At 72.9% G+C, this 56637-nt stretch carries 53 protein-coding genes and 1 pseudogene (2 of these 54 cut by a window edge); 20 read left to right on the forward strand and 34 right to left on the reverse strand.

What is annotated here, in order from left to right:
• The 6 genes from O7613_RS16365 to O7613_RS16390 form a co-directional block, all read right to left on the reverse strand.
• Positions 1-958 carry the beginning of a cellulose binding domain-containing protein gene (locus O7613_RS16365; protein ID WP_282294553.1) on the reverse strand. It extends 1322 nt beyond the left edge of the window, so 958 of the gene's 2280 nt are visible here — the first part of the coding sequence; it begins with the start codon at positions 956-958; the stop codon falls past the left edge of the window.
• A 349-nt stretch (positions 959-1307) separates the two neighbouring features.
• A complete protein-coding gene (locus tag O7613_RS16370) occupies positions 1308-2408 on the reverse strand; it encodes a sulfite exporter TauE/SafE family protein (protein ID WP_281587532.1) in 1101 nt (366 codons plus the stop codon).
• Positions 2409-2529: 121 nt separating this feature from the next.
• Positions 2530-3000 (reverse strand): Rrf2 family transcriptional regulator, encoded by a 471-nt coding sequence (locus O7613_RS16375; protein WP_281587531.1) that lies wholly within the window; start codon positions 2998-3000, stop codon positions 2530-2532.
• A gap of 142 nt (positions 3001-3142) precedes the next feature.
• Positions 3143-4027: an acyl-CoA thioesterase II gene (locus tag O7613_RS16380; protein ID WP_282289225.1), complete on the reverse strand. Its 885-nt coding sequence runs from the start codon at positions 4025-4027 to the stop codon at positions 3143-3145.
• Between the two features lie 42 nt (positions 4028-4069).
• Positions 4070-5518 carry a pyruvate kinase gene (gene pyk, locus O7613_RS16385; RefSeq protein WP_281587529.1) on the reverse strand — a complete coding sequence of 483 codons (1449 nt, stop codon included), beginning with the start codon at positions 5516-5518 and terminating at the stop codon, positions 4070-4072.
• Positions 5519-5845: 327 nt separating this feature from the next.
• Positions 5846-6211 carry a YciI family protein gene (locus tag O7613_RS16390; RefSeq protein WP_281587528.1) on the reverse strand — a complete coding sequence of 122 codons (366 nt, stop codon included), beginning with the start codon at positions 6209-6211 and terminating at the stop codon, positions 5846-5848.
• A 223-nt stretch (positions 6212-6434) separates the two neighbouring features.
• On the opposite strand from O7613_RS16390, the gene O7613_RS16395 reads away from it, so the two are divergent.
• From O7613_RS16395 to O7613_RS16405, 3 genes are all read left to right on the forward strand, one after another.
• Entirely contained in the window at positions 6435-9095 is a 2661-nt protein-coding gene (locus O7613_RS16395) for a SpoIIE family protein phosphatase (protein WP_282289226.1), read from the forward strand.
• 77 nt (positions 9096-9172) lie between these two features.
• Complete coding sequence (locus O7613_RS16400) at positions 9173-10039, forward strand: aldo/keto reductase (RefSeq protein WP_282289227.1); 867 nt, start codon at positions 9173-9175, stop codon at positions 10037-10039.
• Between the two features lie 67 nt (positions 10040-10106).
• Positions 10107-11696, forward strand: a complete 1590-nt coding sequence (locus O7613_RS16405; RefSeq protein ID WP_282289228.1) for a GMC family oxidoreductase N-terminal domain-containing protein — start codon at positions 10107-10109, stop codon at positions 11694-11696.
• Positions 11697-11834: 138 nt separating this feature from the next.
• Here the strand turns inward: O7613_RS16405 and O7613_RS16410 are convergent, their stop codons facing one another.
• Positions 11835-12728, reverse strand: a complete 894-nt coding sequence (locus O7613_RS16410; RefSeq protein ID WP_282289229.1) for an alpha/beta fold hydrolase — start codon at positions 12726-12728, stop codon at positions 11835-11837.
• A gap of 292 nt (positions 12729-13020) precedes the next feature.
• A complete protein-coding gene (locus tag O7613_RS16415) occupies positions 13021-13647 on the reverse strand; it encodes a response regulator (RefSeq protein ID WP_282289230.1) in 627 nt (208 codons plus the stop codon).
• Positions 13648-13797: 150 nt separating this feature from the next.
• Here O7613_RS16415 and O7613_RS16420 point away from each other — a divergent pair, with 150 nt between their 5' ends.
• Positions 13798-15147 (forward strand): pentapeptide repeat-containing protein, encoded by a 1350-nt coding sequence (locus O7613_RS16420; RefSeq protein ID WP_282289231.1) that lies wholly within the window; start codon positions 13798-13800, stop codon positions 15145-15147.
• Between the two features lie 7 nt (positions 15148-15154).
• Here O7613_RS16420 and O7613_RS16425 read toward each other — a convergent pair whose 3' ends face one another.
• The 3 genes from O7613_RS16425 to O7613_RS16435 form a co-directional block, all read right to left on the reverse strand.
• Complete coding sequence (locus O7613_RS16425; protein WP_089157165.1) at positions 15155-15418, reverse strand: DUF6244 family protein; 264 nt, start codon at positions 15416-15418, stop codon at positions 15155-15157.
• A 462-nt stretch (positions 15419-15880) separates the two neighbouring features.
• Entirely contained in the window at positions 15881-16717 is an 837-nt protein-coding gene (locus O7613_RS16430; protein WP_282289232.1) for a hypothetical protein, read from the reverse strand.
• Between the two features lie 58 nt (positions 16718-16775).
• Positions 16776-19277: an FtsK/SpoIIIE domain-containing protein gene (locus O7613_RS16435; protein WP_281587520.1), complete on the reverse strand. Its 2502-nt coding sequence runs from the start codon at positions 19275-19277 to the stop codon at positions 16776-16778.
• Positions 19278-19467: 190 nt separating this feature from the next.
• Here O7613_RS16435 and O7613_RS16440 point away from each other — a divergent pair, with 190 nt between their 5' ends.
• From O7613_RS16440 to O7613_RS16450, 3 genes are all read left to right on the forward strand, one after another.
• Positions 19468-20877, forward strand: coding sequence for an alkaline phosphatase PhoX (locus O7613_RS16440; protein ID WP_281587519.1), 1410 nt, complete (start codon positions 19468-19470; stop codon positions 20875-20877).
• A 198-nt stretch (positions 20878-21075) separates the two neighbouring features.
• Complete coding sequence (locus O7613_RS16445; protein ID WP_281587518.1) at positions 21076-21663, forward strand: type II toxin-antitoxin system antitoxin SocA domain-containing protein; 588 nt, start codon at positions 21076-21078, stop codon at positions 21661-21663.
• Positions 21660-22241, forward strand: coding sequence for a Fic family protein (locus tag O7613_RS16450; RefSeq protein ID WP_281587517.1), 582 nt, complete (start codon positions 21660-21662; stop codon positions 22239-22241). The genes O7613_RS16445 and O7613_RS16450 overlap by 4 nt, the downstream gene beginning before the upstream one ends.
• 342 nt (positions 22242-22583) lie before the next feature.
• Here O7613_RS16450 and O7613_RS16455 read toward each other — a convergent pair whose 3' ends face one another.
• Positions 22584-23309, reverse strand: coding sequence for an SDR family oxidoreductase (locus O7613_RS16455; RefSeq protein ID WP_281587516.1), 726 nt, complete (start codon positions 23307-23309; stop codon positions 22584-22586).
• A gap of 81 nt (positions 23310-23390) precedes the next feature.
• Between O7613_RS16455 and O7613_RS16460 the strand changes: the two genes are divergently transcribed.
• Positions 23391-24257 carry a LysR family transcriptional regulator gene (locus O7613_RS16460; protein WP_348775376.1) on the forward strand — a complete coding sequence of 289 codons (867 nt, stop codon included), beginning with the start codon at positions 23391-23393 and terminating at the stop codon, positions 24255-24257.
• 198 nt (positions 24258-24455) lie between these two features.
• On the opposite strand, the gene O7613_RS16465 is transcribed toward O7613_RS16460, so the two are convergent.
• Entirely contained in the window at positions 24456-24713 is a 258-nt protein-coding gene (locus tag O7613_RS16465) for a winged helix-turn-helix domain-containing protein (protein ID WP_281587515.1), read from the reverse strand.
• A gap of 211 nt (positions 24714-24924) precedes the next feature.
• Here O7613_RS16465 and O7613_RS16470 point away from each other — a divergent pair, with 211 nt between their 5' ends.
• Genes O7613_RS16470 through O7613_RS16480 form a run of 3 tightly spaced genes read left to right on the forward strand, consistent with a single transcriptional unit; the run spans position 24925 to position 25672 of the window.
• Positions 24925-25128: a hypothetical protein gene (locus O7613_RS16470; RefSeq protein WP_282289233.1), complete on the forward strand. Its 204-nt coding sequence runs from the start codon at positions 24925-24927 to the stop codon at positions 25126-25128.
• Positions 25125-25418, forward strand: coding sequence for a hypothetical protein (locus tag O7613_RS16475; RefSeq protein ID WP_281587513.1), 294 nt, complete (start codon positions 25125-25127; stop codon positions 25416-25418). Before O7613_RS16470 ends, O7613_RS16475 begins: the two co-directional genes overlap by 4 nt.
• Positions 25415-25672: a hypothetical protein gene (locus tag O7613_RS16480; protein ID WP_281587512.1), complete on the forward strand. Its 258-nt coding sequence runs from the start codon at positions 25415-25417 to the stop codon at positions 25670-25672. Before O7613_RS16475 ends, O7613_RS16480 begins: the two co-directional genes overlap by 4 nt.
• Positions 25673-25771: 99 nt before the next feature.
• On the opposite strand, the gene O7613_RS16485 is transcribed toward O7613_RS16480, so the two are convergent.
• From O7613_RS16485 to O7613_RS16500, 4 genes are all read right to left on the reverse strand, one after another.
• Positions 25772-26203 carry a hypothetical protein gene (locus O7613_RS16485; RefSeq protein ID WP_281587511.1) on the reverse strand — a complete coding sequence of 144 codons (432 nt, stop codon included), beginning with the start codon at positions 26201-26203 and terminating at the stop codon, positions 25772-25774.
• A 57-nt stretch (positions 26204-26260) separates the two neighbouring features.
• Positions 26261-26674, reverse strand: coding sequence for a hypothetical protein (locus O7613_RS16490; protein ID WP_282289234.1), 414 nt, complete (start codon positions 26672-26674; stop codon positions 26261-26263).
• A gap of 71 nt (positions 26675-26745) precedes the next feature.
• Positions 26746-26958, reverse strand: a complete 213-nt coding sequence (locus tag O7613_RS16495) for a hypothetical protein (protein ID WP_282289235.1) — start codon at positions 26956-26958, stop codon at positions 26746-26748.
• A 51-nt stretch (positions 26959-27009) separates the two neighbouring features.
• Positions 27010-27603, reverse strand: a complete 594-nt coding sequence (locus O7613_RS16500) for a TetR/AcrR family transcriptional regulator (protein WP_282289236.1) — start codon at positions 27601-27603, stop codon at positions 27010-27012.
• Between the two features lie 163 nt (positions 27604-27766).
• Between O7613_RS16500 and O7613_RS16505 the strand changes: the two genes are divergently transcribed.
• Complete coding sequence (locus O7613_RS16505) at positions 27767-29320, forward strand: MFS transporter (RefSeq protein WP_281587507.1); 1554 nt, start codon at positions 27767-27769, stop codon at positions 29318-29320.
• Between the two features lie 9 nt (positions 29321-29329).
• On the opposite strand, the gene O7613_RS16510 is transcribed toward O7613_RS16505, so the two are convergent.
• Together O7613_RS16510 and O7613_RS16515 are read right to left on the reverse strand one after the other, a co-directional pair.
• On the reverse strand, positions 29330-30016 hold the full coding sequence (locus O7613_RS16510; RefSeq protein WP_281587506.1) for a Type 1 glutamine amidotransferase-like domain-containing protein: 687 nt from the start codon (positions 30014-30016) through the stop codon (positions 29330-29332).
• 126 nt (positions 30017-30142) lie between these two features.
• Positions 30143-30928: an SGNH/GDSL hydrolase family protein gene (locus O7613_RS16515; protein ID WP_281587505.1), complete on the reverse strand. Its 786-nt coding sequence runs from the start codon at positions 30926-30928 to the stop codon at positions 30143-30145.
• A gap of 198 nt (positions 30929-31126) precedes the next feature.
• On the opposite strand from O7613_RS16515, the gene O7613_RS16520 reads away from it, so the two are divergent.
• A complete protein-coding gene (locus O7613_RS16520; RefSeq protein ID WP_282289237.1) occupies positions 31127-32662 on the forward strand; it encodes a M1 family metallopeptidase in 1536 nt (511 codons plus the stop codon).
• Between the two features lie 98 nt (positions 32663-32760).
• Here O7613_RS16520 and O7613_RS16525 read toward each other — a convergent pair whose 3' ends face one another.
• Genes O7613_RS16525 through O7613_RS16535 form a run of 3 tightly spaced genes read right to left on the reverse strand, consistent with a single transcriptional unit; the run spans position 32761 to position 37359 of the window.
• Positions 32761-34227, reverse strand: a complete 1467-nt coding sequence (locus O7613_RS16525) for a hypothetical protein (protein ID WP_282289238.1) — start codon at positions 34225-34227, stop codon at positions 32761-32763.
• Positions 34224-34745, reverse strand: coding sequence for a hypothetical protein (locus O7613_RS16530; protein ID WP_282289239.1), 522 nt, complete (start codon positions 34743-34745; stop codon positions 34224-34226). The genes O7613_RS16525 and O7613_RS16530 overlap by 4 nt, the downstream gene beginning before the upstream one ends.
• Before the next feature lie 4 nt (positions 34746-34749).
• Positions 34750-37359 carry a hypothetical protein gene (locus O7613_RS16535; RefSeq protein ID WP_282289240.1) on the reverse strand — a complete coding sequence of 870 codons (2610 nt, stop codon included), beginning with the start codon at positions 37357-37359 and terminating at the stop codon, positions 34750-34752.
• A 93-nt stretch (positions 37360-37452) separates the two neighbouring features.
• Here O7613_RS16535 and O7613_RS16540 point away from each other — a divergent pair, with 93 nt between their 5' ends.
• Complete coding sequence (locus O7613_RS16540) at positions 37453-37686, forward strand: hypothetical protein (RefSeq protein ID WP_282289241.1); 234 nt, start codon at positions 37453-37455, stop codon at positions 37684-37686.
• The gene (locus O7613_RS16545) at positions 37683-38087 is read left to right on the forward strand and encodes a hypothetical protein (RefSeq protein WP_282289242.1); all 405 of its coding nucleotides are present in this window, start codon (positions 37683-37685) and stop codon (positions 38085-38087) included. The genes O7613_RS16540 and O7613_RS16545 overlap by 4 nt, the downstream gene beginning before the upstream one ends.
• Before the next feature lie 21 nt (positions 38088-38108).
• On the opposite strand, the gene O7613_RS16550 is transcribed toward O7613_RS16545, so the two are convergent.
• A complete protein-coding gene (locus O7613_RS16550; RefSeq protein ID WP_282289243.1) occupies positions 38109-39614 on the reverse strand; it encodes a glutamate synthase subunit beta in 1506 nt (501 codons plus the stop codon).
• The gene (gene gltB / locus O7613_RS16555) at positions 39607-44265 is read right to left on the reverse strand and encodes a glutamate synthase large subunit (RefSeq protein WP_282289244.1); all 4659 of its coding nucleotides are present in this window, start codon (positions 44263-44265) and stop codon (positions 39607-39609) included. The genes O7613_RS16550 and gltB overlap by 8 nt, the downstream gene beginning before the upstream one ends.
• A 145-nt stretch (positions 44266-44410) precedes the next feature.
• On the opposite strand from gltB, the gene O7613_RS16560 reads away from it, so the two are divergent.
• Positions 44411-45253: a GNAT family N-acetyltransferase gene (locus tag O7613_RS16560; RefSeq protein WP_281587501.1), complete on the forward strand. Its 843-nt coding sequence runs from the start codon at positions 44411-44413 to the stop codon at positions 45251-45253.
• A 10-nt stretch (positions 45254-45263) separates the two neighbouring features.
• Here the strand turns inward: O7613_RS16560 and O7613_RS16565 are convergent, their stop codons facing one another.
• The 5 genes from O7613_RS16565 to trpC form a co-directional block, all read right to left on the reverse strand.
• The gene (locus O7613_RS16565) at positions 45264-46451 is read right to left on the reverse strand and encodes an NAD(P)/FAD-dependent oxidoreductase (protein WP_282289245.1); all 1188 of its coding nucleotides are present in this window, start codon (positions 46449-46451) and stop codon (positions 45264-45266) included.
• A gap of 11 nt (positions 46452-46462) precedes the next feature.
• Positions 46463-47767 carry a prolipoprotein diacylglyceryl transferase gene (gene lgt / locus O7613_RS16570; RefSeq protein ID WP_282289246.1) on the reverse strand — a complete coding sequence of 435 codons (1305 nt, stop codon included), beginning with the start codon at positions 47765-47767 and terminating at the stop codon, positions 46463-46465.
• 290 nt (positions 47768-48057) lie between these two features.
• Positions 48058-48861, reverse strand: coding sequence for a tryptophan synthase subunit alpha (gene trpA, locus O7613_RS16575; protein WP_281587498.1), 804 nt, complete (start codon positions 48859-48861; stop codon positions 48058-48060).
• Between the two features lie 4 nt (positions 48862-48865).
• Complete coding sequence (gene trpB / locus O7613_RS16580) at positions 48866-50092, reverse strand: tryptophan synthase subunit beta (RefSeq protein ID WP_281587497.1); 1227 nt, start codon at positions 50090-50092, stop codon at positions 48866-48868.
• Positions 50093-50129: 37 nt separating this feature from the next.
• Positions 50130-50933, reverse strand: a complete 804-nt coding sequence (trpC, locus tag O7613_RS16585) for an indole-3-glycerol phosphate synthase TrpC (protein ID WP_281590194.1) — start codon at positions 50931-50933, stop codon at positions 50130-50132.
• A 442-nt stretch (positions 50934-51375) separates the two neighbouring features.
• Here trpC and O7613_RS16590 point away from each other — a divergent pair, with 442 nt between their 5' ends.
• Positions 51376-51651, forward strand: coding sequence for a hypothetical protein (locus O7613_RS16590; protein WP_281587496.1), 276 nt, complete (start codon positions 51376-51378; stop codon positions 51649-51651).
• On the opposite strand, the gene O7613_RS16595 is transcribed toward O7613_RS16590, so the two are convergent.
• From O7613_RS16595 to O7613_RS16610, 4 genes and pseudogenes are all read right to left on the reverse strand, one after another.
• On the reverse strand, positions 51644-52216 hold the full coding sequence (locus O7613_RS16595) for a Trp biosynthesis-associated membrane protein (protein WP_282289247.1): 573 nt from the start codon (positions 52214-52216) through the stop codon (positions 51644-51646). The genes O7613_RS16590 and O7613_RS16595 overlap by 8 nt on opposite strands.
• Before the next feature lie 40 nt (positions 52217-52256).
• Positions 52257-52691: a phosphoribosyl-AMP cyclohydrolase gene (hisI, locus tag O7613_RS16600; RefSeq protein WP_281590192.1), complete on the reverse strand. Its 435-nt coding sequence runs from the start codon at positions 52689-52691 to the stop codon at positions 52257-52259.
• A 180-nt stretch (positions 52692-52871) separates the two neighbouring features.
• Positions 52872-53504, reverse strand: a pseudogene (locus O7613_RS16605) (phosphoribosyl-AMP cyclohydrolase); the annotation flags it as partial.
• A 163-nt stretch (positions 53505-53667) separates the two neighbouring features.
• Positions 53668-54057: a MerR family transcriptional regulator gene (locus O7613_RS16610; protein WP_281587494.1), complete on the reverse strand. Its 390-nt coding sequence runs from the start codon at positions 54055-54057 to the stop codon at positions 53668-53670.
• Between the two features lie 107 nt (positions 54058-54164).
• Here O7613_RS16610 and O7613_RS16615 point away from each other — a divergent pair, with 107 nt between their 5' ends.
• From O7613_RS16615 to O7613_RS16625, 3 genes are read left to right on the forward strand one after another with little or no spacing between them, the layout of a single operon-like run.
• Positions 54165-54890, forward strand: a complete 726-nt coding sequence (locus O7613_RS16615) for an ABC transporter ATP-binding protein (RefSeq protein ID WP_282289248.1) — start codon at positions 54165-54167, stop codon at positions 54888-54890.
• On the forward strand, positions 54887-55642 hold the full coding sequence (locus tag O7613_RS16620) for an ABC transporter permease (RefSeq protein ID WP_281587492.1): 756 nt from the start codon (positions 54887-54889) through the stop codon (positions 55640-55642). Before O7613_RS16615 ends, O7613_RS16620 begins: the two co-directional genes overlap by 4 nt.
• On the forward strand, positions 55639-56274 hold the full coding sequence (locus O7613_RS16625) for a TetR family transcriptional regulator (protein WP_281587491.1): 636 nt from the start codon (positions 55639-55641) through the stop codon (positions 56272-56274). Before O7613_RS16620 ends, O7613_RS16625 begins: the two co-directional genes overlap by 4 nt.
• Before the next feature lie 16 nt (positions 56275-56290).
• On the opposite strand, the gene O7613_RS16630 is transcribed toward O7613_RS16625, so the two are convergent.
• Positions 56291-56637, reverse strand: partial view of an ABC transporter ATP-binding protein gene (locus tag O7613_RS16630; RefSeq protein WP_282289249.1) — the end only. The gene runs 1426 nt beyond the window's last position; only the last 347 of its 1773 coding nucleotides appear in the window; its start codon lies off the right edge, out of view; it ends in the stop codon at positions 56291-56293.

Raw genomic sequence — 56637 nt, forward strand, 5'->3', positions numbered from 1 at the left:
TGTCCTTGGCGTTCGACGGGTCCCACTTGAGCACGAACTCGTAGCGGCCGTCGCCGTCGAGGTCGCCGACGCTGGCGTCGTTGGCGGAGTAACTGTAGGACTCGCCGCTCGGCGTGGTGCCGCCCGGCGGGGCCTGGATCGGGACGTCCAGGTAGCCGTTGGCGAACTGCAACGCCGGGGCGGACGCCGCCTGCTCGGCGCCGTTCACCACAGCCCGCACGGTGTACGCGGACCCGGCGGACGCACCGTTGTCCAGGTAGCTGGTGGCGCCGGTGATCGGACTGCCGTTGACCTTCGTGCCGCCCCGGTAGAGGTTGAACGACACACCCGAGGTCTCGGTGCCGAGCAGTCGCCAGGACACCAGGTTCCCGCTGCCGGAGCGGACACTCACCAGCCCACGGTCGAGTTTCTCCATCTGCTTGGCGCCGGCCGGCGGGGTGGTGGGCGGCGGCGTGGTGGTGGGCGGCGGTTCGGTCGGTGGCGGCGTGGTGGGTGGCGGAGTCGTCGGACCGGACGTCGTCGGCGTCGCGGTCGGGGGCGCGCCGGTGCAGGTGGTGCCGTTGAGCGTGAACGTGGTCGGGGCCGGGTTGGAGGCGTTGTTCCACGAGCCGTTGAAGCCGAAGTTGGCGGTGCCACCGGTGCCGATCGTGGCGTTGTAACCGGCGTCGCGGGCGGTGACCTGGGCGCCGGACTGGCTGACCGTGGCGTTCCAAGCCTGGACGACCTGCTGACCGTTGGCGAAGCTCCAACCGAGCGTCCAGCCGTTGACCGGATCGCCGAGGTTGGTCACGGTGACGTCGGCGCCGAAGCCGCCGCCCCACTGGTTGGTGACCCGGTAGTCGACCCGGCAGGCGGCGGCCGCGGCCGAGGCCGTCATGGTGGTGAGCGCGCCCGCCGTCAGGGTGGCCGCCGAGACCGCGGCGAGCAGTGCGATCCGGCGTGAGGTGGTGTGGTGCACGGGGTTGCCTTTCGCGAAGGTCAGGCACGCGGCGACGCCGGCCTGCCCGGGCCGGCGGGAAGTGTGCACGCGCGTTGACGCGACGGAACGTCAGACATCGACGCATGTAATTAGCTCCCGTGCCCCGCCAGCCTAAGACACCACCCCACGCCCCACAAGCAGGGGGTTAAGGCGGGGGCCCTTGTTAACGTTTTCGGTAGAGGAAGGGCCCCCGGTTAACACCCCCGGCGTCGGCTCACGCCTGCGGCGTCGGCGAGCGCGCGATGGCGTGGACACACGCCCAGGGTGGGCGACGCCTGGCGGGGAGCCGGACCGGAGCGGCCCGCGGCTCGTCCGTACCGGTGGAGACTCAGCCCTCGACGGCGGCGGCAAGCCGCCGGGACGGCTCGGCCTCGACGGCCGGGGCGGCGGCGGCAACGGCCGGAGCGGCCTCGACCGCCGGATCCACCGCCGCGACCGCCGGATCCGCCGCCTCGGCAATCGGCGCCGCGCCCGCGGCGGACCCCGGGACGACGGTGTCGGACCCCGCGGCGTCGGACACGACGGCGTCGGCCGGAGTGGCGGCGAGCGCCGCCTCGACCGTGGCCCGTGCCCGGCGGACGCGGCGCAGGGCCCGCACCGCCAGCACCACGGCGGCCAGCCAGCCCGCGCCGAGCACGGCGTAGACCAGGGCCGGCACCGGGCCGCCGAGGTCGCCGGCGCGCAGCAGGGTACGGGCGTTGGTCAGCACGATCACGCCGCCGATGACGGCGCCGAGCACCTGGGCCGGCACGATGCGGACCAGCCAGGCCGCGATCGGCGCCGCGATCAGGCCGCCGATCAGGAGCGCGGCCACGGTGGGCAGCAGGAAGCCGTCGGACCCGAGGCCGATCAGGAAGCCGAGGCTGGCCGCGCCGGCGACCACGAACTCGGAGGTGTCCACCGAGCCGATGACCTTGCGGGGTTCCATCCGCCCGGAGACCAGCAGGGCCGGGGTGGCGACCGGACCCCATCCGCCGCCGCCGGTGGCGTCGACGAAGCCGGCGACCAGGCCGAGCGGGGCGAGGAAGCGACTGCGCAGCCGGCCGGCGGCGCGGTTGGCCCGCAGCGGCCGGGAGAAACGGACCAGCAGGTACGCGCCGAGGGTGAACAGGATCGCGGCCATCCACGGGGCGGCCGACTCGGTGGAGATGGAGCTGAGGAACGTGGCCCCGGCGAACGCGCCGAGCGCGCCGGGCAGCGCGATCCGGGCGACCACCTTCCAGTCGACGTTGCCGAAGCGCCAATGGGCCACGCCGGCGGCGAGCGTGGTGCCGATCTCGGCGAGGTGCACCGAGGCGGACGCGGCGGCCGGCGCGACACCGGCGAAGAGGAGCAGGGTCGAGGAGGTCAACCCGTAGGCCATGCCGAGCGCGCCGTCGACCAGTTGCGCGGCGAGCCCGACGAGGGCGAGGACCAACAGCTTGCGCACGAGCGCCCCCTGACTTTTCGGCATCTCCTATCGACTTGGTCGACAATGCGGCACGGAGGCGTCCTCGGTCAAGTCCCCCATCCGGTTGGTGAGACGCGCCGGACGGCCCGTCGGAGAGTCGTCAGCTCCAGGCGCGCGGGTCGGCGGCCAGCTCGTTCACCCGGCCCGGCAGCTGCCCGGCGGCCACGTCGGCGATGGTGACCAGCTCCAGAATCTCCCGCTCACTGGCCCGCAACGCGATCCACACGTCCTGCAAGGCGCGGGCCGCGCCCTGGTAGCCGAGCTGCTCCGGGCGTTGCCCGCGGACGTGCGCGAGCGGCCCGTCGATCACCCGGATCACCTCGGCCAGGGATATCTCCGCGGCCGGGCGGGCCAGCCAGTAGCCGCCCTCGGGGCCACGCTGGGCGTGCACGACGCCGCCCCGGCGCAGTTGGAGCAGGATGCTCTCAAGAAACTTCGGCGGGATGTCCTGTGACCGGGCGATCTGTTCGGCGGTCACCGGCCGGCTCCGCCCGGAGGTCGTGCCCTCGGCGACCGAGGCCAGCTCGGCAGCCGCACGGAGGGCATAGTCGACCCGGGCGGAGAGACGCATGCCGGCAAGGTTAGTCGCCTGCTCAGCCGACCGGTCCCCCGACCCGCGACCGGACGTCGAGCGGGACCCGGCCGCCGCCGTACGTGTTAAAAAGGGGCCCCGCCTCTACCGGAGGCGTTAAGAGGGGGCCCCGCCTTGCACCTCAGGCGCCGACGCGGCGCAGCAGGCCCTCCTGGACGGCGCTGGCGATGTGGTTGCCCTTTGTGGTGAACATCCGGCCGGTGGCCAGGCCCCGGGCACCCGAGGCGGACGGGCTCCAGCAGTCGTAGAGGAACCACTCGTCGGCCCGGAACGACCGGTGGAACCAGAGCGCGTGGTCCAGGCTCGCGCCGACCACGCCACCGGGCCCCCACACCTCGCCGTGGACCGACAGCACCGAGTCCAGCAGCGTCAGGTCGGAGGCGTACGTCAGCGCGCACGCGTGCAGCAGCGGATCGTCGGGAAGCTTGCCGTCGATGCGCATCCAGACCCGCTGGTGCGGCTCGGCGGGACGGTCGCCGGGGCGGACCCAGCCGGGCTCGCCGACGTAGCGGACGTCGATCGGACGCGGGATCTGACCCCAGATGCCGAGCCGCTCCGGGTAGCGGGAGAGCCGGTCGGCCATGGTCGGTACGTCGTCCGGGCCGGGCACGTCGGGCGGGACCGGGGCGTGGTGGTCCAGCCCCTCCTCCCGCCGCTGGAACGAGGCCGACATGAAGAAGATCGGCTTGTCGTGCTGCAACGCCACCGAGCGGCGCACCGAGAAGGAGCGGCCGTCCCGGACGTTCTCCACCTGGTAGTCGATCGGCTCGGCCGGGTCGCCGGGCCGCACGAAGTAGCCGTGCAGCGAGTGCACGGCCCGCTCCGGGTCGACCGTGCGGCCGGCCGCCACCAGCGCCTGCCCGGCGACCTGCCCGCCGTAGACCCGCTGCGGGCCCACCGGCGGGCTCATCCCGCGGAAGGTCATGTCGCCGGTCGGCGCCAGGTCCAGCACCTCGAGGAGCTGGTCGACGGCGGCCTGCCCGGTCGCCGCCGGAGCGTCACTCACTGGTTGGCCTTCGTTCGCGACCGCGGGGCCCGCCGAGCGGGCTCACTGGAGCGCGCGCGCCGACGCGGCGTCGACGAGCGAACCGAGCTGGTGTACGCGCAGCGTGTTGGTGGAGCCGGGGGTGCCGGGCGGGCTGCCGGCCACGATCACCACGTAGTCGCCCGGGTTGGCCCGGTCGAGGCCGAGGAGCGCCTGGTCGACCTGTCGGAACATGTCGTCGGTGTGCTGCACGAACGGCATCAGGAACGTCTCCACACCCCAGCAGAGCGCGAGCTGGTGGCGCACCTCCGGGACCGGGGTGAAAGCCAGCAGCGGCAGGTCGCAGTGCAGCCGGCTGAGCCGCTTCACGGTGTCGCCGGTCTGCGAGAACGCCACCATGGCCTTGGCGCCGATGGCGCGGGCGATCGACGACGCGGCGACGGTGAGCGCGCCGCCGTGCGTACGCGGGTCGTGCTGGAGCCGGGGGACGGCGATGGAGCCGGCCTCGGTGGTGGTGATGATCTTGGCCATGGTGCTGACGGTGAGCACCGGGTACTTGCCGACGCTCGTCTCGCCGGAGAGCATCACCGCGTCCGCGCCGTCGAGCACCGCGTTCGCCACGTCGGAGGCCTCGGCGCGGGTCGGTCGCGAATTCTCGATCATGGAGTCGAGCATCTGGGTGGCCACGATGACCGGCTTGGCGTTCTCCCGGCAGAGCTGCACGGCGCGCTTCTGCACCAGCGGGACCTGGTCCAGCGGCAGCTCGACGCCGAGGTCGCCGCGGGCGACCATGACGCCGTCGAAGGCGAGCACGATCGCCTCCAGGTGGTCGACCGCCTCCGGCTTCTCGACCTTGGCCAGGACCGGGCGGCGGACGCCCTCCTCGTCCATGATCGCGTGGACGAGCTTGATGTCCTCCGGCGAGCGGACGAAGGAGAGCGCGACCAGGTCGACGCCGAGGCCGAGGGCGAAACGCAGGTCCTCGGCGTCCTTGTCGGACATGGCCGGGACGCTGACCGCCACGTTCGGCAGCGAGACGCCCTTGTTGTTGGAGACCGGGCCGCCCTCGGTGACCAGGCAACGGATGTCGTTGCCGGTGACGTCGCTGACCTCGACCGCGACCCGGCCGTCGTCGATCAGCAGCCGGTCGCCCGGCTTCACCTCCTGCGGCAGCTTGCGGTAGGTGCAGGAGACCCGCTCCTTGGTGCCGACGATCTCGTCGCCGGTGATCGTCACGGAGTCGCCGGTGCGCCACTCGTGCGGCCCGTCGGCGAAGCGGCCGAGGCGGATCTTGGGGCCCTGGAGGTCGGCGAGCACGGCGACCGGCGCACCGGCCGCCTCGGCGGCCTCGCGGACCATCCGGTAGACCGACTCGTGGTCGGCGTGACTGCCGTGGCTGAAGTTGAGCCTCGCCACGTTCATGCCGGCCTCGACGAGCCCGCGGATACGCTCCGGGGACGAGGTGGCGGGGCCGAGAGTGCAGACGATCTTCGCGCGGCGTGTCACGCCCATCAGGCTAGTCTCTCCTTCGGATCGGCCTGCCGACCGACCCCTTGCGGACTGCGGAACAGTTGTCCAACGACGCGCGAAACCCGCGCGAGCGGGCGGTGGGCGTACCGCACCGGAACGTCGTGTGTGGCGGGCATCGGCGACCGCGCGGCGGAAATCGTACCGCTCGCCGTCGCCGGCCGGCGGGGTGCTCCCGGTGCGCTCCGGGCAACCGGCTGGACCGGGGCGCCGGCGGGCCGGACGCGATCGGGGACGGCGGCCGGACGCGACCGGGGACGGCGGGCCGGACACCGACGTCGCGGCCCCGGCCGGCACCGACGCGTCGGCGCCTCAGCTCTCGGTCTTGACCAGCGGAAAGTCCAGCGACCCGGCCGCGCAGAGGAAGGTGAGCACCTCCACCCGGTAGAGCCCGGCCTGCACCGCCGGGTCGGCCTCCATGACGCTGCGTACGTCGTCCACCGAACCGGTTCGGGACAGCCCGAAGCCGATCGGCGGGTCGGGTTCGCGCGCCGGGCCGTCCACCGAGCCGTCGACGAGCACGATGCCGCGCCGCTGCAACGCCTGCATGTGTCGCAGGTGTTCGGCCTGGAGCCGCCGTACGGTCTCCTCCGGCAGCGCCCGGCCGGACGGGCCCGGGTAGAGCACGATGCACTCGTAGGTGTCCAACGCGAAGTCGAGCCGGGGCGTCGCGCCCATGCGCACCTCCTGACCACCGTCCCGCCCAGCCTCGCACGGCGGACCCGGCCCCCGGGCGGGCTCGCGGCAACTGCCCCGGCCCCGCCCGGTTGCCGACGTGCCGGGAGCTTCGTCCCCGCCCGTCGTCCCCATGCTCCGAACCGGATCGACGATCGTCGGCACGGCGGGCCGCTGGTACGTTTCCCGGTACTGCCGACGCCCACCGGCCGAGCGGAGGTCCCGGGTGAACGTCACCCCGCCGGACGACCCTCGGTGGCCGGACACCGTCACCGCCACCGGCGGGCGCGCGGGCGCGGTGATCACGGCGTACGACTGGTCCGGCACCCCGCTCGGACCGATCGAGGGCTGGCCGCAGAGCCTGCGTACCGCGCTGGCGCTCTGCCTGCGCTCCCCCGGCCCGGCGGTGCTGTGGTGGGGCGACGGGCCGGTGCCGCTGCCCAACGACGCGTACCGGCGGTTGCTCGGCCCGGGCCGGGAGGTCGCGCCGGACCGGCCGGCGGCGCGGGCGTGGCCGGGTGACTGGGACGCGCTCGTTCCGCTGCTCGCCCGCCGGGACGCCGGCACCAGCCCGGACGTACGGGTGCGGCACGCGCGCGACGGCGACCGCTGGTTCACCTTCACGCACAGCCCGGTGACCGACGAGTCGGGCCGGCCGGCGGGTGTCCTCAGCGTCGGCGCGGAGACCACCGCGCGGGTGGTGGGCGAGCGCCGGCTGCGGCTGCTCGTGGCGCTGGGCGCCGCGCTCGCCGACGCGGCCGACCCGGAGGAGGTGGCCCGGCGGGCGGTCGACACGCTCGGTGGCGCCGCCTCGATGCCGTTCGTCCGACTCCACCTGGCCACGCCGGGCGGCCCGCGGCTGGCCGCCACGGCCGGGGCCGAGGTCCCGCCGGTGGGCGACCTGCCGCTGGCCGAGGTGCTTGCCGACGGCGCGCCCCGGCTGGTGCCGCCGCACCTTGCCGGCGGTCGGGCGGACGCGCCGGTGGTGGCCGTGCTGCCGGTGCCCGAACCGGGCGCCGCCGCCCCGGCCGGGGTGCTCGTGGTCGGGCTGGACCCGCACCGCGCGGTCGACGCCGACCACCGTGCGTTCGTCGGGCTGCTCGCCGGTCAGGTGGGCGTCGCGCTGGCGGCGGCCCGGGCGCGCCGCCGCCGGTCCACCGACCGCGCCGGGCCGGACGCCGCCGTCACCGTGGACACCGGCGACCGGCGTACCGCGTTCGTGGCCGCCGTGACGCGGGACGTCAGCGACCGGCAGCGGGCGCTGCGGCGGGCGGAGGCGCTCGCCCGGCTGGCCGGGGCGCTCAGCTCGGCGCGGGGCCGGGAGGCCATCGTGGAGGTGCTCACCACCGTCGCCCCGGACGTGGTGGACGCCGCCGCGCTGCGGGTGGCGGTCGCCCTGCCCGGCCGTACCGTGCTCGACGTGACCGGTGGCGACGCCCCGCCCGGGCCGTTGCCGCTCGACACCGACGCCCCGCTGGCCCGGGCGGTACGCGACAACGCGGTGCTGCCGGTGACCGGCGCCGACGGCCGGACCACGGGGCTCTGCCTGCCGCTGCGCTACGGCGACGGTGTCGCGCTCGGCGCTCTGGAGGTGCGTTGGGCCGACCCGGTCACCGACGACGACGCGCTGCACAACCTGCTCGACGCGGTGGCCGCGCTGTGCAGCCAGGCGTTGCAGCGGGCCGAGCTGATCGGGTCGGCGCAGGCCATGGCCGTGTTCGCGGCCCGGTTGAGCGTGACCCGCTCCACCGCCGAGGCGATCGAGGTGATCCTCGACGCCCCCACCACGGTGTTCGGCGCGGAGTTGCCCGGCCTCGCCATGCGGGACGAGGGCCGCCGGGTCCGGCTCTGGTACCACGACGACGTGCCGGGCACGCTCGCCGCGGCGTTCCACGACCTGGGCGTCGACGACCCGCGCCCGCTCGTGCGCGCGCTGCGCGACGGGACGCGCATCGTGCTGCGGGACCGCGCCGAGTTCGCCGCCCGGTTCCCCGGCCTGCCCGACCCGGTCGGCGCGCACGGCCTGGTGACCACCGTGGCGCTGCCGCTGTTCGGCGCCGAGCGCCGGCCGATCGCCGCGCTGGGTTTCGGCTGGCGGCGGGAGCGCCCGCTGCGCGACACCGACCTGGCGTCGCTGAACACCGTCGCCGACCTGTGCGAGCAGACGCTGGAGCGGGTCCGGCTGGCCGCCGCCGAGCACAATCTGGTGACCCGCCTGGCCGGCCGCCTGCGCAGTTCGTCGCTGACCCCGCCGAAGGGCCTGGAGGTCGCCACCCGCTACCGACCGGCGATGAGCGGCCTGCACCTGGGCGGCGACTGGTACGACCTGGTCCGGCAGGACGGCGACCGGCTGGCCGTGGTGGTCGGCGACGTGGTCGGGCACCAGGTCGAGGCCGCCGCCGACATGGCCCAGCTGCGCACCATGCTGAACACGCTGATCCGGTTGGGGGTGCCGCTGGCGGAGGTGTTCCTCCGCCTCACCGAGCTGCTCGGCGTCGGGTTCCTGGGCACCTGCCTGATCGCGGTGGTCGACCCGGTGGCCGGCACGGCGCAGGTGGCCCGGGCCGGGCACCCGCATCCGGTGCTGCTGCCGGCCGGGCAGCCGCCGCGCGCCGTGCCGACGGCCCACGCGCTGCCGCTGGGCATGGTGGACGCGCCGATGACCGTGGCCACGATCCCGTTCGCTCCGGGTGACGTGCTCGTCGCGTACACCGACGGGCTGGTGGAGCGACGCGGCCGGCCGTACGACGAGGGCGTCGCGGCGCTGCACCGGACGCTTGCCGCGGTGCGGGACGAGCCGGCGGAGGCGATCGCGGACGCGCTGCTGCACGATCTGGCCGGCTCGGAGGACGACCAGGCGCTCGTGGTCTTGCGGCATCGGCGGTGAACAGGCTTCGGCGGCAGGTTTCGGGGAATGTCCTCCGGTCGGGACCCGAACCGGTGAGGACCAGCAGGAGGACCATGATGACCACAGGCACGCAGCCGGCCAAGGGGTCGGGCAGCTACCGGATCGGCGGTGACCTGCGGGTCGACCGCCTCGGATACGGGGCGATGCAGCTCACCGGCCCCGGTGTCTGGGGCGACCCGAAGGACCCGGCCGAGGCGGTGCGGGTGCTGCGCCGCGCGTACGAGCTGGGGGTCACGTTCGTCGACACCGCCGACTCGTACGGGCCGTTCGTCAGCGAGCTGCTGATCCGAGAGGCGCTGCACCCGTACGCCGACGACCTGGTGATCGCGACGAAGGCCGGGCTGACCCGCTCCGGTCCGGGCGACTGGCGGCCGGTGGGGCGCCCGGAATATCTGCGCCAGCAGTGCGAGCTGAGCCTGCGCCATCTGGGCCTGGACGCGATTCCGCTCTATCAGTTGCACCGGATCGACACCAAGGTGCCGCTCGCGGATCAGCTCGGTGAGTTGGCGTTGCTGAAGGAGGAGGGCAAGATCCGGCACATCGGGCTCTCCGAGGTGACGGTCGAGCAGATCGAGGCGGCCCGGAAGATCACCCCGATCGTGTCCGTGCAGAACCTCTACAACCTGGCCGACCGCGGCGCCGAGGACGTGCTGACCCACTGCGAGCGCAATGACCTGGCGTTCATCCCGTGGTTCCCGATCGCCACCGGCAACCTGGCGCGACCCGGCGGGCCGCTGGACGAGATCTCCACCGCGCACGGCGCCAGCCCCGCGCAGCTCGCCCTGGCGTGGCTGTTGCGCCGGTCGCCGGTGATGCTTCCCATTCCGGGTACGTCGTCGGTGGCGCACCTGGAGGAGAACGTCGCGGCGGCCGAGGTCGAGCTGACCGACGACGAGTACGAGGCGTTGGCGAAGGCGGCCTGAGCCTCTATGCGCGGTGTGGTCGAGCAACTACTGTCGGAAGGATTCTCGTGACTGGGGGTCCACGGCAGTGGAATTCGACTACGTCGTCGTCGGGGCCGGCGCGGCGGGATGCGTGCTGGCCGACCGGCTGACCGAGGATCCGGGCACCCGGGTCCTGCTGCTGGAGGCGGGCGGCTGGGACCGCAGCCCGTTCGTCCGGGTGCCGAAGGCGTTCGCGCGGCTGATGGACGATCCGCGTACCGCCTGGCACTACCCGGCGACGACCGGGCCGGGCCGGCGGGAGACCTGGCAGCGCGGCCGGATGGTCGGCGGTTCCACCTCGGTCAACGGCATGATCTGGAGCCGCGGCGCGGCCCGGGACTGGGACGCGCTGGCACCGCTGGGGTGGGGCTGGTCGGTCATGCGGCAGGTGTTCCAGCGGGTGGAGGACCACCCGCTGGGACCCGCGCCGCACCGGGGCGTCGGCGGGCCGGTGCGGCTCTCCGTGGCCACCGGCACCGACCCGCTCGCCGAGGAGATGGTGGCCACCGGCGCCGAGCTGGGCTGGCGGCCGGCGGACGACCTGGACGCCGGCGACGACGAACGGATCGGCTACCCGACCGCGACCATCCACAGGGGACGCCGGGTCAGCGCCGCCGACGCGTTCCTGCACCCGGCGCGTCGCCGCCCGAACCTGACCGTCGTGGTCGGCGCGGTCGCGCTGCGCGTGCTCGTCGAGGGCGGCCGGGCGGTCGGCGTACGGGTGGCGCACCGCGGCCGGGAGGTCGAGCACCGGGCTGCCGGCGAGGTGATCCTCGCCGCGGGCGCCCTGGCCACCCCGCAGCTGTTGCAGGTCTCCGGCATCGGCCCGGCCGGGACGCTGCGTGCCGCCGGGGTGCCGGTGCTGCTCGACCGGCCCCGGGTGGGCGCCGGGCTGCGGGAGCACCTGTCGATCGCGTTGCAGTACCGGCTCGCCGAGACCGGCGGCCACAACGCCCGGCTGGCGGGCCCACTCGGGCAAGCCCGCGCGACGGTGCGCTGGCTGCTCACCCGCGGCGGCCCGCTGGCGTTGCCGGTGTTCGACGTGGCGGCGCACGTGAAGTCCCGGCCGGACCTGGACCGGCCGGACGGCCACCTGCTGATGGCGCCGTTCTCGGCCGCCCCGCCCCGCCCGGGCCGGGCGCTGGAGCTGGAACGGGAACCGGGCGTGATGTGCCTGGGCACGGTGACCCGGCCGGACAGCGAGGGCAGTCTCACCGTCACCGACGCCGACCCGCGCACCCCGCCGTCGATCGTGGCGAACTACCTCGCCACCGGGCACGACCGGCGGGTGGCGGTGGACCTGTTCCGGCGGATGCGGGAGTTCTTCGCCAGCGGGCCGATCGCCAAGCGGATCGACGCGGAGACGGTGCCCGGCCTGGCGACCCGGACGGACGAGGAGATCGTCGAGGCGGCGGTGGCGCACGGCTACTGCGGCTACCACGCGATCGGCACCTGCGCGATGGGCGCGGACGACGACGACGTGGTCGACGCCGAGCTGCGGGTACGCGGCGTCGACGGGCTGCGGGTGGTGGACGCCTCGGTGCTGCCGGTGATGGTGGCGGGCTGGACCAGCGCGCCGGTGACGGCGCTGGCCTGGCGGGCCGCCGACGTGATCCGGGGCCGCGCCGAGGGGTGACCGCGCGGCGTTCGCGGGCCCGCCCGATGCGGCGGACCCGCCCCGGCGCGGAAGGCCGCCCGGCGCGGCGGGCCCGCCCCGGCGCGGAAGGCCGCCCGACGTGGCGGGCCCGCCCGGCGCGGCGGGCCCCGGAACCGCTCAGATCGCGAAGCAGTTGGGCCGGATCGCGGCGCCCGCGAGGGTCTGCCGCACCGCCGTGTAGGTGGTGCCGTCGAGGACCAGTCCGAGGTGGCCGACGACCCGCAGCGGGCACCACGCCTGCACCAGGATGTTCGTCGCGCCGTCGGCGAGCACCGCGTTGTCGACCGGCCGGACCAGCTCGTCCTGCCAGGTGCGCAGCGTGGTCCAGCGGACCGGCCCGGGGGTGTCGTCACCGGCGTTCAGGTCGGCCAGGAAGCTCGACCCGATGGTCATCTGCTGGCAGGCGACGATGCCGGCGCAGCTGCCCAACCCGACGACGGCGAGGATGTTGGCGACGTACGTGCCGTACTGCGGGCTGCCCAGGCTGATGTACTGGTCGACCCGGTCGGCGCCGCCGAGGTTCCGCACGTACCAGCGGCTGACCAGCCCACCCTCGGAGTGGGTGACCAGGTCGACCCGGCTCGCCCCGGTGGCGGCGCGCACCTGGTCCACGTAGGACGACAGCGCCCGGGCGGACTCGCGGATGTCGCCGAGGCCGAGGTTCGGCAGTTGGTAGATCGAGACCCGGTAGCCGTCGGCGCGCAGCCGGGCGGCGATCGGCTCGTACGCGATGGAGACCCCGATCAGTCCGCCGACCACGATGACCGGGTCGGCCGCCGCGGCGGCAGCCCGTTCGGCGGCAGTGGCGGCAGTGGTGCCGGTGGTGGCAGTGGTGCCGGTGGCGGTGGTGCTGGCAGCGGTGGTGGTGGTGATGCTGGCGGTCGTCGGTGACGCGGGCTCGGCGGCGTGGGCGGCGGTGGCCGGGACGAGCAGGGCGACGGCGGTGGCCGGGACGAGCAGGGCGGCGGCGGTAGCGGTGGCGGTCGTGGCGAGGATCGTTCGGAGCAGCATGGGCTGCACCTCCGATGGGAGGCACCCGGTCGGGACCGGGAGGGACGGGTGGGATCCGATCGATCGTGGGAACGATGATGCGTGTCAGATTTCACACCCGTCAATGGAAAGTTACGCACCGGTAACCAGTTGGTGCGCCCTGCGCGCAAACCGGCACCTCGGACACCGCCGCCTGACCTGATCCACTCCACCTCGCCGAACTGGCTGCTTCCGGGACATGCCGACCCCACCACTTCGCCGAAATGGAGTGGATCAAGAGTCACCTCGGCACAGCCACGAGGACGACTGTCGGTCAGACGTGGAGAATCCGTGCCAACTCGGTTGGAGACGCGGTGCAACTGACGCCGGCGATGGCCCCGGACTCGGCTCGATACCGCGCGACTCCGCGCGGCGAGGTGTAGAAGACCACAGGCGTCTGATCCCCTTGCCTGCGCAGGTCGCGCACAAGATCAAGTCCTGCGGTGGCGTTGAACCGACCGTTCTCCATCCGGCCCATGTCCGACACGATGACGGTTGGCCCGGTGCCACTGATCAGCTTCAGGGCCATCTCCGTCGACGTCGCCTGCACCACCTCGTAGCCGCCGTCGACGGCCCGGGCGCGCTCGTACACGTTCGCCTCCGGCTCGTCGTCGACCCAGAGGATCGTCTGCGACACGGGTGGCTCCGCCACGTCCGCTGTCGGCTCCGGCGACGCCGCCACCAGCGCGGACAACTCATTCACCCGGTCTTGCAGATCTTCAATGAGCTTGCGCGTCTTGTCCGAGGCGGTCTGAAGGCTGATCCTGGCGCCGCCGACCTCGACGTCGACCGAGTGACTGTCGCGAAGCAGCCGACGCGCTGCGGGCAGTAGATATACCAGCACCACGATCACCAGGAGTGGCCACGCCAACATGGCCACCGCTCGCAAGATGTCCGCCATGTCACCGTTCCGTGAGACAGTGAAAGAATTCACCGAAGCTAATGCATGGCGACGGCCCGACCGCCCGCATGGTCGGCCAGCCGACATGGACGGTCTGCACCGGCGAGGACCGGTCCCACGGCGACCCGCGTGGGTGGCATGCTGGGCGCCGTGTCCGCCCCACCGCCGCCGGAGAAGCCGCTCCGGGTGATGCCCTGGTGGCTGGCGCTGCTCGGGCTGCTGCTGGCTGCCGGTCTCGGCTGGCTGGTGCTCGGCTGGCTGCTCACCGAGGCCGACCGGGCGGCCCAGCCCGACACCCGGGCCACGCTGCGCGTCGACGCCATCCGCACCGGCCTCACCGTGGTCGCCGGCACCGGCGGCGGGCTCGCGCTGCTGTTCGCCGCCCGTCGACAGTGGATCAGCGAACGCGGCCAGCGGCACCAGGAGGCCGTCGCCGCCCACGACCAGGCGCACCGGGACCGGGTGCAGGCGCACGCCGAGGCGGTCGCCGAGGCCGCCGCACGGCACCAGGAACGCCAGGCCACCGCCGCCGAGCACGACGCCGGTGAGCGGCGACTCACCGAACTCTACGTCCGGGCGATCGAGCTGGTCGGCAGCGACAACCCGGCGGTACGCCTCGGCGGCCTGCACGCCCTGGAACGCCTCGGTCAGGACAACCCGGGGCAGCGGCCGACCACCGTGGCGGTGCTCTGCGCGTACCTGCGGATGCCGGCGCCCGACGACCCGCGCGAGGCCGAGGTGCGCCGCACCGCGCAGCGGATGCTCACCCGGCACCTGCGGGCGGACCGGGACACCTGGTGGCCGGGCACCGCGCTGGACCTGACCGGCGCCCGGCTGGACGACTTCGACGCCGCCGGCTGCACCCTCGTCGATCTGGACCTGACCGGCGCGGTCTGCACCGGCGTCACAAGCTTCGCCGGCGCGGTCGCGCACGGCCGGATGCGGCTGACCGCCGAGTTCGCCGACCTCGTGTGCGACGACCTCACCGGCGACGCCGACATCGTGCTCGACGACGCCCGGGTCACCGGCCGGGCCAGCTTCGACCGGGCCGACCTCGGTGGGGCGCTGTCCTGCCTCGGGACGCGCTTCGGGCAGGCGTCCTTCCACGCCGCCACGCTGCGGCAGCCGAGCAGCTTCGACCGGGCCACGTTCGCCGGCGCCGCCACGTTCCGGGAGGCGGTGTTCCTGGCCGGGCTCTCCATGGAACACACCGGTTTCGCCGGGTACGCGGGCTTCCGCCGGACCCGCTTCGCCGACCTGGCGTTGTTCCGCTGGACCGAGTTCGGCGCGGAGGCGTGGTTCGAGGGCGCCCGCTTCGAGGGCGGCACCAACTTCGGCCGGGCCGTGTTCCACGGCGGGGCCCACTTCGAGGGGGCAAAGCTGGCCCGCCGGCCCCTGGTCGACCAGGCCCGCGCGTCGACATCCGTCAGCCACGACTGGCCCCCGGACGTCACGGTGACGCGACGCGACGACGACTGGCTCGTCCTCACCGACCCGTGACGGCCGGTCAGTTGCCGAGCGCCTGGACCTTGGCGATGGTCTCCTGCACGTGCTGGCGGGCCGGCTCGCCGCCCTGCGCGGCCTGGGCGAGCGCCTGCCGGTACGCGTCGATGACCCCGATCAGCGGCCCCGCCGTCGCGCCTTCGAGCGCGCCGGCGACAAGCGCCCGCGCCTCGGCCGCGTCCTGTGCGGCGGCGGCCGTGCGGGCCTTCGCCTCGTCCAGCTTCTGTGCCGCCGCCGCCAGCCTGGCGATGACCTCCGCAGCGCTCACAAGCCCTCCCCATTCGCTCGCGCCAGCCTACTCCCGCCGCCCCGCCCGACCACCCCGCATCATGGAGTTGTGGCACCCCACAAAGCCACAGACGCCGCATTCCCCGGCACCACAAGTCCAAGATCCCGTGATCATGAGGTTGGCGGCGATGTCGATCTGGCGGGGTCAACTTCATGATCACCGCCCTGTCGGGGTCCGGAACGGCGTGGGTGCCCGGCACACCCGTGCCGTTCCACCCGGTCAACTCGCCCATCCGACGGGCTCGGCCGGCCAGATGATCACGAAGTTGACCCGCTGGAACAGCGCCCCGAACCCTCAACACCACGAACCCCTCGACAACCCCACTCACAGATCGACACCGCCGCCCGGATCTTGGAAGGAAACGGCCCCCGGAGGGGCCCGGAGCTTCCAAGATCTCTCCGGTTCCCGACAGGCGAGATGACTTGTCCAGGAGGCGGGCGTTTAGCGCAGGAGGCGGAACAGGACCAGGTAGAGGCAGAACAGCGACGGGGAGACCAGCCCGCAGATCACGAAGCCGAGCGGCACGTAGCGCCCGGCCGGGGCCTCAGCGTCGGCCAGCACCGGGCGGCCCCACTTCCCCAGCACGAGCTGACCGGCCACGAAGGACATCAACGGCACGCCCGCGCACGACACCGCCGCCACCAGGTCCATCCCGGAGACCGGCAGCGGCGTGCCGACAAGCGCGACCAGCATCAGCAGCGACCCGACGAGCGCGCACCCGGCGTAGACGGCCACCGCCCGGCCCGGCGCGGACCAGGTCGGCAGCAGCACCGGCCGGCGGGCCAGCGCCTCCGCCTCCTGCCCGTGCCGGTCGGCCTCGTCGGCCAGCCGCCCGGCCAACGCCAGCTCCGCCGCCGGGTCACCCGCCGACGCGGTCCCGCTCCCCTCGGGGTACGCCCCGACCCCCGGCCGCCCCGGCGCGGCGGCTGCGCCGCCGATCGCCCCGTCCCCAGACCCGGGCCCGACGGTCGAACCAGCCACCGTTCCAGGCCCGACGGGCGAACCGGCCCCAGACCCGGGCCCGACAGGCGAACCAGCCACCGGTCCAGGCCCGACGGGCGGGCCGGCTGCCTCCGGGACCGACCGCATCGGCATGCCGACCGCCTCACCCAGCCGGTCCAGGCGCTCCCCCTGGGCGGCCAGCCGCCGCCCGACCGTGTCCACGCCGGACTGGAGGTCACGCCGGCGCTCCGCCTCGGCGGCGACCGCCCGCTCCCCGCCCCGCTGCCGGGTGGACAACTCCCGGAGCAGCGCCGCGTAGTCGTCGAACCCACTCATGCGGTACCACTGCTCATTCGCGACTGCGGGGCTCGCAAAACCAGCTCACTCCTCGCACTCATGGGCTGTCGCTCTCGGCGGCGAACGGCACGATCAGGGCGGTGCGGTGGTCGTGCCGGTCGACGAGCAGGGCGCGGCCGTCACGCGGGGTGTAGGCGAGGTCGTGCACCCCGAGGTGCAGCCCCAGGTCGGCGGCCGGCACGTTCAACGCGACCAGGCCGGTCACGTCGTCGCGGTGCCCGCTGCCGCCGAGGTCGTCGGCGAGCCGGCGCAGCCCGCGCCACCAGCCGAGCACGTGCACGCCGCGCCCCGGGCCGTGCCGCAGCACCGCGCGCAGGTCGTCGTGGCCGGAGCGGAACGTGCCCGGGTCGGTGGCCGCGAGCGTGCCGGCGGCGGCGTCCATCCCGAACCCCACCAGGTAGGTGCGGCCCGGGTCGGGCGCGTCGCCGGCCGCCTCGGCGAGGTACGCGCGCAGCGCGTCGGCGTCGAGCCGGCGGACCGGGTGGCCGGCGGCGGCGAACGTCATGGCGAGGTCGTCGGCGAGGTCGGTGGTGCCGGGGGCCAGCGGCGCGAAGAGGAACCGGGCGGTGCCCGGGACGTGCTGCCGGGCCAGTGCCAGGGCCGCGCACCGGAGCACCTCCGCGCCGGTGGCGGCGGTGCCGACCACGGCCAGGTGCCGGCCGGGGCTGGCGTCGAGGGCGAACCCGGCCGGGCTGCCGGCGACGTCCACCACGCGGCCGACCAGGGCGTACGGCGGGTCGGTGCCGGGGGTCAGCGCCGCCCACGCGGGGTCGTCGGCGAGCCGGGGCGTGTCGTGGCCGCGGAAGACCGCCGGCGGGTGCGCCCCCTCCGGCCGGGCCGCGTGCAGCTCGTGGCGCAGCGCCGCCAGGTCGACCGCGGCGGCGTGCGCGTCGGGGAAGCGCACCTCGACGTCCGCGCCGGGCGCGCCGGCGGCGGTGTTCACCACGGCCGTGCCGACGGTCAACCCGCGGGCGGCGTCGTTGCGCGGGTCCAGCACGCCGTCCCCGCCGGGCAACGCGATACGCAGCGGGAACTGGCCGAAGATGGCCTCGGCACGGCCGTAGAGGGCCTCGACGCCTGTGGTGCTCTGGCTGGCCAGCACCAGGTGCAGGCCGTACGAGCGGCCCTTGCGGGCCAGCTCCTCGATCAGGTCGACGGCCTGCCGGGCCAGCGCGTCGTTGCCGGCGAACAGCACCTGGAACTCGTCGACGACGGTGACGATCCGGGGCGGCCGGGCGTTCGGCGGCACGTCGGCAAGCCGGCTGACGCCGTGGCGCTTGAGCAGCTCGGCCCGGCGGGTCAGCTCGGCGCGCAGCTCCCGGAGCACCGCCACGCCGTACTCGCGGTCGGACTCGATGCCGACGGCCCCGGCGTGCGGCAGCCAGGACGGGTCGCGCGGGGTCGGCACGAACTCGGTGAAGCTGACGCCCTCCTTGAAGTCGAGCAGCATCAGGCGCAGCTCGGCCGGGGAGTAGCGGGCGGCCAGCCCGTAGAGCACGTCGAGCAGCAGCACCGTCTTGCCGGCGCCGGTGCGCCCGCCGACCAGCCAGTGCGGCGTGGCGTCGTCGAACGCCACGCTCACCGGTTTCCGCCCCGCCCGGCCGAGCACCGTGCGCAGCCCGGCGGCGGCCGACTCGGTCCAGCGGTCCGGCGGCAGCAGGTCGGCGAAGGTGATGCCGGAGGAGTCGTCGGCGGCCTCGGCGAGCCGGCGGGCCAGCGCGGTCACCGCCGCGTGCGACGGGCCGCCGTCGAGCACCACGGGCGCGGCCAGCCCACTGCCGTCGGCGCTGAACGGGCGCCCCGGCGGGTCGCCGACCAGGGCGTAACGCTCGGTCACCCGGAGCTGGGTGGTGGCACCCAGCGGCGGCGCCCCGCGTGCCCCGGCCAGCAGCACGCACACCGCCGCGGCCGGGCCGGCGTGGGTGAGCGCGGCCAACCGGGCCAACTCCCGCGCCGGCGGCGCCGACGCGACGACCACCACGAGCAACTCCCGGTCCTCCGGGTCGGCCCGCTGGGCGGTACGCGCGTGCCGCTCGGCGGCGTCCAGCAGCGCGGTCGTCTCCGCCTCGGTGGTCGCCGTCGCGCCGAGCACCCCCGCGTCGTGCAGCGGGCGCAGCGGCAGGAACGCCGCGCCGAACGCGGCCTGGTCGACGCCGACCACCCGGACCGCGCCGGCCGGGGCGGCGGTGAGCAGCCGCACCACCACCACGCGCAGCAGCTCACCGACGCGCGGGTCGCGGGCGTCGGCGTCGATCGCCAGGTGGGCGCCGGCCCCGACCGGCACGAGCACCGGGAACGCGCCGTCGACAGTGGTGGCGACGCCGAGGCGTACCGGCGCGGGGTGGGTCGCGACGCGGGCCGTGCCGGGCACCGCGGCGGCCAACTCCCCGCCCAGGCGGGCCAGCCGGGCGACCAGCTCGGGGCTGCCGACGGGGGCCGGGCCGGCGGCGCTCAGCGCCCCGCGGGCCGACTCCCAGTGCCGCCGCGCCGCCCGATGCCGCTCGACCGCATGCCGGTACGCCGCCGCGAGCCTGTTCACCCCGTCCGCCCTCCGACGCCACCGTCTGCGATCGAGGGAACCCTAACGGACGCGCACCGCGAGGGCACGACGTGCTCGGCACCCGGGATTCGTCCACTGTTCACCCGGCCGGGGCCGGCCCCGCCGCCCGCCGTTCCCCCGGCCCGGCTTGCCTGCCAAGGCAACCTCATGTGCACAGGAAGGCGACGACGTGACCTCCTCTCCTCTTTCCCGGCGGTCCCTGCTGGGCGGCGCGGCCGGCGGCCTCGGCATCGTGGTGGCCGGCAACCTGGACGCCATCGCCGGCCCGGCGGCGGCCCGCGCCGCGTGCCGCCCCGCCGCCGGCTACGGCGACCTGGTGCCGGACCCGGCCGGGCTGCTGGCGCTGCCGCCCGGCTTCTCCTACACCGTCGTCGCCCAGGCGGGCGCGACACTCCTGGAATCGGGGCAGGCGACCCCGAGCGACGCCGACGGCACCGGCTGCTTCCGCGGCCCGCGCGGGTCGGTGCTGGTGAACAACCACGAGATCGGCGGCGACGAGCCGTACCCGGTGCCGGCGCTGCCCGGCCTCACCTACGACCCCGGCGCGCGCGGCGGCACCACCACCATCGAGGTGGACAGGCACGGCCGGCGGCTGCGCGAATACGTCAGCGTGGCCGGCACGCACAACAACTGCGCCGGCGGCATCACCCCGTGGGGCACGTGGTTGACCTGCGAGGAGACCGAGCAGCGGGCCGGCGGTCAGTTCCAGAAGGACCACGGGTACGTCTTCGAGGTCGACCCGCACGACCGGTCGGCCAACCAGGATCCGGTGGCGCTGACGTTCCTCGGCCGCTACTCCCACGAGGCGGTGGCGGTCGACCCGTACACCCACTCGATCTATCTGACCGAGGACGCGAGCGGCCCGCACGGGCTCTACTTCCGGTGGACGCCGCCGCCCGGCTTCCGAGCCGGCAAGGGCGCGCTGCGGGCGCTCGCCCAGCGGCCCGACGGCGGCACCGCCGGCACCCTCGAAGCGATGCGCTGCCTGCGGGGCGACGGCCACGTGGCCGACCTGTCCGAAGCCACCAGGCCGGGCACCCGGTACAAGGTGGAGTGGGTGCAGGTGCCGGACCGGGACGCCCGGACCGTGTCGGTGCGCAAGCAGTTCACCGACGCCGAGGTGACCCGCAGCCGCAAGCTGGAGGGCGCCTGGTGGGGCGACGGCGGCGCGTACTTCGTGGCCAGCTTCGCCCGGCACGACGACGGCAGCGTCAACGAGCACGACGGCCAGGTCTGGTTCTACGACCCGCGGCGGCAGACCGTCACGCTGAAGACGATCTTCGGGGTGAACACCGACCCGGAGGCCGACCACGGCAACTACGACGGGCCGGACAACATCACCGTCTCCCCGTACGGCGGGGTGATCCTGGCCGAGGACGGCGAGGGCGTGTCGCACCTGGTGGGGATCACCGAGCAGGGCAAGGCGTACCCGCTGGCCCGCAACGAGCTGAACGACAGCGAGTTCACCGGGCCGACGTTCAGCGCGGACGGGAAGATCCTGTTCGCGAACATCCAGACGCCGGGGTACGTGTTCGCGATCACCGGGCCGTGGGGGCGCCCGAGCAACGCGCACCGCTGAGTCGTGTCGGCCGGCGGTTCCGTGTGGGGAGCCGCCGGCCTGAGCGCCTCCTGGTGTACGACAGACGTCGCAGATCGGCGGATCGGTGAGTCCCTACTCGTAGGCGTAGATTCCTCGCTCGACACCGCTCGGCGGGTCGCCTGGCCAGGCGGATCATCGGTAGTCTCTGAGCAGGGCCGATGAAGGAGGTGTCCCCCGATGGCCAATGCACACGACGTCGCTGCGGCAGTGCTCGCCGAGGTCGGCCGGGTCACGGCGATGAAGCTCGAAAAGCTCGTCTACTACTGCCAGGGGTGGCACCTGGCCCGCAGCGGAGCCCCCCTGTTCACCGAGCCGATCGAGGCTTGGCGGGAGGGCCCTGTCGTTCCCCAGCTATACCGGCAACACCGCCAGCAGCTCTACGTGTCGGACTGGCCCCTCGGGGACGCCGCCCAGCTCACCGACGCCCAGCTCGACTGCGTCCGCTGGGTCACCCGCGAGTACGGCAAGTTCTCGGCGGCTGAGTTGTCAGCGATGACACACAACGAACTGCCCTGGCGAGCGGCTCGGAGGGCGCTGCCCGAATCCGCCAGTTCCTCGGAACATCTCGACGTCGACCTGATGCGGACGTACTACGCGAGGCAGATGGCGAGCACGGAGACGGCAGTCGCCTCGGCCACGGCGAACGCCGCCATCGAGGGCGAGGAGTTCGGCGAGGACTGGCAGGAGCGACTTCGCGACGTGGCCTCGGGTCTGGTCAGCGCGGAGGACCTGATCGCCGAAGAGATCGCCCGCCTGCGTGGATGAGTGATCCGTACTGCTGGCCGGGTACGGATTGCCTGGTCAACAAATTGGGCCTGAAGGATGCCGCCACCCTGCGCGACACAGAGTTCCGCCTCGTCTCGATCCGGGACGTGCAGGTCGCTCGAAACATCATTCCGGGAAACTATGGTCTGGGCCACCTCCAAGCCTTCCACCGTCATCTCTTCGGTGACGTGTACGGATGGGCGGGCCAGACACGCACGGTCGACATCAGTAAGCCCGGTGCCCGCTTCTGCCACTGGCGGTTCATCGACGACCAGGTGGGCACTGTGCTCGGCCGACTGTCCGAAGACGGCTTCCTGCTCGGTCTGAAGCGCGAGCCGTTCGTGGAGTCGCTCGCCCACTACTACGGCGAACTGAACGTCTGCCACCCGTTCCGGGAGGGGAACGGCCGCACCTTGCGCGCCTTCCTGCGCCAGCTCGGCGCGGCGGCCGGCTATCTGCTCGACTGGTCGGAACTCAACGCGGCGGACAACATCGCCGCCTGTCTCCGGCACCTGAACACCGACAAGACGGATCTGTTGGTGACAACGCTTGATCCGGTTGTGCGGCGGATCAGCTGAGCCGCTCCGAAGGGCCTCCGCTCCCAACTTCTCGCATCTCCACCTCGGCACGCTGCGCCCGCGTACGAGCCCGACCCTGATCGGAAACGGCCGTCCCAGGTCGGGCAAGCTCGGCGTCGAGGTCCTCGGCACGCATTCGCGCCCGCACGGCGTCAACGACGTAGGCGCTCGCGTTCGACTCGCGCTCCAGACGCTGCGCGACGTCCGTAGGCAGCGAGAACGACTTCTTCCGCGCCGGGCCGGTCATACCCAGATCCTGCCGGACGACGGGGCCTGGCGACGCGCGCCGCGCCGGGTCCTTCCCGGGCGGACGCAGCGCTGGCAGGGCTTGGCGTCAGACGGTCACCAGGGGATCGCGCCGTTGTCGTCGAAGAAGCCGCCGCGCGGGCCGTCGTCGGGCAGGGTGGCCAGCCGGACGGCGATCGCGGCGCCCTGTTCCGGGGTGCGAGGTGCGGCGAAGTTGGTGAAGTCGGTGGCCACCCAGCCGGGGCAGGCCGCGTTGACGATGACGTTCGTGTCGGCGAGCCGGCGGGCGTACTGGGCGGTGATGCTGTTCAGCATCGTTTTCGACGGGGCGTAGGCGGCCAGCACCGGGCCGGTGGCGAGCGTCAGCGAGCCCATGTTGCTCGACATGTTGACCACGCGTGGCGACGGTGCACGCCGCAGCAGTGGCAGCATCGCGTTCGTCACCCGGATCACGCCGAACACGTTCGTGTCGAGGACGGTGCGCAGGACGTCGAGGTCGAGCGTCGTCGGATCCTGCGCACCGCCGTCGGCCGGGCCGGAGATGCCCGCGTTGTTGACCAGCACGTCGAGCCGTCCGCCCGTCCGCTCGACGGTGGTCGCCGCCGCGGTGACGCTGTCGTCGGAGGTGACGTCGAGCGCGATCCCGAACGCGTCGACCCCGGTGGTACGCAGCCGCGCGACCGCCTCCTCCCGCCTGGCGTCGTCACGGGCGCCCACCGCGACCGTGAAGCCGATCGCGCCGAGGCCCTGTGCGACGGCGAAGCCGATGCCCTTGTTCGCGCCGGTGACAAGCGCGGTCCTGTTCTCTTTCACCTGACCCATGCTGGCGAGCGGCGGGCGCGGTGGCCAAGACCGATCCGGTGGGCTGTGATACCCCGCGGGTATCAGCGCTAGGCTTCCCGGGTGGACGACCTGGAGACGCGCGAGCTGCGCTATTTCGTCGCCGTCGCCGAGGAGCTGCACTTCGGTCGCGCCGCCGCCCGGCTCGGGATCGCCCAGCCGCCGCTCTCCCGCGCGATCGGTCAGCTGGAACGGCGGCTCGGCGTGCGGCTCTTCGACCGGGACCGGCGTGGCGTGGCGCTCACCGACGCCGGCCGGGTGCTGCTGCGCGAGGCCGGGACCGCCCTCGACGCGGTGACGGCCGCCGCGAGTCGTACCCGACGGGCCGGCGACTCCTCGCGCTCGCTGGTGCTGGCGACGAAGGCCGGCGCGTCCCACGAGCTGCTGCGACGCCTTCTCGACGCCGTCGCGGACGAACCCGGCGCCCCACCGGTCGAGGTGATGCTGTGCGAGGTCGGAGAGCAGGCCGGGCTGCTCCGCACGGGCCGCGCCGACGTCGCGATCATGCACCGGCCCGTCGACGACCTCGCCGGGTTCGACACCGAGGACCTCCTCACCGAGGGCCAGGTCGCGATGCTTCCGGCCGGGCATCCGCTCGCCGCCCGCGACCAGCTCACCCTGGCGGAGGTCCAGCACGTGCCGGGCCTGCCGATCGCGCGATGGCCCCGGCTCGACGGGACCTACCCGGAAGGACCAGGCCCGGAGGTACGCACCCAGTCGCAGCTCGCCCAACTCGTGGCGCTCGGCCGGACGTTGCTTGTCATCCCGGCCTCCAGCCGCGCCTGGCAGTGGCCGCAGCACGTTGCCGTGCCCGTCGTCGACGCGCCGGTCATCACCACGGTGCTCGCCTGGCCCGCCGGCATTCGGGCGCGGGCAGTCGCCAGCATCGTCCGTACGGCGGCCGGGCTCCGCGACACCGCGCCGATCTAGAAGTTCCCCGCTAGGGCCGCCTCCAGAAGACCTCTGGGCTGAGACAGCTCCCGAAGGGTGGGAAAAAGTCCCGAAACCGAGACAGCTAGCTTGATCGACTCCGCTTCGCCGAAATGGCCGGGTCGGGCGCGCTCGGATACCGCCACTTCGGCGAAGCGGAGTGGATCAACACGCTTCCAGAGTTCGCTTCCTTCCAGGTCACTGCGAGCCGGCGCGTTCAGCGACGAACACGCCGACGCCGCCAACTCCTTCGAGGAACCCTTCGATCTTCAAGGCGTTGATCGCTTGGCGCACCACGATGGCCGATACGCCGTGCTGACGGCACAGTTCGGACGTCGACGGCAGCTTGTCGCCCGGCGCGAGCGCACCGGACTGGATCTCGGCGCGGATGCCGTCGGCAATCTGCGCCCACTTCGCTTTGGCGGGCATGGACAACTCCCAGGTCTGCCCCGCCATTCGATCATGTGAAACTTTATATAGCAAGGAATGTTCGGCCCGATGCTTGCAAGGCCGGGTACCTGTTATATACGCTCATGCACGGCTGACTCCCAGGTCTGCAAACCCGGAGTTGGTCCGTTCCCACCGCGCGGAGCGCTCGGCCAACCGATCCCCCGGACGGTCGAGCGTGCGTACTTGTCACCCGCACGTCGCACCGACGGGAGGCCCGATGGGCGAGCGCACCGACGACATATCCCCCGGTGAACCCTTCGTCTCGGCGCAGGACATCGAGGACGCTGAGGACATCCTCTTCGCGCACCCGCCACGCCGGATCGTCCGCTGGGTGTGCGGCTGCGGCGAGGACTATCCCTGTCTGGAGGTGGTCTTCGCTCGCCTGGTCAAGGCCACCGTCACCGGGCCCGACGAGCGGTGAGCACTCGTCCGATCAAGGCGGGAGATCTCCTGCGGCTCGACCGCGCGGCGAGCGTGCAGTTCTGCCGCCCGATCATCGTGCGCGTCATTCGCGAGATCACCGACCGTCAGACGTTCGACGGTTGGGCATGGATCGAGGCGTACGAGTTGGACGGCAGGGGTGATGCGGTCGCCAAGCGAGAGCTGTTCGTGCAGCCGGCCGGGCTGCGTTGGCTCAACGCCCGGGCCGGCGAACGCCCTACCGTCAACCGAAGCGCCTCCATCGCCGCACGGCCGCGGGTGCCGGCATGAGTATCGGCACCCGCCCGCATCTGCCCATCCGCCCGCTCTGGATCTGTCGGCGCTGCGCGCACCCGTGGCCGTGCGCGGAGGCTCGACTCGCCCTGCTGACCGAGTACGCGGGTGACCGCCTCACCCTGTCTGTCTACCTGTACGGGCAGCTTTACGAGGCGGCTCAAGAGCTGCACCGCCTCAACCCCGACGAGGCGCCGAGCCCGCGAGCGCTGTTCGCCCGCTTCGCCGGTTGGGCACCGCGGCTCCCCTGAGGACAGGCTTCGCCGCAAGATCCTTGTGACCTGATCCCAGCACCTCAGCAATGGCGGCGAACTCGGCCAGAGCTGGACCACGTTGAGCTGCTTGTTGGCTCAGGTCCGAAGATCTAGCTCCCGCTTGGCCTGCTCCCACGAGATGGCGCTCGCCTGGCCGGCACGATAGGCGGCCAGGCGGTCAGTCGCGTCTGGCAACTCCCTGAGGTCGTCGAGCATGTCCTGCAACGCCTCGACCATGTCCCGAGCCATCTCGTCGTCCCTACCCGCCTCCACGCTGGCGATCCAGGTCTGGAGCAGTCGCTCGCCATTCGCCGGATCACTCTCGACGATCGGCTCCACCACCGCGAGCAGCCCGCCGATGATCACCTCGATGTCAGCCTGGGTGCGTCCGGCCGGCACGACTGCGGCGACGCGACGACCGCTGCGGGTGAGGTAGACGACGTTGCCGTCAACCGCCCGGTCAACCGCCTCAGCCGGGGCGGGCGAGTGCTCGGGGACCTCGAATTCATAGGCATGAGCAGCGGACATACCTGACACGCTAGTGCCCGCCCACGTCCCGACGAGGCCGACAACGCCGGATGCGTTTCACCGGACGCCTCGAACCACCCCGTCAGCGATCGACCGGAGCGCACCGGCGTCCACCACTTCCGGATCGACAAGCACATCAACGGCGACCCCGGGCTCGACCAGCCAGAACGCCTCGGCGGCACCGATCAGGCCGGGCCCGTCCGGGTGCGCGAAGTCGGCAAGCTCCCACGCGCCGCCGTCGCGCTCGTGGTAATCGGCGAGGAACGCACGGACCGCGCCGAGATCGGTGAGACGCTCACCCCGGAGCACGTGCACCCGCAGGTCGACCCGGTAGCCGTCCTCGACCTGGCGCTCCCAGACCCGCGTCGCGAAGCTGACGTCCTCCCACTCGCTCGCGAAATCCGACCCCACCTCCCCGATGCCGGGCGGCAGAAATCCGATGTGGAACCCGTCCAACTCGCCACCACTCATTCCCTCACCAGTCCCTTCGGCACAGATCTTGGTACGGGACCGCCCCTTGCGGGGCGTCCGCGTACCAAGGTTCATCTTTGACGGCGCTCGGCGATCGCGGAGTCCACGTCGCGGCGGGCGTAGCCCCGTAACGCCCGTCTCAGGGTGGCCGTCCGGAGGGTGTCGCGGGCGGACGCCCGCGTCGCTTGGCTGTCGGCGGCCAGCGCCTCGTCGGCCCGGGCGAGGAGCGCCTCGACCTGGCGCATGTCGTAGCCGCGCAACGTGACCACGAACGGCAGCGCCATGGCGCCACCGTAGCGACCGCCGGCCGCGCCGCAACCGGTCCGCGCGGCGCGTCAGGCGGGGGCGCCGCCTGACGGCGGCGGCGGGCGCAGGCCGTCGAGCGCGATCGCCAGGACGCGGTCACGCTGCGCCGGATCGGGAAACTGGTACGCGGCGATGCCGCTGATCAGGCGTACCACGTCGTCGAAGTCGGCGTCGGTCCGGGCCGCGCCTGCGGTTTGGGCGCGGCGCAGCAGCGGCTCGCCCGCGGCGTAGATCTCGGTGCGGCAGCTGCGGAACACCTCGGAGTCGTGCACCAGCTCGTCGGCAAGCGCGCGCTTGGCGCCGACGTGGTCGACGAACCGGCGCAGCCAGCCGACCAGGGCGCTCCACGGGTCGAGGTCGGCCAGGTCGGCGGCGGAGGCGCTGAGCGCGCGCACCTCCTCGACGTAGACGGCCTCGAACAGGTCCCGCCGCTGCGGGAAGTTGCGGTAGAGCGTGCCGATGCCGACGCCGGCCCGGCGGGCGATCTGCTCCAGCGACGCGCCCGCGCCGTACTCACCGAACACGTCGCGGGCGGCGGCGATCAGCGCGTCGTAGTTGCGCCGGGCGTCGGCGCGCTTCGGGCGGCGCGCGAAGACCTCGGCCGCCTGATCGGCGCTGGGCATGACGCGGCTCACTCCTTCCGTCTTGCAACCGGAGGCATCCCTCCACTACGTTGGTGGAGGCACCCCTCCGGATAGCGTACTCCGGAGGACCCGGCCCTCCGCGCCGCCACCGCCGCCCCACCGCGCGAGCGGCCACCCTCGTACCGAACGGAAGTTGTTCTACATGATCGACACCTTCCGGCGCGGCTCGCGCCGGATGACGTTCCTCGTCCTCGCGGCCGGCGCCGGCTTCTTCGCGATGCTCCAGTCGCTGATCACGCCGGTGCTGCCCACCATCCAGCACGACCTGCACACCTCGCCGAACACGGTGACCTGGGTGCTGACCGCCTACCTGCTCTCCGCGTCGATCTTCACGCCGATCCTCGGCCGGGTCGGCGACATGGTGGGCAAGGAGCGGATGCTCGTCGTCTCGCTCGCCGCGCTCGCGCTGGGCTGCCTGCTGGCCGCCGTCGCGCCGAACATCGGCGTACTCATCGCCGCCCGGGTGGTCCAAGGCGTGGGCGGCGCCGTCTTCCCGCTGTCGTTCGGCATCATCCGCGACGAGTTCCCGGCCGCGCGGGTCAGCTCGGCGGTCGCGTTGATCTCGGCGGTCGTGGCCGCCGGCGGCGGACTGGGCGTGGTGCTCGCCGGGCCGATCGTCGCCACCCTGGGCTACCGCTGGCTGTTCTGGATCCCGCTGGTCGTGGTCGGCCTCACCGCGGTCGCCGCGCACCGGTTCGTGCCACGCTCACCGGTACGCACGCCGGGCCGGATCAACTGGGCCAGCGCCGTCCTGCTCTCCGGCTGGCTGGTGGCGCTGCTGCTGCCGGTCAGCAAGGGCGCCGCCTGGGGCTGGACCTCCGGGCCGGTGACCGGGCTGCTGGCGCTTGCCGCGGTGCTCGTGGCCGGCTGGCTGGCGGTCGAGGCCCGCACCGCGAACCCGCTGATCGACCTGCGGATGATGCGCCTGCCCGCGGTCTGGACCACCAACCTGGTCGCCCTGCTCTACGGCGCCTCCATGTTCGCCGTCTTCGCCTTCCTGCCGCAGTTCACCCAGATCCCGACAAGCGCCGGCTACGGCTTCGGCGCCAGCATCACCCAGGCCGGGCTGCTCATGCTGCCGATGCTCGTCGGCATGTTCACCGCCGGAGTGCTGGCCGGACGGCTGGAGCCCCGGTTCAGCCCCAAGGCGCAACTGAGCACCGGCGCGGTGTTCAACGTGACCGCCGCCGCGATGCTCACCGTCGCGCACGACACCCGCTGGCAGGTCGCCGTGGCCGGTGGCCTGGTCGGGCTCGGCGTGGGGCTGGCCTTCGCCTCGATGGCCAACCTGATCGTGGGCAACGTGCCGGCCGCACAAACCGGCGCGGCGACCGGCATGAACGCCAACATCCGCACCATCGGCGGCGCGATCGGCGCGGCCCTGGCCAGCACCGTGATCACCGCCAACCCGCAGCCGAGCGGGCTGCCCCGGGAGGCCGGTTACACCGCCGGCTTCCTGCTGCTCACCGGCATCTCGCTGGCCGCCGCGCTCGCCGCGCTCGCCGTACCGTCCGGGCGTCGCGCGCGGCCTCGGCGGCATGTCGTGCCGGTGCCGCAGGTCGCACCGGGCGTGCCCGGCGCTCCGGCCGTGCCGGCTGGTTCGGTCGGGGAGTTCGGGCCCCACCCGTCTGCGACTCTGGGTGCCACCGCAATTCGGCGGAGGTCGGTGTCGGTGAGTCTCGGACCACGCGCGTGACGACTCCGGTCAGGGACTGATCAGTCTCCAGTCGCCTTCGGAGATGACCTCAACACCGCCATCGACCACCTTGATGGCGGTGTTGTCGTCGATGGCGTAGGTCGGGACCGGGATTCCGGACGCCCACTTCTGGATGCTGGACAGTTCGGCGTCCTCCATGTCCGGATGGTTGAGGTGCGGGTACAGCGTGAAATCCACCAGCCCCAGCGCCTGGTCGGCGCCCCGCGCCATGTCGCTGCCCTCAGGGACGAATTGGAGGTCGAATTCGGCGTCGCAGTTGTACGGGGTGACCGCGATGCTCCCGGCGCTGACCCCGACGTAAACCGTGTCGGTCAGCGACGGCAGGAGGGCAGCCAGACCCGACTGGCGCAACCAGTAGGTCAGGTACAGCACGTCGCCGCCCCAGACGAGGAGGGCGTCGGCCTCCCGGACCGCCGGGACCCAGTTCTCTTCTCGAATGGTCGGCAGCGCGGTGAGTTCCAACATCCCCAGGGACTTCCAACCCAGTTGGGTCAGCGGGATCGAAGCTTGGCCGTGGATCGCCTTCCACGCTCTCTGGCCCCCGCCGGGGAAGGGATAGACGCCGGTGGGGACGAACAGGGCCGTGGACTCGCCGATCGGCTTGCCCAGCAGGTCGACGAGCGCGTCGGAGATCCTCGGGTTGCAGATCCCCGACGACGTGAGAAGGAACTTCACGAAACCCGCCCCTCCTGAAGCACGGCAGAATCGTACGGCACCCGATCCCATGCCGCGGCCTGGTGAGGTGTTAATAGGGGGCCCCTCCTATGCAGAAAGCGTTAAGCGGGGCCCCCGCCTTACACCTCAGCCGATGGCGGCCGTGAGGGCGGCCAGGTAGCCGTAGCGATAGCCGTTCGCGTTCGGGTGGTACGCCTCGATCACCCCGGTGACGTCGCGGATCCACGGGTCGGCGGCACACACGCCGTGCCCGGTGAAAGACGACCGCGCGTCGACGAAGGTCGCCCCGGCGGCGCCGGCCCGGCCGGCGGTGACCCCGTTCAACACGTCGGCGGCCTGGTTGAGGATGGTCCGCTTGTAGCTGCTCATGGCGAGCAGACCGCACGAACCGGTCTCGAACAGGCGCGGGTAGCCGAGCACTACGAGGCGGGCGTTCGGGGCCCGCTCACGGATCGCGGCGTAGGTGGCGTCGAGCCGGCCGGGCAGCGTCGCGGTGGCGAACGCCTTGGCCCCGTTCACCGCGCTCTCGCAGCTCGACGTGCTGCCGAAGCGGCAGCTGGTCATCACGTCGGCGAAGCCGGCGTCGTTGCCGCCGATCGTGATGGTGACCAGCGTGGTGGCGTAGCTGAGCTGCCCCACCTGGCTGTTGCGCACGTCGGCGGTGACCGCGCCGCCGCAGGCCGGGAAGCGGAAGCTGGTGACCGCGTGCGCCGCGGCCCAGAGCGGGGCGTACGACTTCTGACTGCGCAGGCAGGTGGAGAAGTCGTACGGCCCGGCGCCGACGCCGGAGGAGTAGGAGTCGCCGAGGGCGACGTAGTTGACGGTGGCCGCCCGGGCGACGCCGGGCAGGAGCACGGCGCCGAGGACGGCCGCCAGCACCGCGGCGAGGGTGATGCGGACGCGACGGGACATGACAGGACCTCCACGGGACAGGGGTGGTGGAGCCCGTTGACCGCGCGCGTGGCCGAGGGGTCGTGCTTGTTACTAGTCGGTAATGCTATCGAAATATTTGCAAGAACTGAATAGCTCCGGGCGCCGGTTCGGGGCAGATCCGTTTACATGTGTCGATTAAGTTGGCGGTGCGTACACCCGACGGAGGGAGTCCCACCCGTGCCACGCGCACTCACGGCGGCGATCGCCGCTCTGACCCTCACCACCGCCGTCACCACCGTGACCGGCGCACCCGGCCAGGCCGCCCCGACCGGATGGGGCCGCCCGCACGTCTCGGCGGCCACCCCCGCGCCGGGCAGCCCCGGGCTGGGCGACAGCTACTTCCCCGACTACGGCAACGGCGGCTACGACGTCGACCACTACGACATCCGGCTGCGCTACGAGCCGGCCATCGACCGGCTCAGCGGCACCACCACGATCCTGGCCACCGCCACCCAGGACCTGTCCCGGTTCAACCTCGACTTCGCGCTCGACGTCGAATCGGTACGGGTCAACGGCTGGGTCGCCGGTTTCGCCCGGGCCGGTGACCACGAGTTGGTGATCACCCCGCCCCGGACGCTGAGCAAGGGCCAGCAGCTCACCGTCGTGGTGAAGTACGCCGGCATCCCGTCTCAGACCAAGGTGTACGGCTACACCGGTTGGACCCGCACCGCCGACGGCGCGCTCGCCGTGAACGAACCCGAGTCGGCCTGGTGGTGGTTCCCGAGCAACGACCACCCGAAGGACAAGGCCACCTGGGACATCTCGGTCTCGGTGCCGACCGGCGTCGAGGTGGTCAGCAACGGCGTGCAGCCACGCGACCCGCTGCCCGAGGCCGGCAACCGCACCCGGTGGAGCTGGCGCAGCGTCAAGCCCGGCGCCACCTACCAGGCGTTCCTGGCCATCGGGCAGTACGACATCGTCACCGACACCGCGCCGAACGGGCAGCCGGTGGTGAACGCGTACAGCACCACGCTCGGCGCGCTCGGGCCCGCCGCCCGGGCCAGCATCGAACGCACCGCCGAGGTCGTCGACTGGGAGAGTGGGGTCTTCGGCCCGTACCCGTTCGAGGCGCAGGGCGGCGTGGCCGGCCCGATCGACGGCATCAGCTTCGCCCTGGAGACGCAGACCCGGCCGGTCTACGGCCCCGGCTTCTGGCGGCGCGGCTCGAACCCGTACGTGATCGTGCACGAGAACGCCCACCAGTGGTTCGGCGACTCGGTCTCAGTGGCGGACTGGCGCAACATCTGGCTCAACGAGGGCTTCGCCTCGTACGCCGAGTGGCTCTGGTCGGAGGAGCAGGACGAGGGCACCGCGCAGGAGCTGTTCGACTTCACCTACGACAGCTATCCGGCGGACTCGGACTTCTGGCAGGTGCTCCCCGGTGACCCGGGCGCCGACCGGGTCTTCGACGACGCGGTCTACGACCGGGGCGCGATGGCGCTGCACCAGATCCGGCTGGCCGTCGGCGACCCGGCGTTCTTCCGGATCCTGCGCACCTGGACGGCCCAGCACCAGTACGGCAACGGCACCATCGAGCAGTTCCAGGCGCTCGCCGAGCGGATCGCCGGCCGGGACCTGGACGCGGTGTTCACCACCTGGCTGTTCACCGCCGGCCGCCCCGAGGTGGGCGCCGCCGCGCGTACCTCGGCGGCCCCGGCGCGCCCGGCCTCCTGGACGAAGATCCGGACGGCGCACGACCTGCTCGGCCACTGACCGGTCCGGCCGGTCCCGCCCGTCGAGGGCGGGGCCGGCCGGGCGGGACGATGATCCGAGGGCGCCCGTGGTGGAGACGCCACGGGCGTCGGTCGGCTTCAGCCCTGGGCGAGCGCGCGTCGGATCGCCTCCTCGACACAGCCGCCGACCGACTTGCGTATCAGCGGCATGGCGGGCTCGATCAGGGCGCCGAGGTGCCGGCGTTCGGCGGGGCTCAGGGTTCCGAGCGCCGCGTGGAGTCGACGCTCGGTCCAGCGCGGACTGACGGCCTTGGCGAGATGCCCGTGCACGTGGTATGACGTGGGGCCGGAGAGCTGCATGCCGTACAGGCGTTCGTCGGGTCGCAGCGGCCGACTGGTGAAGCGTTCGATCTGGACCGGTTCATAGCTGACGGGTCGGCCCTCCCGGATGCGGTGGAGCACGTCTCCGACCGCGAGTTCGCCGACGCCCGGGTGGGGGCCTTCCCGGCCGGCGGTCCCGGGGCGGAGCGCCTTCCATCCCGCATCCGTCCAGAACAGGTGACCGGCCGTGAAGAACGGTTCGAGGTCGTTGAACCCGTAGATCAGCGTATCCGGCGCCCCGGTGACGTCGATGACGCCGTCGGGCTGTTCGGCGGGGCGCCCGTCGCGGGCGAGCAGTTGGTCTCCGCAGCGGAGGTTCTGGACGGGTGTCGTACGGCCCGTCGCGAGATGGAGCGGGGCCGCCCCCGTGACGCCGTCCTTCGGCGACTTGTCGACGCGGTTGTCGGGCTGTTGACCGGTGGTGAGGCCCATCTGCCGGGCCGGCCCGTTCACGAAGGCGACGACGCCCAGCCCGTAGTCCGTCCAGTAGTCGCATACCTCGATCACCTCACGCGCCGCGTAGACGAGATGACATTTCCTGCCGTCCCGGCCCACGCCGATCGCCGAGTTCACCTCGCCGAGGAACGTGCTCGTCTGGAACAGGCTCGGCGCGACGTGGTTGTAGGCCTGCCACTGCTCGACGGCCTGCGGATACGCCTTCGCCCAGACGTCCACCGCTCTCTTCTCCTGCGCCGGGTCCAGCCGGTGGAGCTTGTAGTAGACGACGTTGAGCTTCGCCAACCAGTCCGGGTCGACGGCGATGACTTTGTTGATCATCATGTTGATGTATGAGTCGGACGTCACGCGGTCGGCCAGTTTTTGGGCCCAGGACCCGCGATCGCCGCCCAGGTACTCCTGGAAGGTGCGGCCGTCGCCGGCACAGTAGGCCGGGAAGGCCCAGTCGTAGAGCGTGTTGCTGGCGTGCAGCGCGGTCTGTCCGGCCAACTCGGACTGCCACCAGGCCGCGGCGCCGTCGGCCCGCACGGTGCCACTGAACCCGTAGAGGGAACTGCTGGCGATGCTGGAGCAGATGAGCGCGGTGGCGAGGTGGTCGCTCCACGTCGGATCGGTCGGCGCCGACGCCGGGGGCGTGGCCGAGGGGAAAAAGGTCCCACGTACCGACGGCGACGCCCTCAACTGCTGGACAAAGGCAGCCAGGACCTGTTTGGGCACCTCCTTGGCGTCCAGCGCCAGAAGGTTGCCGACGGAGAGTTCAACGCTCACGTGCCTACCACCCGTCCGTCCGGTCCAGTCAGCCCGACAAGTCGTTCGCTGGCCGCCTCGCCTCGCCACAGGAAGCTGCCGGTGCCTTCTCGCGACGCGCAGGTCGACGACACGCCCCCGGTGAACGAGTCACCGAACGCCGAGAACGTGATCCTCAGCGACGCGTACAGCGCCGGCCACGACGTGCAGATCACGCTCGTGGCCGCACCCAGGTTCAGCGTCAGCACGAGCAGGTCCTTGTCGTCGACGTCCAACGCGACGAACGAGGACACCGACTGGCCGTCCAGGTCGACGACGGTGACCGGGAACCCGGTTTGTGGATCAAGCTGGTAGCCGAGCCGGAACGCCGGGGCGGAACTCCAGGCGTCCCTCGGCAGGCTCGCGGGATCGGTGCCGGCGGGATAGCGTCGCCGGCTGATCTCGGTGGCGTAGGAGGTGGGTGGTACGGCGCTGGCGAAGACCGGGCGCGTGAAGCCGGCGCCGTCGTCGAGCCGGCCGCTGAGGTGGCCGTGGCACACCACCTCATGCGTACCGCACGACCAGCGGGACGCCGCCCGGCTTGGGCGGCGGAGTCTGCTGCGGAAGCCCGTCCACGAAGGGAATGACCACAGTACGCATGAAATCGTTCAGCGGGCTCTCCGGTTCCGGCTTGGGCAGGAACGCGGCGACCAGGGCGAAGATCACCCCGATGATCGCGAAGACGGCGCCGGCGATGGCGAAGACCACCGAGGCGAACGCCAACTCCATGACGAGGCAGACCGTCATCCCGATGTTGGCGAGCATCATGACGCCGTCGAACATGATGTCGGTGATCGGCTTGCCGTTGACGATGTCGGTGATGAAGTCGACGATGCTCCACACGGTGAAGACCGCGGAGATCGCGATTCCGACGATGCCGACGATCTTCGGCGCCGCCTTCATGATTTTCGACCACAGGGTGCCTTCGGTCTGCACCGTCCTCGTCCCGGCCTCGAACAGAGCGGTCGTCTCCGTGGCACCGTTCCTGAGCCACTCCGTCTCCCCGCCCAGCTCGTTGAGCTCGATGAGCTGCTCCTGCACCGCGAGCCCGTGGCGCCACTGGGTGAACGCCCGCCACCCTTCCAGACCCATCTCCTTGATGCCCCGAAGCACCATGGGGACGACCTTCGTGGCATCGAGCGCGAGCTGGACGGTGGTCAGGATCGCCTTCGCCTTGTCCGCGGGCTTCAGGTCCTTCCAGTTCTGGAAGGCGTTCACCACCATGCCGATTCCGATGCCCCAGGACGCGATGAAGAGCATGCCACCGACCTTGGCGAACTTGGGCCACTTCTGCACGAAGGCGGCCTGCGCGCTCTGGGTCTTCTCCAGGATGTTGCCTCCGGTCGCGTTGACGACGAGGTCGGCGAGTTCGGCGGCGAGCTTGGTGAAGCTGCCGCCCATGGCGGCGTTCACCATGGCCACCATCTCGTCCGCGACCGCCTTCGCGTCCGTGTACTGGCCCGGATCCTCCGCGACCTTGTTGACGAAGAGCTGGAGGAACTCGGGCAGCCACTGCATGGCCTGGCTGGAGGAGGCCCACGCGGTCTGATCCGTGGCGTTGTTCAGCACGGCGGCCATCAGCTTCTCCATGTAGGACTGAGCCAGCGTGCCCTTCGACCCCTGCTGAAGGACGCTCAGCAGGGTGGCCAGATTGTTCGCGGGCGTCATCGCGCCGTTCTGGCCGGCGGCACCGTAGATCCGGTTGATCATCAAGATCAGTTGGGGTGTCGACGTGATGACGTCGAACAGGCTCTTGGCCCACTTCTCACCCCCGTCGTCGAGATACGCGTTGATCCGCGGTTTGGCCGCGACGAAAGCCTGCAGATAGATGCCGTTCTGCTGGATGTTGAAGTTCGTGTCCTTCGCCAACCCGGTCTCGAGGTAGGACTTGAGCTTCGGCCGCTGGACATCGTCGTCCAGGTGGACCGTGGCGCAGCCCGCCCCGTCGTAGTGGTCGAAGGTGTAGCCGAGGTGGGACTTCACGAAACACTTCTGGTACCAGTCCAAGCTTCGCGTGACCAACTCCTGCCGCTGCGGCGTGAGGGTGGGCGGCTGCTGCCCGAGGTACTGCTTGAGCCACACCTTCTCGGTGGAGTCGCGCGACATGGCCCACTTCATGTTGCTCATGAGCATCTCGTCGGCCATCTTCGCCACCGAGTCGTCGGGCACGATGGACATGAGTTCGGCGATGGACAGGGTCGGGTCCGTCTCGATGTCCGCTTCCGTGATCGTCTTCGCCTGGGCGGGGGCGGTCACCGGATTCGACCGCACTCCGTCCGCGACACCCTTCCAGCGGTACGAGCCGCTTCCCGCGGTGTCGGTGCACCTGCTCGGCACCGTGCCCGTGAACGTGGGCACGGGCTGCGAGGCGTCGAAGGCGATCGTCGCCTGGAGATAGCAGTCCGGAACCCACGAGCACGTCACCTGCGGGGCGTTGATCTCCAGCGTGGTCTCCTGCGTCTTCTGGTCGATGCCCCAGCTGGCGAAGCTGGACATGTCGGTGCCGTCCAGCACGACGACGGGCTTCGGCACCAGGTCGGTGAGCCCCTGTTCGTAGCCGATCTCCAACAGCGGCCCCTCGGTCCACTCCACCGAGGTGGCGCCGGCCGGTACGCGGGTGGTCGAGATCTCGGTGTGGTAGGTGCTGCTGACGATCGTCGTCGCCAGCACGTGGAGTTCGACCGCGGTCGAGGCGGAGGTCCCCTGGTAGACCACACCGTGAAGCTCCGTGCCACCACGCGAGAAGGCCAGGTGCCCGCTGGTGAATCTGCCCGCTGTCCGCTGGTGCCAGGAAATGGCGTGGTGATGGAGGTGCGGCCGCAGAACCGGCAGGTCGTCCACGTACAGCGTGCCCCGGTCGAGGCGGATGGTGTGGATGCGCCCGCCGGCGCAAAAGCCGAGTTCCGTTTCGTCGAAGACGTGCGCGAAATACGTCTGCGTCAGCGCCGACACGTCGAAGTCGGGTTCGGCAAAGACCTTCAGGACGTACGGCTTCGTTTTGACCGACGACGGCGATGACATGACCGGACCCCCCACCGGAGCATGGACGTTATCCGGAGAATAACTGTCGTGAACGCGCCTCACGTCGACATCGCAGAACGGCGGCTGACGCATTCCCCCATTTTCGGCCCGGCTACGTCATATTCTGGTGCTCGTCCTTTCGGATGGGGTGGGGGCGTCGTGCTCGGAGCCGTGGGAGTGGTGGGCATGGGTACCGTGGTCGGATGGTGGGCCGGCTCGTTGGCCGCCTGGCCGCGGCCGTCCCGCCGCGCGGTGTTCGGCGTGGTGACCGGTGCCGTGGCGGCAGCGGGCGTCGTGGCACTGGTCGCCGGCCCGGCCCGGCTGCCGGCCTTCGCCCTGGGTACGGCGGTGGGTGCCACCGCGGAGATCGCGCTGCTGGCCGGCGTGGCCGGCCGGACCAGCCGGAACGGGCTGCCATGAGCACCCTGTCGGGGTGGGGCGCGTTCGCCTTCGGACTGGTGGTGGGTTGGTTCACCTACTTCGTCAACCGCCACCGGAAGGACGACGTCTCGCTCACCGACATCGCCACCATAATCGGGGCGCTCGGCGGCGCTGCCGTGCTGGCCCTGTTTCCCGCGAGAAGCGAGTTGTTCGGCGCGTACGGAACAGGTCTCGCGATCGGCTTCTTCGGGTACTTCTCGATGCTCGTGCTGATCGTGTACGCCCAACGGCGCAACCGGTGGACGTTCGAATGGTTTCTCGACGGACGGAGGCCCGTCCTGAAGCCCACCCAGATCTGGAGCACCGCTCGTCCCATGATCGCCGCAGAGAACCGCCGAGCGGATGTTAGGCGGGGCCCCCGCCTATACCGAAAGCGTTAAGCGGGGGCCCCTCCTTACACCTCAGCGGGCGGCGAGGGGTTGGCGCGCCGGGGTGACGGGGGCGGGCAGCTCGCCCACCCCGTTCAGGTAGGTGTGGATCGCCGCGGCGGCGGCCCGCCCCTCGGCGATCGCCCAGACGATCAGCGACGCGCCCCGGTGCATGTCCCCGGCGACGAAGACGCCGTCGGCGGCCTGCCAGTCGGGGCGGGCGTCGATCGCGCCGCGCCCGTTGCGGGCCACCCCGAGCTGGGTCAGCAGCGGCTGCTCCTCGGTGCCCTCGAAGCCGATCGCGAGCAGCACCAGGTCGGCCGGGATCTCCCGTTCCGAGCCGGGCAGCACGGTGACGATCCGCCGGCCGTCGACCTTCGCGACGGTGACCTCGGCGATCCGGACGGCCCGGACCTGCCCGGTGCCGTCGTCGACGAACTCCTGCACCGCCACCGCGAAGACCCGCTCGCCGCCCTCCTCGTGCGCCGGGTAGGAGCGCAGCACCCACGGCCAGGTCGGCCACGGATCCCGGGCGCCGTCCCGCTCCGTCGGCGGCTGCGGGTAGAGGTCGAGCTGGTGTACGCCGGCCGCGCCCTGCCGGTGCGCCACGCCGAGGCAGTCCGCGGCGGTGTCCCCGCCACCGATGATCACCACGTGCTTGCCGGCGGCGTCGATCGGCGTACCGTCCGGCAGCGTGGCCGGGGCCGGCCGCCCGTCGCCGGCAGCCGCCACCACCCGGTTCGCGGCCACCAGGTGCGACATCGCCTGGTGTACGCCGCGCAACGCCCGGCCCGGCGTCTCCGGGGTGTCCCGCCCCTGCAACGCGCCGCAGGTCAACAGCACCGCGTCGTGTTCGGCGCGCAACTGCTCGGCGGTCACGTCCACGCCGACGTTCACCCCGGTGCGGAAGCGCACCCCCTCGGCGGTGAGCTGGGCGATCCGACGGTCGACGTGCTGCTTCTCCAACTTGAAGTCGGGGATGCCGTAGCGGAGCAGGCCGCCGGGGACGTCGTCGCGCTCGTACACGGTGACCGTGTGGCCGGCGCGGGCGAGCTGCTGCGCGGCGGCCAGCCCGGCCGGACCGGAGCCGACCACGGCGACCGAACGGCCGGTCGAGGTCGACGCGGGCCGGGGTCGCAGCCCGTCGCCGGCCACCGCCGCGTCGGCGATCTCCACCTCGACCTGCTTGATGGTGACCGGCTGCTGACCGCCGAGGCCGAGCACGCAGGCCGCCTCGCACGGCGCCGGGCAGAGCCGGCCGGTGAACTCGGGGAAGTTGTTCGTGGCGTGCAGCGACTCCACCGCGGCGTCCCAGTTGCCGGTGCGGACCAGGTCGTTCCAGTCCGGGATGCGGTTGCCGAGCGGGCAGCCGTCGTGGCAGAACGGGATGCCGCAGTCCATGCACCTGGTGGCCTGCTCGCGGATCAACTCCTCGCCGGCCGGCGGGTAGACCTCCCGCCAGTCCATGATCCGCACCGGGACCGGGCGGCGGGCGGGCAGCCGCCTGTCGTAACGCAGGAAACCGTTCGGGTCAGGCACGAGCCACCTCCTGGGCGACCACCCGCGGCGCGGCCGGCGCCGGGGCTGGTGAGAGCGCACTCATCACCGCGTCGTCGACGTCGCGGCCGGCGGCTTCGGCGGCCCGCATGATCTCCATGACCCGGCGGTAGTCCCGGGGCACCACGGCGGTGAACTCCTCCACCGCCTCCGGCCAGCGCTTGAGCAGCGCCTCCGCGACCGTCGAGTCGGTCTCGGCCAGATGCCGCTGGACCAGCTCGTGCAGTCGGTTGCGTTCGGAGTCGCTCAGCGGGGCCAGGTCGACAAGTTCGGCGTTCACCAGTCGCCGGTCGAGCCGGTGCACGAACGCGGTGCCGCCGGACATGCCGGCGGCGAAGTTACGCCCGGTCGGCCCGAGCACCACCACCGTGCCGCCGGTCATGTACTCGCAGCCGTGGTCGCCGAGGCCCTCGACCACGGCCACCGCGCCGGAGTTGCGCACCGCGAAACGCTCCCCGACCCGGCCGCGCAGAAACACCTCGCCACCGGTGGCGCCGTAGAGGATCGTGTTGCCGGCGATGATCTGGTCCTCGGCGCGTCGGCCCGGCTCGGCGTGATGGCCGGCGAACGGCGCGGCGGTGTCCGGCCGGACCACGATCCGTCCGCCGGACAGGCCCTTGCCGACGTAGTCGTTGGCGTCGCCGTGCAGGCGCAGGGTGACCCCGCGCGGCAGGAACGCGCCGAACGACTGCCCGGCGGTGCCGCGCAGCAGGAACTCGACGGTGTCGTCGGGCAGCCCGGCGCCGCCGAACCGGCGGGTCACCTCGCCGCCGAGCATCGCGCCGACGCTGCGGTGCTCGTTGCGCACGTCGACCTCGACCCGGACCGGGGTGCCGTCGCGCAGCGCCGGGCCGGCCAGGTCGATGAGCTGGTTGTCGAGCGCCACGTCGAGGCCGTGGTCCTGGGCGCGCACCCCGCGCCGGGCCGCACCCTCGGGCAGCTCGGGCAGGTGCAGGACGCGACCCAGGTCGAGCCCGTGGCCCTTCCAGTGGTCGATCGCGCCGGCGACGTCGAGCAGCTCGGTGTGCCCGATCGCCTCGTCGATGCTCCGGAAACCCAGCTCGGCCAGGTAGCCCCGGACCTCCTCGGCGAGGAACAGGAAGAAGTTGACCACGAACTCCGGCTTGCCGGTGAACCGTTCCCGCAGCACCGGGTTCTGGGTGGCGATGCCGACCGGGCAGGTGTCCAGGTGGCAGACGCGCATCATCACGCAGCCCTCGACGATGAGCGGGGCGGTGGCGAAGCCGAACTCCTCCGCGCCGAGCAGCGCCGCGACGAGCACGTCCCGGCCGGTCTTGAGCTGGCCGTCGACCTGCACGGTGACCCGGTCACGCAGCTTGTTGAGCAGCAGCGTCTGCTGCGCCTCGGCCAGGCCCAGCTCCCACGGGGTGCCGGCGTGCTTGAGCGAGTTGAGTGGGGACGCGCCGGTGCCGCCGTCGTGCCCGGAGATCAGGATGACGTCGGCCTTGAGCTTGGCCACGCCGGCCGCCACGGTGCCCACGCCCACCTCGCTGACCAGCTTGACGTGCACCCGGGCGGCCGGGTTGACGCACTTCAGGTCGTGCACGAGCTGGGCCAGGTCCTCGATGGAGTAGATGTCGTGGTGCGGCGGCGGGGAGATCAGGCCGACGCCCGGGGTGGCGTGCCGGGTCCGGGCGATCCACGGCCAGACCTTGTTGCCGGGCAGCTGCCCGCCCTCGCCCGGCTTCGCACCCTGCGCCATCTTGATCTGGAGGTCGTCGGCGTTGACCAGGTATTCGCTCGTCACGCCGAACCGGCCGCTGGCGATCTGTTTGACCGCGGAGCGCCGCGCCGGGTCGTGCAGCCGCTCGACGTCCTCGCCGCCCTCGCCGGTGTTGGACTTGCCGCCGAGCCGGTTCATCGCGATGGCGAGGGTCTCGTGCGCCTCGGCCGAGATCGACCCGTACGACATGGCGCCGGTGGCGAAGCGCTTGACGATCTCGGTGGCCGGCTCGACCTCGTCCAGCGGCACCGCCGGGCGTACGCCGGTGCGCAGCGTGAACAGTCCGCGCAGCGAGCCCGCCTTCGCGGCCAGCTCGTCGACCTTCGCGGTGTACTGCCGGAAGACGTCGTACTGGCGGCTGCGGGTGGCGTGCTGGAGCAGGAAGACCGTCTCCGGGTTGAACAGGTGCAGCTCGCCCTCGCGACGCCACTGGTATTCGCCGCCGACCTCCAGCCGGTCGTTCGCCTGCGCGCCCGGCGCCGGCCAGGCCAGCGCGTGCCGGGCGGCTACCTCGGCGTGGACCTCGGCCAGCCCGATGCCGCCGATGGTGCTCGGCGTGCCGCGGAAGTAGCGGTCGACCAGGCGGGGGTCCAGGCCGACCGCCTCGAACACCTGGGCGCCGCAGTACGACGACACGGTCGAGATGCCCATCTTGGACATGATCTTCAGGACGCCCTTGCCGAGCGCCTTGACGTAGTTGCGGACCGCCTTGACCCGGTCCACCCCGGCCAGCGCGCCGGTGGAGATCATGTCCTCCACCGACTCGAACGCGAGGTAGGGGTTCACCGCCGCCGCGCCGTACCCGATGAGCACGGCCGCGTGGTGCACCTCCCGGCAGTCGCCGGACTCCACGATCAGCGCCGCCTGCGTGCGGGTCTGCTCGCGTACCAGGTGCTGGTGCACCGCGGCGGTCAGCAGCAGCGACGGGATCGGGGCCAGGTCCGCGTTGGAGTCCCGGTCGGAGAGCACCAGGATGCGTACGCCGTCCTCGATCGCCTCGGAGACATGCCGGCAGATCTCGGTCAGCCGGGCCTTGATGCCGGCCCCGCCGTCCCGGATCGGGTAGAGGCCGGAGACCCGGACCGCCTTGAAGCCGGGCAGGTCGCCGTCCTCGTCCACGGAGAGGATCTTCGCCAGCTCGTCGTTGTCGATCACCGGGTGGGGCAGGACGATCTGACGGCAGCTCGCCGGCCCCGGGTCGAGCAGGTTGCCCTCCGGCCCGATGGTGGACGCCAGGCTGGTCACCAGCTCCTCCCGGATGGCGTCCAGCGGCGGGTTGGTGACCTGGGCGAAGAGCTGGTGGAAGTAGTCGTAGAGCAGCCGCGGCCGGGTGGACAGCGCGGCGATCGGGGTGTCGGTGCCCATCGAGCCGATCGGCTCCGCGCCGCTGCGGGCCATCGGGCCGAGCAGGATCTTCAGCTCCTCCTCGGTGTAGCCGAAGGTCTGCTGCCGGCGGCGCACCGAGTCGTGGGTGTAGACGATGTGCTCGCGCGGCGGCAGGTCGTCCATCTCGATCAGGCCGGCGTGCAGCCACTCCTGGTACGGCTCGGCGGCGGCCAACTCGGTCTTGATCTCGTCGTCGGAGACGATCCGGCCGTTGACGGTGTCGACCAGGAACATCCGCCCCGGCTGGAGCCGCCCCTTGGCCACCACGGTGGCCGGGTCGAGGTCGAGCACGCCCGCCTCGCTGCCCAGCACCACCAGCCCGTCGCTCGTGTGCCACCAGCGGCCCGGGCGCAGACCGTTGCGGTCCAGCACCGCGCCGACGATCTCGCCGTCGGTGAACGCCACCGAGGCCGGGCCGTCCCACGGCTCCATCAGGCTGGCGTGGAAGCGGTAGAACGCGCGCTTGTCGGCGCGCATGTCCGGGTCGTTCTCCCACGCCTCGGGGATCATCATGAGCACCGCGTGCGGCAGGCTCCGCCCGGCCAGGTGCAGCAGCTCCAGAACCTCGTCGAAGTTGGCCGAGTCGGACGCGGCCGGGGTGCAGACCGGGAAGACCCGGCGGATGTTGCCGGACAGGTTCGGGCTCCGGAGCAGCGCCTCCCGGGCCTGCATCCAGTTGCGGTTGCCCCGGATCGTGTTGATCTCGCCGTTGTGGGCGATGAACCGGTACGGGTGCGCCAGCGGCCAGGACGGGAACGTGTTGGTGGAGAAGCGGGAGTGCACGAGCGCGATCGCGCTGTCCACCCGCTCGTCGGTCAGTTCCGGGTAGAACGCCGGCAACTGGTCCGGGGTGAGCATGCCCTTGAAGACCATGGTCCGGCCGGACAGCGACGGGAAGTAGGCCGGCTGGCCGCGCTCGGCGGTCTCCCGCTCGACCTGCTTGCGCAGGCAGAACGCCACCCGGTCCAGGTCGAGCCCGGTCAGCGGGGAGCCGGCCGGTCCGGCCGGCGAGTCGGTCAGCCGGCGCGCGGCCACGAAGAGCTGCCGGATCCGGGGCATCGCCGCGAGCGCGGTCTCCCCCAGGCCGGACGGGTCGGTCGGCACCTCCCGCCAGCCGAGCACCTCGGCGCCCTCGACGAGCGCGTACTTGTCGACGACCTGGCGGGCCCGGGCCTCGGCCGCGTCGTCGTCGGCCAGGAAGACCAGGCCGGTGGCGTACTGGCCGGGCGGGGGCAGCGGGAAGTCGACGGTCGCCCGCAGGAACGCGTCCGGCACCTGGATCATGATCCCGGCACCGTCACCGGTGTTGTGCTCCGCGCCCCGGGCGCCCCGGTGGTCCAGCCGGCACAGCGCCCCGAGGCCGTTCGCGACGACCTGGTGCGAACGGCGCCCGTGCAGGTCGGCCACGAAGGCCACCCCGCAGGCGTCGTGCTCGTACGCGGGGTCGTAGAGCCCGGCCGGCTGCGGGGCCGGCTGCGGGCTGTGAGGGTACGGAAAGGCCACCGGGCCTCCTGTCGTCACTCAGATTTGATCATGGTGGGGACGACGTCGGCCCGCTGGGGTTTATTGAGTCTACGTTAGGGCTTCCCACGCAAGGCCAGTTCAGATTGATCACACTTCCAGATGCTGGGACGTGTAGTCTCGCGCGGTGGATGTCCTACGAGCTGACGTGCTCGACCGGGTGGAGCGGTTCTACGACGCGGTGCCCCGCGACGGCGCCCGGGCGGAGGAGTTCGACGCCCTGGTGCTGTTCGTCCGGGACGGCGCCGGATGGCCGTTCTACGCCCGCCCCCGCCTCGACGCCACCGCGCCACCCACGCTGGCCGAGGTTACCGCGGTCCGGTCCCGGCAGCGGGAGCTGGGCCTGCCGGAGACGTTCGAGTGGGTGCACGAGCACCAGCCGGGCCTGCTGGCGGTGGCCCGCTCGGCGGGCCTGACCGTGCTGGAGGCGCCACTCATGCGGCTCGAACCGGAGCGGCTGCCCGACCCGGCGACGCTCAGCGACGTACCGGTGCGGGTGCTGGACCCCGGCGACCCCGGCTTCGCGGCGGACATCGCGCTGCGCCGGGCCGTCGCCGCGATCGGCTTCGCCCACGGCGGCACCGCCCGGGGCGAGGCCGGGCCGGCCGAACGGGACGCCGCGCTGGCCCGGCTGGACGTCGACGCGCTGGAGGAGGAGGCGACCCGGGTGGCCGACGGCCGGCGCGTCTCGGTGCTCGCCGGCACCCCACTGGACGGGGCGCTCGCGAGCGGCATGGCCATGCGGGTCGGCGACGTGGCGGAGATCGCCGGAGTGGCCACCCTGCCGTCCGCCCGGCGGCGCGGCCTGGGCGCCGCGGTGACCGCCACGCTGGCCCGGGAACTACGCGCCGCCGGCACCGACCTGATCTTCCTGAGCGCGGGCAGCGAGGAGATCGCCCGGGTCTACCTGCGGGTCGGCTTCCGCCGGGTCGGCACGGCCTGCATCGCCGAGCCGGCCGCGGTCATCTGAGCACCCCCGGTCAGGACGGCGGCTGCCAGGCGTCGGCCGCCGCGGCGGCGGTGTTGCGCATCCGGGGGCTGATCGTGCCCAGGGCGGCGTCCCGGGCGCGCAGCGCCAGCCGCCCCCGGGTCTGGAGCACCGCCGACATCCGGCGGGTCTGCCGGACCATGGTGGCCGCGCGGGGCCGACGCAACCGGTCGTACGCGGTCACCGCATCCGGCAGCCGCGCCTCGCGGAGCAGCCCGGCGAGCGTGGCCGCGTCCTCGAACGCGAGGCAGGCGCCCTGCCCGAGGTGCGGCGGCATGGCGTGCGCGGCGTCGCCGAGCAGCACCACACCGCCCGGGCCGGCCGGAAAGCCGTACGCCCGGGGCAGCGGACGCAGCTCCCGCACCTCCTGCTGCACCACGTCGGCCGGGTCAGTCGCCTCCAGCAGGGTGGCGATCGGCGCGGGCCAGCCCGCGAACCACCGCTTGAGCAGGGCGAGCTGGATCTCCGGCGGCTCGGGGCGGGGCGCGCCCGCGGCGGTGGCCACCCAGTAGATGCCGCCCCGACGGGAGGCGCCGGCACCGCCGCGCTCGCCGAGCGAGGCGGCCACGAACCGGTAGCCGGCACCGAGCGTCTCGCCGTGCACCGGCTGGTCGTCGGGCAGTTGTGGGGCTTGGTACCAGGGGATGACCGCCCGCCAGGCGGCGCAACCGGAGCTCACCACGGCGGTCTCCGGGGCGAGCTGCCGCCGGATCTCGCTGTCCGTGCCGTCGGCGGCCACCACCAGGTCGGCCTCGAAGGTGTGCCGGCCGTCACCCACCGCGGGTCGCTCGCCGGCCACCGCGCGTACGCTCCGCACGCTCGCCCCGGTGCGCAGCTCCACCCGCTCGCCCAGCCCGGCGATGAGCGCGTCGTGCAGATCCTCCCGGTGCACCACCACCGGCATTCGATCGGCCGAGGTCGGCCGGGGTTGCACCAGCCACTGCCCGTCCGGGCGGCGGATCCCCCCGTCGGGCAGCGGGGTGGCGATCGCGTCCAGCCCGTCACCGAGGCCGAGGGCGCGCAGCGCGCGTACCCCGTTCGGCCAGAGCACCACGGCGGTCGCCTCGGGCCGAACGCGGTCGGCGCGTTCCAGCAGCGTGACCCGCCACCCGGAGCGGGCCAGCACGCCGGCCGTCGCCATCCCACCGAGTCCGGCGCCGACCACCACCGCGCTGCGCATGACGCCCCCGCTCAGCTGTCCCGGTCCACCGGGCGCCCGCCGGCGTCGGCCCGCTCGGCGTCGGCCCGCTCGACGTCGGCCCGCTCGACGTCGGCCCGCTCGACGTCGGCCCGCTCGACGTCGGCCCGCTCGACGTCGGCCCGCTCGGCGTCGGCGCGCTCGGCGTCGGCCCGCTCGACGTCGGCGCGCTCGGCGCGCTCGGCGTCGGTCACCGTGGTGCGGTCGGTCGCGCCGCCGGCTCCGTCGTCAGGGGTCGCGGCGTCGCCGGCTGTGGGGCCGCCGGTCGCCGCCGGGTCCGCCGGGGGCAGTTCGCCGTTCTCCCGGTACGCCCGGAACTGCTCCTCGGTCACCACCCGGTAACCCTCGGGCGCCACCGTCGCCGCCGCGCCCTCCCGGGCGGAGAGGTCGACCTGGGACACATCGCCGTCCGGCGTCACCGACGCGGTCGGCTCGCCCACCGGGACGAGGTATTCGCGCGGGCCGCGGGTCCGGAGGAAGTAGGCGAGCGCGCCGAGGAAGACGAGCGCCGCGGTCCAGACGTTGAGCCGGACGCCGAGGATGTGGTTGGCCTCGTCGGTACGCATCAGCTCGATCCAGAACCGGCCCGCCGTGTAGCCCATCACGTAGAGCGCGAACGCCCGGCCCCGGCCGAGCCGCAGCTTACGGTCGAGGACCAGCACAAACGCGGCGACACCCACGTTCCAGAGCAACTCGTAGAGGAACGTCGGGTGGTAGAGCCCCGGTTGCAGAACCGGGCTGCCGGCGTCGTCGCGCAGCGCGTGCCCGGGATTGTCCGGGTCCATCACGTGCACCTCGAGACCCCAGGGCAGGCTGGTCCGACCGCCGTACAACTCGTTGTTGAACCAGTTGCCGAGCCGGCCCACGGCCTGTGCCAGCGGCATTCCCGGTGCCAGCGCGTCGGCCACCACGGTGAGCGGGATGCCGAGCTGTCGGGCGGCGAGCCAGGCGCCGACCGCGCCGCCGGCCACCGCGCCCCAGATACCGAGACCGCCCTCCCAGATGGCGAACGCCTTGAGCGGCTGACCGTCAGCACCGAAGTATTTCTCCGGCGAGGTGATCACATGGTAGATCCGGGCGCCGATGATGCCGGCCGGCACCGCCCAGACGGCGATGTCGAGCACTGCGCCCGGCGCGACGCCACGACGGCGCAACCGGTACTCGGTGACCACGCAGGCCACCACGATGCCGAGAATGATGCAGAGCGCGTACGCCCGGATCGGAACCGGACCGAGCTGCCAGACGGCGGTGCTGGGGCTGGGCATGGCCGCCAGTGGAGTCATCGGGGCGAGGGTCACGGTTGCACACGGTACCGGTGCGGACCGTGTGCGCGGCACCCCGGTCCGCTCCGCCGGTCCACTCCCCCGGCCGGTCGGCCCGGCCTCCAGCCGGCCACCGAGTTCCATCCGCGGTCCGGTCGTCGACACACCGTCCACCACCGGTGCCCTCGTTGCCTACAAACTTGATGGCACGGATGACTCAGCGCGCGCCGGGGTGGACTGGCGCCTCCTGAGTCATTCACGTCATCAAGTTTGTAGGCAGGGAACCCGTATCCGGTCCCCCCGGCGCGCGGAAGGCCGGGACGAGGTCAGCGAGCGGGGTTGCGGACGCCCTCGGCGAGTTCGGCGCTGAGCTTGCGCAGGGCGGTCAGTCCGGCGGCCTGGTCCGGCGCGTCGAGCACGCACCGGACCAGCGCGCTACCCACGATCACCGCGTCGGCGTAGCCGGCTACGGTGGCGGCCTGCGCGCCGGTGCCCACGCCCAGCCCGACCCCGACCGGCAGGTCGGTGACCTCGCGCAGCCGGGAGACCAGGACCGGCGCCGCCTCGGAGGTCTGCGCGCGGGCGCCGGTGACGCCCATGAGCGCGGTGGCGTAGACGAAGCCGCGGCAGTGCTCGACGGTCATCCGCAGCCGCGCGTCGGTGGAGGACGGCGACACCAGGAACGTCCGGTCGAGGCCGTGCGCGTCGGAGGCGGCGAGCCACTCGGCGGCCTCGTCGGGGATCAGGTCCGGCGTGATGAGTCCGGTGCCACCGGCTGCGGCCATGTCCCGGGCGAACACGTCGACGCCGTACTGCTCGATCGGGTTCCAGTAGGTCATCGTGACCACCTGGGCCCCGGTGGCGGCGACCGCCTCGACCACGCGCAGCGCGTCGGCGGTGCGTACGCCGCCGGCGAGCGCGATGTCGCTTGCCTTCTGGATGACCGGGCCGTCCATCACCGGATCGGAGTAGGGGATCTCCACCTCGATGACGTCGACGCCCGCCTCGACCATCGCGGTCATGGCGGCGATGCTGCCCTCGACGGTCGGGAAGCCGGCCGGCATGCAGCCGACAAGCACGGCCCGCCCGTCGGCGCGGGCCTTGTCGAAGGCGACCCCGATGCGGCTCACGCTGTCACTCCTTGTCGAGGATGCCGAAGTATGCCCCGGCGGTGTGCACGTCCTTGTCGCCCCGGCCGGAGAGGTTGACCACGATCACCGGCTCGCGGCCCAGCTCGGCGGCGAGCTCCGGGGCGATCCGGCGGGCGCCGGCGAGCGCGTGCGCGCTCTCGATCGCCGGGATCACGCCCTCGGTGCGGCAGAGCAGCTCGAACGCGGCCATCGCCTCGGCGTCGTCGACCGGCAGGTAGGTGGCCCGGCCGGCGTCGTGCAGCCAGGCGTGCTCCGGCCCGACGCCCGGGTAGTCCAGGCCGGCCGAGATCGAGTGCGACTCGATGGTCTGCCCGTCGGAGTTCTGCAGGACGTACGTGCGGGTGCCGTGCAGCACACCCGACGAGCCGCCGGTGATGCTGGCGGCGTGCCGGCCGGTGGTCACGCCCTCGCCGCCGGCCTCGAAGCCGTAGAGCCGCACCCCGGCGTCGGGGATGAAGGCGTGGAAGATGCCGAGCGCGTTGGAGCCGCCGCCGACGCAGGCCGCGACCGCGTCCGGCAGCGCGCCGGTCAGGTCCAGGCACTGCTGGCGGGCCTCCACCCCGATGCCGCGGACGAAGTCCCGGACCATTTCGGGGAACGGGTGCGGACCGGCGGCGGTGCCGATCAGGTAGTGGGTGTCGTCGACGTTGGCGACCCAGTCGCGCATCGCCTCGTTCATCGCGTCCTTCAGCGTGCGCGAGCCGGCGGTGACCGGGACGACGGTGGCGCCGAGCATCCGCATCCGGGCGACGTTGAGCGCCTGCCGCTCGGTGTCCACCTCACCCATGTAGACCACGCACTCGAGGTCGAACAGGGCGGCGGCGGTCGCGGTCGCCACGCCGTGCTGGCCGGCGCCGGTCTCCGCGATCACCCGCCGCTTGCCCATCCGCCGGGTGAGCAGCGCCTGACCGAGCACGTTGCGGACCTTGTGGGCGCCGGTGTGGTTGAGGTCCTCCCGCTTGAGCAGGATCCGCGCCCCGAGCTGCGCGGAGAGCCGCCGGGCCTCGTACAGCTCGGAGGGGGTGCCGGCGTAGTCGCGCAGCAGGGCGTCGAACTCGGCCAGGAACTCCTCGTCGCCCATCGCCTTCCGGTAGGCCGCGTCCAGCTCGTCGAGCGCGGCGACGAGCGCCTCGGGGACGAACCGGCCGCCGAACCGGCCGAAGTGGCCGGCGGCGTCGGGAAGCTGGCCGGCTGCGTCTGCGGCGCTCATCGCGGGCGTCCTCTCGGTCGGGGTAACCCGGCGCGGGTCAGCGCACCGGACGGGGCGTGGCCGGGTGGTTGCCGGCGTTCACCAGCTCCGCGACGGCCTCGCGGGGGCTCTTCTGGGTGACCAGGCCCTCGCCCACCAGGACGGCGTCGGCACCGGCCGAGGCGTACCGGATCAGGTCGTGCGGCCCGCGCACGCCCGACTCGGCGATCTTGACGACGCTGCTCGGCAGGCCGGGTGCGATCCGCTCGAACACCGAGCGGTCGACCTCAAGGGTACGCAGATCACGGGCGTTGACGCCGATCACCTGCGCGCCGGCCTCCATGGCCCGGTCCGCCTCCTCCTCGGTGTGCACCTCGACGAGCGCGCACATGCCCAGCGACTCGATCCGCTCCAGCAGCCCGACGAGCGCGTTCTGCTCCAGCGCGGCGACGATCAGCAGCACCAGGTCGGCGCCGTGCGCGCGGGCCTCGTGCACCTGGTAGCTGGAGACCACGAAGTCCTTGCGCAGCACCGGCACGTTCACCGCCGCGCGGACCGCGGCCAGGTCGTCGAGCGACCCGCCGAACCAACGGCCCTCGGTCAGCACGCTGATCGCCCGCGCGCCGCCGGCCGCATAGTCACCGGCCAGGTCCGCCGGGTCGGCGATCTCGGCCAGCCGGCCCTTGGACGGCGACGAGCGCTTCACCTCGGCGATCACCGCGACGCCGGGTCGGCGCAGCGCCGCGTACGCGTCGAGTGGTGGCGGTGCGGCGGCGGCCAGCTCGCGGATCCGCTCCAGCGGGATCTGCTCCTGTCGCCGGGCCACGTCCTCGCGCACGCCGGCCAGGATCTCGTCGAGCACGCCTGCGGACGGCGCCGCTCCGGCGTCGTCCCCCTCCGCGTGCGCATGCTCAGCAGTCACCAACGGACTCCCCTCTCCGGGTGTCATGGGCCGATGCTAGGGGGCGCCACCTGGCGACACATGCCGGGGGGTATGGCGCACCTCACCAGATGGGCTGTGTCATGATGGCCGACTTGTGGTGAACACGGTGTCACGCAGCGCCACCATACGCATCGACCACCGCACATGCCCTATCTCACCATGGCCGGCTCCGGACCGCATGGCGGCGTCCGCCCCGCTGTGACCAAGGTCAAGGACTTCCGCCTCTGCCCAGGTCGCTCCCCCCGTCGGACCGTTGACCTGTGCTTCACGGCGACGAAACGTGAGCCCGGCAGCATCGTCGCAGGGCAGACTCGACGAGGCGGCTGCCGACCGTCACCAACGATCTCGCGCGGGGTGAATCATGAGCGCCAACGGGCCGCACCAGAACATCGGACTGACCACCATCTCCCGTACCGTCGCCTCGCTCGCCGTCGGCGTGGTGCACACGCTCGAACGCGCCGTGGCCGGCGACGGCCGCACGCGTACCGCCCGGGGCAACGCCTGGGAGGCGGTCTGCGCCGACCGGGCCCGCGCCGAGCAGCGCCGCGAGCTGGAACGGCTGGTCGCCGAGTTGGCCGCCGCCCGGGCCGCGGCCCGGGTGCGCCGCGACGCGCGCGAGGCCCAGCCGGTCAGGTGACCGTCGGGTCCTCGCCGCGGTCCAGCGCGTCCCACGCGTCGCGGGTGCCCCGCTCGACCGCAGGCCGGTCGGCGTCGGCGGGCCCGGTCGACCCCGGCCGCCGCTCGTAGCGGGCCCCCATCGCCGGCCATCCGCCGCCGCGCCACCCGGTCAGCACCCCACCGACTGCCAGGGCCAGCCCGCCCGCCAGCACCAGCGCCGGCCAGTGCCGGCTCACCCCGGACTCGGTGACGCCGACGCCGCCGCCGACCGCCACGGCCAGCCCGACGGCGGCCAGCAGCGCGCCCAGCAGCCGGCGCAGCCGCCCCCGGGTCGCCAGCACCGCGCCGCCGCCGGCCAGCCCGACGTAGGCCAGCGCCGACACCCAGGGCAGCAGCTCCGCTCCGGTGCGGGTCCGCTCCCCCGGTGGCAGGGCGCCGCGGGTGGTCAGCTCCACCGACCAGGTGCGGGTCACCGCCCAGGCGGCCAGGCCCGCGCCGGCCAGGCAGAGCAGCACCGCGTACGCCAGCTCGCGCCGGCCGCGGACGGCGGACGGGCCGGTCGTCGCGGTGTCGGGCACGCTCATCGGCCGGCCGCGGTGTCTCGGCGGCGGCGGTCACGACCGGTCACTCGGTCACCTCCGGCGGGCTGACCGGCAGGTCGGTGTGGAAGCAGGTGCGGTGCCCGGTGTGGCAGGCCGCCCCGACCTGCTCCACGCTCACCAGCAGCGCGTCGCCGTCGCAGTCCAGCGCGACGGAGCGGACGTACTGGTGGTGGCCGGAGGTGGCGCCCTTGACCCAGTATTCTGCCCGGCTGCGCGACCAGTAGGTGGCCCGGCCGGTGGTGAGCGTGCGGTGCAGCGCCTCGTCGTCCATCCAGGCGACCATCAGCACCTCACCGGAGTCGTGGGCGCGGACCACGGCGGCGACCAGGCCGTCCGGCCCGCGCCGGAGCTTGGCGGCGATGGCCGGGTCGAGCCGGGAGGGGCGGGCCGGGCCGGGGGCCGGGGCACCGCCGGGGCGGGCGGGGGCGCCGGTCACCGGCGCGTCAGAGGCGGGCACGGTTGACCATTCTCCCGTACGCGGCGCCGGAACCGCCGACGTGTCCCGGGTGACGGGTGGCACCGTGCCCAGCGCCTCGCTCAGTTGACCGAGGTAACGGTCCACCCGCCCGTCGGCGAGCGCCTCGGCCAGGTCCGCGCCGTTCACCGCGGCGATCTCCCCGGCGTACGGGCGGACGAGCGGGACGATCCCGGTGACCAGCCGGCCGGCGGCGGCGCCGACCTCGGCCGGGTGGCCGGCGCGCAGCCCGAGGCAGAGCAGCATGTCGGCGCGGTAGTGGGGCGGGGCGACCGGCAGGTCGAGCGCGGCGGTCAGGGCCGCCCGGCGGGACACCACCCGGATCGAGGGGTTGGCCAGCCGGAGCACCGAGGGGCAGAGCCGGGCCAGGTCGGCGGCGGCGAGCCGGACCCCGACCGGGTCGTCGGCCCAGTGCGCGCCGGCCACCTTTCCCAGCGTGGCGATCAGCTCCTTCAGGCGTGGTTCGTCGGCGGGCTGGCAGAGCACCGGCAGGTCGATCCGGCGGCGCCACTCCGGCACCGCCCAGAGCAGTCGGGCGGGCGCGGTGACCGGGAGCCCGAACGCCCAGTCGGCGGGCTGGCCGAGCCGGCGTACCCAGGAACGCACGTCCCGGGCGGCCACCGAGACGTGCACCAGGCGGCCGTCGAAGTCGGCCAGGTAGGCGCGCCGGGCCGCGTACGGGGTGGGGCAGGCTCGGGTGGTGGCGGCGGGACGGTGGTCGGTCGCGACGAGCACGTCGACGTCGACGTCGCTGTGCTCGGTGGCGACCCGCCGGGCGTGACTGCCCCGCAGCATGATCCCGACGACGGGGCGATCGGCGGCCAGGCGGAGGCGGGTGGCCCATTCGTCGAGGAATCCGGAATCGGGCAACGCGGCGGGACCCACCGGGCAATGGTGCCGGAAGTCCGATCTTCGGCGCAATGCCCGATGCCGGACCTGGTGTCCGCTACGGGCGGCTTCAGCCCAGTTCCTCCTCGGCCCGCCGGTACGCGTCGATCTTGTGGTCGAGGACTGTCAGATCTTCCGTCAGCTCGGCCATCCGGGCCAGCACCCGGGCCCGGTGCGCCTCGAACAGCGCGCGCCGCGCGCCGAGCGTGCGGTCCCCCTGCCGGGCCAGTTCGGCGTAGCGGCGCATGTCGCGCACCGGCATCCCGGTACGGCGTAGCCGGGTGAGCAGGAACAGCCAGTTGACGTCCGCCTCGGTGTAGCGCCGCCGCCCGGCGGAGTCCCGCCCGACCGGGGCGACCAGCCCCTCCTGCTCGTACCAGCGCAGCGTGTAGGTGGTCAGACCGACCCGCTCGGCGGCCTCGCCGACGCTGACGCTCTGCTCCCGGATACCGATGTCCACCGCTCCAGGTTCCCAGTTCGAGTCCACTCGAAGTCAACCACAATTGCGCGGTCGGAGAAATTCATCTAGCGTTGATTTCATCGGTTGATGAATTGTCGGAGGCGGACATGGACGACGCGGTGTCGGTCCGTGGCCTGGTGGTCGACCGGGGCGGACGGCGGGTGCTGCACGGCATCAGCTGCGACGTGCCCCGGGGCACGGTCACCGGGTTGCTCGGGCCCAGCGGCAGCGGCAAGACCACCCTGATGCGGGCGGTGGTGGGCGTGCAGACCATCGACGGCGGCACGGTCGACGTGCTCGGCCGGCCCGCCGGCTCGGCCGAGCTGCGCCAGCGGGTGGGCTACCTGACGCAGGCGCCGAGCGTCTACGCCGACCTCACGGTCCGGGAGAACGCCCGCTACTTCGCCGTGCTCCAGGGCCGGGGCCGCGCCGAGGCCGACCGCGCGGTCACCGACGTCGGCCTGGCCACCGCCGCGGACCAGCTGGTCGGCACACTCTCCGGCGGCCAGCGCAGCCGCGCCTCGCTCGCCTGCGCCCTGGTCGGCGAACCGGAGCTGGTCGTCCTCGACGAACCCACGGTCGGTCAGGACCCGGTGTTGCGGGCCGACCTGTGGGCCAGGTTCCACGCCATGGCCGCCGCCGGCACCACGCTGCTGGTCTCCAGCCACGTGATGGACGAGGCGGCCCGCTGCGACCGGCTGCTGCTCATCCGCGAGGGCCGGCTGATCGCTGACGACACCCCGGCCGCGGTCCGCGCCACCACCGGCGTGGACGACCTGGAGGAGGCGTTCCTGCGCCTCATCCGCGACACCGAGCAGGAGGACGCCGCATGAACGGCCGGATCCTGGCCGCCACGACCGGGCGGATCCTGCGCCAGCTCCGGCACGACCGGCGCACCGTGGCGCTGCTCCTCCTGGTGCCGGCCGTGCTGCTCGCGCTCGTCTACTTCATGTACGTCGACCAGCCCACCCCACCCGGCGCGCCGAGCACGTTCGACCGGGTCGCGCTGATCATGCTGGGCTTCTTCCCGTTCATCATCATGTTCCTGGTGACAAGCATCGCCATGCTCCGCGAGCGCACCACCGGGACGCTGGAGCGACTGCTCACCACGCCGCTGGGCAAGCTCGACCTGCTCTTCGGCTACGGCATCGCGTTCGGCCTGGCCGGGGTGCTCCAGTCCACCGTCGCCTCGCTCGTGGCGTACCTGGTGTTCGGCCTGGACACCGTCGGCAGCCCCGGGCTCGTCGTCCTGATCGCCGGGGTGAACGCGGTGCTGGCCGTGGCGCTCGGCCTGTTCTGCTCGGCGTTCGCCCGCACCGAGTTCCAGGCGGTGCAGTTCATGCCGGTGGTGGTCGCCCCGCAACTGCTGCTCTGCGGGCTGTTCGTGCCGCGCGGCCAGATGGCCGGGTGGCTCCAGGCGGTGAGCGACGTGCTGCCCTTGTCGTACGCGGTCGAGGCCCTCCAGGAGGTCGGCGCGCACGCCGATCCGACCGGCACCATGTGGCGCGACGTGGCGATCGTGGCCGGGGCGGCGGTGGTCGCCCTGGTGCTCGCCGCCGCGACGCTGCGCCGGCGCAGCGGATGAGCCCGCGCCCCGACGAGCCGGCCCGGCGGACGAGCCGGCAGCGCACCGGGCGGCGGCCGGGCAACCCGGAGACCCGGGAAGCGATCCTCGCGGCGGCCCGGACCGCGTTCGCCGAACGGGGCTACGACGCCACCCCGATCCGGGCGGTCGCCGCCGCCGCCGGCGTGGACCCGGCGCTCGTGCACCACTACTTCGGCGCCAAGGAGGAGCTGTTCCGGGCCGCCATGGCGATCCCGATCGACCCGGCCGAGCTGGTGCCGCGGGTGCTGGCGGGCGGCGCGGGCGAGGTCGGCGAGCGGCTGGTCCGCACGTTCCTGACCGTATGGGACTCCCCGGCCGGCGCCGCCGCGGTGGCCCTGCTGCGTTCCGCGGTGAGCAACACGTGGACCGGCCGCCTGCTGCGCGAGTTCCTGACCACCCAGATCCTGCGCCGGGTCCTCGACCAGCTCGACCTGGACCCGGCCGAGGCGCCGCTGCGGGGCGCGCTCGTCGCCACCCAGATCGCCGGCCTGGCCATGATGCGCTACGTGATCCGCCTGGAACCGGTCGCGTCCGCGTCTCACGACACGCTGGCCGCCACGATCGGCCCGACCGTGCAGCGCTATCTCACCGGCCCGCTGGCCATCGGCTGACGGGCCGGCGGCGGGGTCAGCGGGTCTGCTCCAGCCAGGAGGCGTAGAGCAGGGCGTAGACCGAGTCGGCGTCCCGGACCAGTTCCTCGTGCGGGCCACGCTGGACGGCCCGGCCCCGGTCCACCACGATCACCTCGTCGGCCGCCTGGGCGGTGGAGAGCCGGTGCGCGATGGCGAGCGTGGTACGCCCCCGGGTGACCGCGTCCAGGGTGCGCTGGAGGCGCACCTCGGTGGCCGGGTCGACCGCGCTCGTCGCCTCGTCCAGCACCAGCAGGTCCGGATCGGCCACGTACGCCCGGGCCAGCGCCACGAGCTGCCGCTCGCCGACGCTGAGCGCCTCGCCCCGCTCCCCGACCGGGGTGT

This window comes from Micromonospora sp. WMMD975, assembly GCF_029581215.1.
GTDB lineage: Bacteria > Actinomycetota > Actinomycetes > Mycobacteriales > Micromonosporaceae > Micromonospora.

What these genes read in the sequence shown, in the direction of transcription:
- O7613_RS16485 (WP_281587511.1), bottom strand. Translation starts at nt 26,203, where the DNA reads ATGTCCGCTGCTCATGCCTATGAATTCGAGGTCCCCGAGCACTCGCCC.
- O7613_RS16595 (WP_282289247.1), bottom strand. Translation starts at nt 52,216, where the DNA reads ATGAGCGTGCCCGACACCGCGACGACCGGCCCGTCCGCCGTCCGCGGC.
- O7613_RS16470 (WP_282289233.1), top strand. Translation starts at nt 24,925, where the DNA reads ATGGGCGAGCGCACCGACGACATATCCCCCGGTGAACCCTTCGTCTCG.
- O7613_RS16375 (WP_281587531.1), bottom strand. Translation starts at nt 3,000, where the DNA reads ATGCGTCTCTCCGCCCGGGTCGACTATGCCCTCCGTGCGGCTGCCGAG.
- O7613_RS16540 (WP_282289241.1), top strand. Translation starts at nt 37,453, where the DNA reads ATGGGTACCGTGGTCGGATGGTGGGCCGGCTCGTTGGCCGCCTGGCCG.
- O7613_RS16515 (WP_281587505.1), bottom strand. Translation starts at nt 30,928, where the DNA reads ATGTCCCGTCGCGTCCGCATCACCCTCGCCGCGGTGCTGGCGGCCGTC.
- O7613_RS16445 (WP_281587518.1), top strand. Translation starts at nt 21,076, where the DNA reads ATGGCCAATGCACACGACGTCGCTGCGGCAGTGCTCGCCGAGGTCGGC.
- O7613_RS16430 (WP_282289232.1), bottom strand. Translation starts at nt 16,717, where the DNA reads ATGAGTGGGTTCGACGACTACGCGGCGCTGCTCCGGGAGTTGTCCACC.
- O7613_RS16615 (WP_282289248.1), top strand. Translation starts at nt 54,165, where the DNA reads ATGGACGACGCGGTGTCGGTCCGTGGCCTGGTGGTCGACCGGGGCGGA.
- O7613_RS16620 (WP_281587492.1), top strand. Translation starts at nt 54,887, where the DNA reads ATGAACGGCCGGATCCTGGCCGCCACGACCGGGCGGATCCTGCGCCAG.
- O7613_RS16625 (WP_281587491.1), top strand. Translation starts at nt 55,639, where the DNA reads ATGAGCCCGCGCCCCGACGAGCCGGCCCGGCGGACGAGCCGGCAGCGC.
- trpB (WP_281587497.1), bottom strand. Translation starts at nt 50,092, where the DNA reads ATGAGCGCCGCAGACGCAGCCGGCCAGCTTCCCGACGCCGCCGGCCAC.
- O7613_RS16495 (WP_282289235.1), bottom strand. Translation starts at nt 26,958, where the DNA reads ATGGCGCTGCCGTTCGTGGTCACGTTGCGCGGCTACGACATGCGCCAG.
- O7613_RS16455 (WP_281587516.1), bottom strand. Translation starts at nt 23,309, where the DNA reads ATGGGTCAGGTGAAAGAGAACAGGACCGCGCTTGTCACCGGCGCGAAC.
- O7613_RS16490 (WP_282289234.1), bottom strand. Translation starts at nt 26,674, where the DNA reads ATGAGTGGTGGCGAGTTGGACGGGTTCCACATCGGATTTCTGCCGCCC.
- O7613_RS16450 (WP_281587517.1), top strand. Translation starts at nt 21,660, where the DNA reads ATGAGTGATCCGTACTGCTGGCCGGGTACGGATTGCCTGGTCAACAAA.
- O7613_RS16590 (WP_281587496.1), top strand. Translation starts at nt 51,376, where the DNA reads ATGAGCGCCAACGGGCCGCACCAGAACATCGGACTGACCACCATCTCC.
- O7613_RS16500 (WP_282289236.1), bottom strand. Translation starts at nt 27,603, where the DNA reads ATGCCCAGCGCCGATCAGGCGGCCGAGGTCTTCGCGCGCCGCCCGAAG.
- O7613_RS16415 (WP_282289230.1), bottom strand. Translation starts at nt 13,647, where the DNA reads ATGGCGGACATCTTGCGAGCGGTGGCCATGTTGGCGTGGCCACTCCTG.
- O7613_RS16535 (WP_282289240.1), bottom strand. Translation starts at nt 37,359, where the DNA reads ATGCGTCAGCCGCCGTTCTGCGATGTCGACGTGAGGCGCGTTCACGAC.
- pyk (WP_281587529.1), bottom strand. Translation starts at nt 5,518, where the DNA reads ATGGGCGTGACACGCCGCGCGAAGATCGTCTGCACTCTCGGCCCCGCC.
- O7613_RS16410 (WP_282289229.1), bottom strand. Translation starts at nt 12,728, where the DNA reads ATGCTGCTCCGAACGATCCTCGCCACGACCGCCACCGCTACCGCCGCC.
- O7613_RS16390 (WP_281587528.1), bottom strand. Translation starts at nt 6,211, where the DNA reads ATGGGCGCGACGCCCCGGCTCGACTTCGCGTTGGACACCTACGAGTGC.
- O7613_RS16465 (WP_281587515.1), bottom strand. Translation starts at nt 24,713, where the DNA reads ATGGCGGGGCAGACCTGGGAGTTGTCCATGCCCGCCAAAGCGAAGTGG.
- O7613_RS16480 (WP_281587512.1), top strand. Translation starts at nt 25,415, where the DNA reads ATGAGTATCGGCACCCGCCCGCATCTGCCCATCCGCCCGCTCTGGATC.
- O7613_RS16400 (WP_282289227.1), top strand. Translation starts at nt 9,173, where the DNA reads ATGACCACAGGCACGCAGCCGGCCAAGGGGTCGGGCAGCTACCGGATC.
- O7613_RS16545 (WP_282289242.1), top strand. Translation starts at nt 37,683, where the DNA reads ATGAGCACCCTGTCGGGGTGGGGCGCGTTCGCCTTCGGACTGGTGGTG.
- O7613_RS16565 (WP_282289245.1), bottom strand. Translation starts at nt 46,451, where the DNA reads ATGCGCAGCGCGGTGGTGGTCGGCGCCGGACTCGGTGGGATGGCGACG.
- O7613_RS16505 (WP_281587507.1), top strand. Translation starts at nt 27,767, where the DNA reads ATGATCGACACCTTCCGGCGCGGCTCGCGCCGGATGACGTTCCTCGTC.